This window comes from Psychromonas sp. B3M02 (assembly GCF_003318165.1).
Lineage (GTDB): Bacteria > Pseudomonadota > Gammaproteobacteria > Enterobacterales > Psychromonadaceae > Psychromonas.
The window spans coordinates 1-57671 of record NZ_QOCB01000115.1; the positions used below are offsets into that span (position 1 = coordinate 1).

Sequence of the window (57671 nt, forward strand, 5' to 3'; positions counted from 1 at the left end):
TAATAATACCAATCATAGTAAGTAACTGATCTATTTTACTTGTTAAAACAACTTATTTTTTCGTTGTAAGTTTCGTATAGGGAACAACCATTTACATCAACTTACGCCTCAAACTAAGCCATTTTTCCGGCGCAAAATTTAGATCAGTTATTTAATACAATTGGTATAACTCCTTCTTTATAAAAACTTACTAATAAACGGTATTCAATCCCCTTGGTTACCTGCTTATTGCGAGCATTTTGTTGGTATCTATTAGTCAAATTCGTGATAGTAAACCTTATCTAAATTCTCCAAACTGGCTCTTTTGTTGTTGTAAATTCCATGTTATTCATATATTTATATAAACTATAAATAGTAATACGCTCTTTTTGATTGTCCAAATTTTGCTGTAGCGTCATGGTGTATTGCTCAATAAATATAAAAAGGGTTAAACAAAATGGATTTTTCTTGGCTGCTTATTTGCGCATTATTAGTATTTTGTATGCAGGCAGGATTTTTATGTTTAGAAAGTGGCAAAATTCGTAGTAAAAATAGCATCAATGTTGCCGCTAAAAATATCTCTGACTTTATCTTTTCTAGCGTTATCTTTTGGATCTTTGGTTTTGCTATTATGTTTGGCGATTCCTTCAATGGCATATTAGGTTTTAGTGGTTTCTTTGTTGGCGAACACCAATCCCCTTATCAAATCAGTTTTTTCCTCTTTCAAATGATGTTCTGTGGTACTGCGGCGACTCTACTTTCAGGCGCTGTTGCAGAGCGAATGACCTTTGTCGGTTACCTTTGTATTACCGGTATATTATCAGCGGCTATCTATCCGGTGATTGGTCATTGGGTGTGGGCCTCGGCTTATCAAGCGGGTAATCAAGGCTGGTTAGAATCACTTGGTTTTGTTGATTTTGCGGGGTCAACCGTGGTGCATTCCGTTGGTGGTTATGTTGCCCTAGCTGCCATTATCATTATTGGGCCAAGGCTAGGCCGCTTTGATGATAAAAAAGATTTCCCCACGGGCAATAATGTCCCTCTATCAGTACTTGGCGTGTTATTGCTATGGTTCGGTTGGTTTGGCTTTAATGGCGGAAGCACCTTACAGTTAACAGATAAAGTACCACTAATCATCTTAAACACCTGTTTAGCTGCCGCATGGGGCGGTATTGTCTCTTCTATTTTACATTACTATTTTAAACGCTTTTTTGATGTTGGTTTTATCTTAAATGGGGTGATTGCTGGATTAGTGTCAATCACTGCAAACTGCCATGTTGTCACTCCATTTCAGGCGATGCTGATTGGTATTGTTGGCGGCGCTATTTTATATTTTTCTACCCTGTGGTTAGAAAAGTTGAAAATAGATGATGCTTTAGGTGTTGTGCCTTCTCACTTGTTTGCTGGCATATGGGGAACCATAGCCGTTGCTTTATTTGCAGATTTATCTGAATTAGGCACTGGGCTTACTCGTTGGGAGCAACTTCAAGCACAGTTAATCGGTGTGGTTAGTATAGGTGTTTATTGTTTTGCATTAAGCTATCTATTGATTTCATTGCTAAAGCGGTTTATCCCTTTACGTGTTTCTGTTGAGTCTGAGTTTCAGGGCATGAATATTTCAGAGCATCAAGCTTCTACTGAATTAATTGATTTACTAAGCACCATGCATCAGCAAAAAGAAGCGGGTGCATTTAATAAGCCGGTACCGGTAGAGCCATTCACTGAAGTAGGGCAGATCGCTAGTCAATACAATGAGGTGATTGAACGGGTAAACAGTGAGATATCTAAACGTGATAACGCACTTGATGATTTTCGCTCTAGTGAAAAACGTAAAAGTGCGATCCTCGAATCGTCTATGGATAGTATTATTATCATTAACTTAGCCGGTGAAATCATTGAATTCAACCCTTCTGCAGAGCGTAATTTTGGTTGTATTAAACAGCAAGTTAAAGGAAAACGTTTTATTGACCTGTTTATACAGGATGCGGATAGAGAGGTGATTGAAGCTAGCTTAGCGTGTAAGTTCTCAGGTTCAGAAGGTATTTTACGTAATATTCGCAACAGTATTACCTTAGTACGTAATGTGACTGAAACGTTTTCAGCGGAAATTACCGTGACCAGTGCTAACTTCGGTGGTAGTAAGGATAATGAGTTTACCTTACATATTCGCGATGTGACCCGCCAATTAAAACTACAGGATAATTTACGCCAACTTGCCTATAGCGATCCCTTAACCGGTTTATATAATCGTACATACTTAATGGACTCGTTAAGCAAAGCAATTGAGTTAAATCAGTATAAAGATGGCAACATTTTGCTGTTCTTTATGGATTTAGATAAGTTTAAAAAAATAAACGACACCCTAGGCCATAAAGCCGGTGATGATCTGTTATGTGAAGTGGCAACTCGATTAATTAAAGTCACGCATGTTAACGATATTATTGCTCGTTGGGGGGGAGATGAGTTTGTTATCTTTATGACGGGTAACTTCACCGCTGAAGTCGCCAATAGAAAAGCCAATGATGTATTAACCATCATGCGTAACCCATTACAACTAGCTGGGCGTAACCTCACTATCCCTACCAGTGTCGGGGTTGTAATGACTGAAAAAGGCAAACAATATAAAGCGGAAGAGCTGATTCAGCATGCCGATATCGCGATGTATCATGCCAAAGAGCGTGGGCGTGATAATTACCAAATCTTTAAGATGGAAATGATAGATAGTGCTCAACGTAACTTTAACTATGAGCAAGAGATGCTAGTGGGTATTCATTCTGGTGAACAGTTTCATTTAGTGTATCAACCTAAAGTGACACAAACTGGAGAGTTGTTAGGTTTTGAAGCATTAATGCGTTGGAACCATCCTAAAGAGGGTTTTATCTCGCCTGCGGAGTTTATTCCAATCGCTGAAGAGTCGGATTTAATTATCAATATTGGTGAGTTTGCCTTAGTAGAAGTGGTTCAACAATTAGGTGAATGGCAGAATAAAGGCTATAAAAATGTACCCGTATCAGTGAATATTTCAGGTAAACACCTTGTTTCAGAGCGCTTAGTGCCTTTTATCGAACAGTTATTATCTGAACATAATTTTGATGCTAATTTACTAGAAATTGAAATTACCGAAGGGGTATTACTCACGGATATTGACCGTTGTATTGATGTGTTGTCACAGCTTAAAGCGTTAAATATTAAAATCTCCATTGATGACTTTGGGACTGGTTACTCCTCTTTAAATTACTTAAAACGTTTACCTATTGATGTATTAAAAATCGATAAGTCTTTTGTTGATGATTGTGCCACGTTAGTTGAGGATGGCGAAATCTGCGCAACCATTATTAATTTAGCCAAGAGCTTACGTTTAGCCACCGTCGCGGAAGGGGTAGAAGATCACACTCAGTTAGACTTTTTGTTAGCGCATGGCTGTCAGGTATTTCAAGGTTACTTTTTCTCAAAACCACAGGTCGCAAAAGAGATAGAGTTACTGTATTTCAATCAGCAAGGTGCTTAGTCGGTAATAATGACTCAATAATAATTGATTGAAAAAAAGGCTATTTATCAAGGCTAGTTTTAATTTTTATACAAGAAATGAAACATTTTTTGATGTAACAAGGATCTATTGCTGATTTTAATACGAGGTGCTTGGTAATCTGAAAGTTAACTGGTAACGTTAAGCGCAATAAAACCTGCTAGATGGCGTGCCACACACTATCGCCATGCTTTATCTCATTAAAATAGCTTACCTAAAGGATTATATTATGAAGCTAAATTCAATTGTTAAAACAACTCTCCTTGCTGCGGCACTTATCTCTTCTGGTTTACAAGCAAAACCTGTTTATGTTGCGACTACTGCAATTGTTGAACATCCTGCATTAGATGCGGTTCGCGATGGTATTAAAGCGGTATTAGACGAAAGTAAATATAAAGGTGATGAACTAAAATTTACTTATGAAAGTGCACAAGGTCAGCCAGCTATTGCTGCGCAAATAGCACGTAAATTAGTAGGTGAGCAACCAGACGTGATTGTTGCCATTGCTACGCCATCTGCGCAAGCTGCGGTCAGCGTAAGCCGTGATATCCCTGTTGTATTCTCTGCGGTAACAGACCCTATTGGCGCTAAGTTAGTACAAACACTTGAGCAACCAGGCGGTAACGTGACCGGTTTATCAGACATGGTAAACGTTAAACAACATTTAGAATTAATTAAAGAGTTTGTTCCTAACTTAAAAACATTAGGCGTACCTTACAATCCAGGTGAAGCGAATTCAGTATCAAGTGTTGCTGCGCTTAAAGAAGCCGCTGCTGAAATGGGTATTAAAGTGATTGAATCTGCTGCTCCTAAATCTTCTGATGTGATGATTGCGAGTAAGCAATTAGTCGGTAAAGTGGATGCGATTTACTGTCCAATCGATAACACCATTATCAGTGCGGTAGAGTCTGTGATTAAAGTGGGTATCGATGCGCAAATTCCAGTATTTGCTGGTGATACAGATACAGTTGCACGTGGTGCAGTTGCGGCGGTTGGTTACAACTATTTTGATTTAGGCCGTCAGACTGGTGATATCGTTGTGAGTATTTTAGATGGCGAAAAACCAGGTGCAATTGATGTGAAATTAGCTAAGGGAACTGACTTATTTGTTAACCCTAAAATGGCTGAGCGTATGGGCGTTGAAGTCCCTGAAGCTGTGTTAACACGCGCTACTAAAGTTATTAAATAAGAACGGAACACTATGTCACTTTTTTCATTTTTAGGTACCTTAGAAATTGGCCTCATTTATGGTTTAGTTGCCATTGGGGTCTACCTTACTTTTCGTATTTTAGATTTTCCCGATCTAACCGTTGATGGTAGCTTTACTTTAGGTGCTGCAGTCACTGCAACACTGATTGTAATGGGTGTTAACGTATTATTAGCTACGTTGGCGGGTACTTTAGCGGCTGCTTGTGCTGGGTTAGTCACTGCATGGTTGAACTTACGTTTTGATATCTTGCACCTGTTAGCCAGTATCTTAACCATGACTGCACTGTATACCATCAACCTACGTGTAATGGGCAAACCAAATGTAGCGTTAATCATGGAGCCAACCATCTTAACGCCATTTGAAGGGATCTTTGGGTTACCTGATATGTACATGCGTGTGATTTTTGTTGCTGTATGTGCGGTTGCTGGTGGTTTGTTAGTGGCTTGGTTCTTAAGGACACAATACGGTCTAGCAATGCGCGCAGTAGGTTCAAATAAACGTATGGCACAGGCTAATGGTATTGTGGTTAAACAAAAAGTCTACGCAGGTTTAGCTTTGTCCAATGGTCTTGTTGGTTTAGCGGGGGCATTGTTTGCACAAACTAATGGTTTTGCTGATTCGACCATGGGTATTGGTACTATCGTTGTTGGTTTAGCGGCGGTGATCATTGGTCAATCATTATTCGCAAGTCGTTCTATGTATGTGATTGTATTAAGTTGTATTGTGGGCTCAGTGTTATATCGCTTAGCGGTTTCTTTAGCATTGAATGCTGACTTCTTAGGATTCAGTGCCTCAGACCTTAATTTAATTACGGCAGTATTAGTAGCACTCGCATTAATATTCCCTAAATTACGTAAAGAATGGAAAGCCAAACAAGCTGCGAGGAATGAAGCATGATCTGTTGTAAAGATTTACATGTTACCTTTAACCGAGGGTTACCGACGGAAAAGCTAGCATTACGTGGTATCGATTTAACTATCCCCATGGGTGAATTTGTTACAGTTATTGGTTCAAACGGTGCCGGTAAATCCACACTGTTAAATACCATTGCTGGTGATATTAATAGCACCAAAGGGCAAATATTATTTGGTGACCGTGATGTGACTAAGTTACCTGCGACAGGGCGTACTGCTGATATCGCACGTGTATTCCAAGATCCACTTGCGGGAACTTGTGGTGACTTAACTGTTGAAGAAAATATGGCGCTAGCCTATGGTCGAGGTCAAAAAGGGCGTTTGTCTTCTGCGCTTAACAGCAAAATGCGTAAAGTATTCCGCGAACAATTAAGCCGTTTAAACCTAGGTTTAGAGAATCGTTTGGAAAGTGAAATGGGGCTGTTATCGGGTGGTCAACGCCAATCGGTTAGTTTGTTAATGTCTGCATTACAGCCAAGTACTATTTTACTGCTAGACGAACACACAGCAGCATTAGATCCAAAAACCGCTGCATTGATTATGGATATCACATCACAAATTATTGCTGAAAAGCAGTTAACAGTAATGATGGTCACTCACTCAATGCGTCAAGCCTTAGACCATGGTTCACGTACTATCATGTTGCATGAAGGTAAGATCATCTTTGACTTAGCGGGTGAAAAACGTGCTGGTTATGAAGTGAAAGACCTTTTGAACCTATTTGCTCAAGCTAAAAGTGACGGTGAAGAGTTAGATGATGATAAGTTGTTACTAGGCGCTTAATGTTTGCTTAATCTTATCAACACTAAAAAGAGCCTAAGGGCTCTTTTTTTATTTTTATAACTGTTAAAAAGGTTTAACTAAGTCATTGAATGTAAGCCAATCATATTACCTTCCGAGTCGACCACTAAACTGATAAAGCCATATTCACCTATATCCATTTTAGGCCTTTGAATTGAACCGCCTGCAGCTGTGACTCTGGCTTCTTCAATGGCACAATCATCACATGAAAAATAAACAAGTGTGCCACCGCCGCCAGCTAATACATGATCCATTTTAACTAAAGCACCCGTTGCACCATACCTTTCCATATCAGAAGGGAAGGCGAGCATTTGTATGCTGCTATCATTTGGGTCACCAATACTTTCTAAGCTGACCTCAAATACACTTTCGTAGAAGGTTTTGGCTCGATCTAAATCATTCACATAAACCTCAAACCAACCAATGGGATTGTTAGGCATATTCTTCTCCTCTGACTGTTACATAAACTATTTGATTAATACATGAGCGTTATGACAATTCAAGTTGGATAGGGAGAGTTAGATTATAAAAATTGAATTTATAGTCTTGATTGGTAATAAAATGAGAGAGCGCACATAAAGATAAACTAAAAAGTAGAAGCGAATTTACAAAGCAAGGTTACAGATTCATTAAAACAATAGTATTGTTTGCCCCTCTCTATTAACCAACTAGGAAAAAATAATGCGCGTAAGTGAACAATTAAAACAAAGTTGTATTAATAACTGGTCTGCCGCGACTACTCATCCTTTTTGTCTTGAATTGGCTGACGGTAATCTACCCTTAGCTAAAATGCGTGTTTATTTAGCGCAAGATTATACGTTTATCGATAACTTCGTCCGTTTAGCAGCTTCTGCAATACATCATGCACCATCTTTACCTGACCGTTTACCTTTAGCGCATTTCCTAGGCAATATCGCAGGCCCTGAAAATACTTACTTTCAACGCTCTTTTGACATGTTGGAGGTGGAACAATCTCAGCGCGTTTCTCCTGCCTTATTAAAACCAACCAGTGACTTTCAAGCATTAATGTTAAAAGCGGCTAACAGCGGTGAATATGGCAATATGGTTGCAGTTTTGTGTGTCGCTGAATGGGTCTACTTAAGTTGGGCCGAGCCGGTTGTTGACTGCGTTGCCTCATTGCCTTTTTACTTTGGGGAATGGATCACCTTACATTCAGGAGAGTATTTTGAATCAGTGGTTGAGTATTTACGCACACAACTTGATACTGCTTACCTTGCTGCAGATGTAAGTCAACAAGCAACGATACAAGCGTACTTTCAGCAGGCAGTGTTATTAGAAAAGCAGTTTTTTGATGCGTGTTATGCATAATTTATTAGAATGAGCACGTTACCAGCTCAATGCTTATATTCAGTGTTGAGCTGTTATTTTACCCTCCAAACGTAATATCTTTATGTCCATCAACCCATAACTCATGTTTTGCCATGACTTTAGTAAACATCGCACTTTGCAAGTAACTATTTAACCAAGCTCTTAGTTTAGGGTAGGGCGATTGTTGATACCATTGTCGTTCTACTTTTGAAAATTGGCGAACAAAAGGCATCAATGCAATATCTAATAACCCCTCACGGTCAGCGGTTAAAAAAGTGTGTTGGGTTAAACGATCTTCTAACTTTTGTAAGTACACCTCGCAGGCTTGACGGCATTCCATAATATTTGTCTCTTGATAACGTTTAGCACATTTATAGGCCTCAACAGCAACAAAGAAGCCTTGTTCAAATTCAGTGATAATGGCAATGATATCGGTAAGAGGTTGCTGACCATGCGCTGTGAGTAATTGGTGTGGGTCGCTGTCGTTTAATACTTTTAAGATAATATCGAGGCTTTCTTCAATCACCTGGTTATCTGGTAATACGAGCATCGGCACCGTGCCTTTAGTGGATAACGCTAACATTTCAGGTGGTTTATTATTGAGTTTAATAGCACGTATTAATACCGGTTGCTGTGAACGAAAAATAGCGACTCGAGCCCGCATTGCATAAGGGCAATGTTGAAGTGAATAAAGAATAGGTAAATCGCTTGGCATTTGAACTCGCATAACAGACGTAAATAGTTCATATACTACCTGTACAATAAACAACGAACCAGCACAGAAAATGATTGTAGAATTGCTAGGCTGAATTTGTACACTTTTTAAAGGGTTCATTGTTTAACGGTTTATTTTTGATGGTGCTGCTGGCTTTCTCTTAAAATTTTTATCTAAAAAATGTTCAAACTTATTTGCATCACGTATACTGTCGGCGCGATAAAAAGCAAAATGAAAATAATACTATTAAAGGAAAAAAAATGACTCCTATTGTTAAAAGTTTCCAGTATGGCGAACATACGGTAACACTAGAAACAGGCGTAATTGCTCGTCAAGCAACTGCCGCTGTAATGTGTAGCATGGACGATACATGTGTATTCGTTTCTGTTGTTGGTAAAAATGCAGATGATCAAGAGCGTGATTTCTTCCCTCTGACTGTTAACTACCAAGAAAAAACATACGCTGCAGGTAAAATCCCAGGTGGTTTCTTCAAACGTGAAGGTCGTCCATCTGAAGAAGAAACGTTAATTGCACGTCTTATTGACCGTCCAGTTCGACCTCTTTTCCCTGAAGGTTTCAAAAACGAAGTACAAGTGATTGCAACTGTTGTTTCAATCAACCCAGAAGTTAACCCAGATATCGTAGCTATGATCGCAACATCTGCGGCACTATCTATCTCTGGTATGCCTTTTAACGGTCCTATCGGTTGTGCTCGTGTTGGTTATAAAGATGGTGAATACCTACTTAACCCAACTAAAACAGAACTAGAAACAAGTGAACTAGACTTAGTTGTATCTGGTACAGACAACGCTGTATTAATGGTTGAATCTGAAGCTGGTATCTTAAGCGAAGACGTAATGTTAGGCGCGGTAGTATACGGTCACGATGAGCAACAAGCTGTTGTTTCTGCAATTAAAGAATTTGCTGCTGAAGTAGCTCGCCCTGCATGGGATTGGACTGCTCCAACACGTAACGAAGCACTTGATGCTGCTGTTGCAACTGAAGCGCAAGCGCGTTTTGAAGAAGCTTACCAAATCAGTGATAAAGGCGAGCGTTACGACGCAATCAAAGCTATCACTGCTGAAGTTAAAGAAAAATTATTAGCTGCTGACGAAGAGCTAGCTGCTAAACAAGTAGGTGAATACCTACACGATTTAGAGAAAACTGTTGTACGTACTCGCATTATCAAAGGTGAGCCGCGTATCGATGGTCGTGATCCTGAAAGTGTTCGTGCACTTGACGTTCGTACTGGTGTATTACCACGTACTCACGGTTCTTCTCTATTCACACGTGGTGAAACGCAAGCATTAGTAACAGCTACGCTTGGTACACAACGTGATGCACAAATCATCGACAGCCTAATGGGTGAGAAGAAAGATCACTTCTTACTACATTATAACTTCCCTCCATACTGTGTAGGTGAAACTGGTTTTGTTGGTTCGCCTAAGCGTCGTGAAATTGGTCACGGTCGTCTAGCTAAACGTGGTGTATTAGCTGTAATGCCTACGGTTGAAGAATTCCCATACACAGTACGTGTTGTCTCTGAAATCACTGAATCTAACGGTTCATCTTCAATGGCTTCTGTTTGTGGTTCATCTCTAGCGCTTATGGATGCTGGTGTACCGCTTAAAGCATCTGTTGCGGGTATCGCGATGGGGCTAGTGAAAGAAGGCGAAGAGTTCGTTGTTCTTTCTGATATCTTAGGTGATGAAGATCATCTTGGTGATATGGACTTTAAAGTAGCGGGTACTACAAACGGTATCACTGCTTTACAAATGGATATCAAAATTGAAGGTATCACACGTGAAATCATGCAAATTGCATTAAACCAAGCAAAAGCTGCACGTTTACACATCCTATCTGTAATGGATGAAGCAATTTCTGAAGGTCGCCAAGATATTTCACAATTTGCTCCACGTATCCACACACTGAAAATCAACACGGACAAAATCCGTGATGTTATCGGTAAAGGTGGTGCAGTTATCCGTTCTCTATGTGAAGAGACGGGTACAACGATCGAAATCGAAGATGACGGTACAGTTAAAATTGCTGCAACTTCTGGTGAGCAAGCTGACGATGCAATCAACCGCATTAAAGCACTTACAGCTGAAGTTGAAGTAGGTACTATCTACACAGGTAAGGTTGTTCGTCTAGCTGACTTCGGCGCATTCGTTAACATCCTTCCTGGTAAAGACGGTCTTGTTCACATCTCACAAATCTGTGAAGAGCGTGTACAAAAAGTATCTGATTACCTGAAAGAAGGTCAAGAAGTTAAAGTTAAAGTACTAGAAGTAGACCGCCAAGGTCGCGTACGTCTTTCTATGAAAGAAGCTGCAGAGAAGAAAGAAGAAGCGGCACCAGCTGCTGAGTAATCTTTCTTAACTCTTAACTTTAAAAAGGAAGCTTCGGCTTCCTTTTTTTATGATTATAAAACGCTAAAAGAAGAAAGGCGCTCTTGTTCGCATCTCACAGCTATACCAAAAATAACGGTGAAGAACGTGTATAAAAAGTATCCGTTTCTTCTTCGCACTGCGAAACTGCGTTTCGGTTACTCATCATTAGCCTCTTATGTATTTGGTGTAATAAAGAAGGTCAAGAAGTTAACGTTAAAGTACTAGAAGCTTAAGGTTTAAAAGTAAGCCGCCAAGGTCGCGACCATCTTTCTATGAAAGAAGCAGCTGAGAAGAAAGAAGAAGTTCCAGCAGCTGAGTAATTTTTTAAGGTTTTCTTTTATTTAAGTAAACCTTTGCATAACTTGATAGAGCAAGCTTCGGCTTACTTTTTTGTTCCTAAAAAATATCTAGAGAAAAAAGATGACTCACTCTGTATCTATAGTTGTCCCTTAAGGTTATTGCTCGCTTATATATTGGGAATATAAAAGGTCAGCAAACTCTAGTTCAGTTAATTCATCAATCACCAAATCTCGGACTGCTTCAGCAAAAAGCTCATTATCAGTAGTGAGTTCATAATCATTGAGAGATAAAAATTCTAGGGCTACGGCTAGACCTGTTCGTTTATTTGCATCGGGAAGGGCATGGGAAATAGCAATACTAACAGTATACTTGGCAGCTATTTCAAAAATATCATCAAGACCTTGGTAAACAATTGCATTATCTACGCGTCCAAGTGCGCCTTGTAACTTGGCTACATCAACTTCTCCTTTGTAACCAGGTTCGGTTGATAAAATGATATTGTTGATTTCAATTACTCTTTCAAATGGAAAGCAAATAATATTCATTACATATTAGCCAACTTTTGAAAGGTTTTTTTGTGCGTTCTCAGTGCTAGTTTAGTTTCAGATTTGACAATTTGCTGACCATATAACCCTGACAAATCAAGATTTTTTGTCGCTTTAATCGAAGGTCTTTCAACAGCATTTACACCATATCTTTCAATTTTTTTATTCATAATTACCTCTATTGTTAAAGTTGATTATAGCGTAAAGCTAACAATTTAATATACAGAAATATCTGTAAGCGTTAACAACAATTTGGGTTTTTAAAAAACTACTACTATTACCAGCTGTCACCTAGTTTATTATTGTCTTTGTATATTATTAATACGTTTTTAATTGGTTGGGAAAGCTCAACGGTTTTTTGGGGGGGAGCCACGTTGAGTTATAGCGTATCGCTGTTCGTTGTAGTTGTTATTCATTCCATGCTCCGCGTGGGAATGCTGATTTACTCAGATGTTAAGGGGTTAACTTTTCAGCGCTTCTCATTACTATCAATGTATTGTGTATTTATAATCATGCGGTGTATTAATATTGTGGGTGTGCTTGTTTACGCTATATCAATATAATACGAGAAAACCGCATAATAACCCTTCTGCTTTACTTGTTTTGAGCAAAGTATCATTCAATAAAAATTGAGGCTTAAATTATGGCATCAGCAACCAGCTTAAGCGTACTTGAAATAAGTGCGATATTTTTATCCATTACCGCGTTACTCACCTATGTAAACCATCGCTTTATTGGCTTACCCACCACCATTGGTGTGATGGTTATTTCAATGCTTTTATCTATTGGCGCTATATTTTTAGGATTTTTAGGGTTTGATGATTTTATCGATTACGAAGTGAGCTTGCTTGACCAGTTAGATTTTACTGAAGTTTTGCTTGATGGGATGCTCTCTATGCTACTTTTTGCTGGAGCGCTGCACGTCAATGTGAGTGATTTAAGGCGATATAAATTACCAATAGGTATTTTGGCGTGTGTTGGTACCTTGTTATCGACCGTGATTATTGCTAGTGCGCTTTATTTACTACTTCCTTTGCTTGGTTTTGATTTAGCGTTTATTTGGTGCTTACTGTTTGGTGCCTTAATTTCACCAACGGATCCGATTGCGGTAATGGGGATTTTACAATCCGCGGGCGCCCCCAAAAGTATTGAAACAGTAATCGCAGGCGAATCGTTATTTAACGATGGTATAGGCGTGGTTATTTTTGTGCTTTTATTGGGGGTGTTATCCAGCGGAGATATTCCTACTACCTACCATGTAGCGCATACGTTCGGAGTTGAAGCGGGCGGCGGTATTGTTTTTGGTTTGGTATTAGGGGGGATTTTATATTACCTGCTTAAAAGCATTGATAGTTACCAAGAAGAGGTGCTACTGACTTTAGCGGGCGTTATCGGCGGGTATACACTTGCAAGCCATTGGCATTTGTCGGGACCACTGGCAATGGTCATGATGGGCTTAATGGTGGGTAATCATGGTCGTAGTATGGCGATGAGCGACAAAACACGCCATTACGTTGATCTGTTTTGGGAACTGATTGACGAAATTTTAAATGCCATTTTGTTTGTACTGATAGGGCTCGAAGTGGTCATGATTGCGTTTTCGAGCAATTTGGTTATTGCTGGTGGGGTAACCGTTTTAATCGCGTTACTTGCACGTTTAATCGTTGTCGGGACAACCACCACTATATTTAATAAACAATTAGCCTTGCCATCGGGGGCGTGGAAAGTCTTAACATGGGGTGGTTTGCGTGGTGGTATTTCGGTTGCACTGGTATTGCAATTACCTGATGGAACAGAGCGCGATATTTTATTGACCCTCACTTATGCGGTTGTGGTGTTTTCTATTTTAATTCAAGGTTTGAGTATTGGTAAAGTGGCTAAAACGATCGGTTAACTACAAATAACTGGCTTTCGTACGGGGTGTGGGAATGGGTATTTGTTTAAATGGTCATTGTTTAAGAGTTGCCTCGTCTTCGCTTGTCGTAGCTGGAAGCGCTTTATTGGCTGTGGTTTCGCCTTGTTGGCGACCTCCTTGCTTTTAGAAAAAAGGAGACAAAGAAACTGGCCACCGAATCGCTTTCTCATCCAGACAATGGGGTAGTTGTAACCGCATTGACTATCAAATTTTTTGGTTTTAATAATAACAAACCGTGAAAGATAAAATGATTAAATAGTGACAAGAGGCTTAAATGAAATCTTCTGCTTTATCCAGGGCGGCTCTGGCTTCTGTTAATGTGCAGCCTGTTTCTGCTATTAAACGATTGAGCGTCATGTCGGAGTTTGATTGAACGATTGCTGTTAAATCAAAGGTAGGCTTCGCTAAGTCTTTATTAATCGCTTCTGCAATCCACAGCGTTCTTCCCTGCTTTAACTGCTCGCTTATCGTAACAAGTTGGCTTTGCGTGCCTGTGAGTGACCAGTTTTTAGAACGACGAATACGTTTTAAACTGCAACCATACTCAGTAACCAATGCTATTAACCTTACCTTACAATCAATGCGATGCAGAAAGTTGTCTAACTTAATGGAGAGCCTGGTTGTGGTGTTATTCGGCACAGATTTTTCCAGCAAGGTTTTGGATAACAATAAATAATAACGTCTGTAGAATCATTTGACGAATAAATGAAGCGTTTAAGGAAAGCTTTGCGGCACTCATCCACCATTTTAATTTATATATATGTCCACTAATTTGACCTATTCTTAACCTGAGCTCGCCGGTTTTTCTCGATTATTATTAGTAGCATTTTGCCTTGTCGGTGACTTTACTTTTTCTTGTTCAGAAGAAAAAGTAATTAAAAAGACTGACTCTGAATCACTTTTCCCAATCGTAAATACCTTTGTTAATGGGACAATTTATTTATTATTATGATCAATCCCAAGGGTGCTGTTTAAAATATTCACTTAGGAAGTCAACTAAAGCGCGAACTGTTGGAGGCAAGAATTTCCGAGATGAATATAATGCATATATATTCATGTCATTTGCTTTCCAATCAGGTAATACATGTTCTAAATCACCTCTCTTCACAGCTTCGTTGGCCATATAAGTCGGTTGCATTGATAAACCTGCACCACACAAAGTCGCTTCAAGTAGAGCGGTGGCTTCATTGGCTGTTAATCTACAATTAACATGTAAAGACTTATGTTCATTTTCACGTTTTAAATGCCAAACATGGCGTTCAAAATTAACGTAACTAAGACATTCATGTGAGCTGATATCTTCAGGTGTAAAAATGGTTGGTTTTGTTGCTAAATAAGCTCGGCTGGCAACGATGATTGACCGGCATACTGCAATAGGTTTCCCTATCAAAGCAGGATCTGGTGCAGAGGCAATTCGAATCGCTAAGTCAATTTGACCCTCTATTAAATCGATAGCGGTATCTTGTAGATTCACATCAATTTTAACTTTGGGGTGTAACGACATAAACGCACAAATAGCAGCCATAAATTGAGAGTGAGCGAAAGACATGCTGGTGGCTATTTTTATTGAACCTGACAACTCTTTTGAAGATTTAATATTAGAAACAAGCTTATCAGCAACGCTGAGCCATTGCTCTACATCTTCAAGACACTCTTCACCTATCGTCGTTAGTGTTACCTTTCGAGTTGTACGGTGAAGTAAGCGTGCCCCAAACCAGTTTTCCATTGTCTCTACATAACGAGTAACCATTGGTCTCGACATCTCTAGTCTGTCAGCCGTTGCAGTAAAACTGCCGGAACGTGTCACATCAATAAATACTTGAGCTGCTTTTATTCTATCCATTTATATGTCCGATCTATGAAACAATATTGTACATTATTGTGTATATAAACGTACCAATCAATCATTCATAATTATCCCCACTTCAATAAATGACATGGGTAACAGAATGAACAAAATTATATTAATTATCGCCTCGATACTATTTGCTAATACAGCATATGCAACTAGTGAAACAGCACTATCATTAAAAGTATATAACGCAGATAGTCATAGCTTTCACGTTAACTCAACCTTGATATACGGTGAGACAGAGGCTGCTATCATAGATGCTGGTTTTACTAAGGCTGATGCTTTAAGAATTGCAGCTAACGTACTTGATTCAGGTAAAAAACTCACGACCATTTTCATTAGTCAGGCGGATCCTGATTATTATTTTGGTACAGAAATGCTAAAGCAGATATTTCCTAATGCACAAATAATCACAACACCAGCAGTTCAAAAAGTGATCCAAAGTAAAATGGCTGGAAAGTTAGCTTTTTGGGGACCTAAAATGGGTAACAATGCCCCTCATTCACCAATATTACCTAAAGCAATCACCGACAGTGCTTTTACTATAGATGGATATAAAGTAGAGATTCACGGGACATCAGGTTTACTTGCATATCGACCTTACCTTTGGATCCCATCAATAAAAGCAATAGTGGGGAATATTGGAATATTTGGTAATTTGCATGTGTGGACTGCAGATACTCAAAGCCAACAGAAATTGGATGCATGGCAGGCACAATTAGCTGAAATGCAAAGATTAAATCCACTTATTGCAGTACCTGGGCATATGACTCCTAATACCAGTCTAACACCAGATAACATCAACTATACCGCTTTATACTTAAAGAAATTCGAACAAGAAAAACAACACAGCACAAATGCTGAAGAGTTGATCAATAAAATGTCGGAAGCTTACCCTAATGCCTCATTTCCACTTGCGTTGAATATAGGTGCAAAGGTTCATATGGGGGAGATGAAATGGTAAAAATTCACTATTTATATGATCCAATGTGCGGGTGGTGCTTCGGAGCAACTCCCCTTGTAGAAATGATGTATGAAATGACATCTATTCAATTAGTTATGCACCCTGGAGGCATGATCAAAAGAAGAGAAATAGATAGTGGGTTTAGGAAAATGGCGCAGAGTCATGATCAAAAAATCGCATTGAGTACTGGGCAGGTATTTTCTCAAGCTTATCATGAAAGACTGAGTGGTAATGAATCGATCATACTGGATTCATATATAACGGCTCAAGCTATTTGGGTTATGGAAAAACATTATGACAAGGGCTTTTTGATGCTGAAGTCGATTCAGCAAGCTCATTATCAATCAGCACTTGATACAAGTAATCCTAACGTATTAGCTGAAATTGCGATTAGGCTGGGGGCAGATAAACATCACTGGTTTGATTTGATGTCAGCAGAGGGGGGGCACTCTTCTAATGCGATTCAGAAGAGCCATATGTTAATGCAACAATGGAGCCTTCAAGGTTTTCCCTCTTTTATAGTAGAAAAAGAAGGTAAATATACTCGATTACCTCATGCTCAATTTTATAACAACATCACAGGATGGAGAGCGTTATTAGAAAGCTTATAGCATATAGCTTATTTGGCATCTAGTTATTACGCTGGATAAAGAGAGTGACTCGAGCTTATAAGTACTTAATTCATTAAGCTCGTGCCACTTATGTTTTATAACCTAAACACTAGGCTCATATTGACCTAGTGTTATATTGTCGTTAAAGGAGATTTGATATTGACGAATCTTGAGATTATTAATGTGTAGGAAAGTGCTTATTGAGGGTTAAAATTGGGTTTATGTTTAATCAAATCTACCGCAGTAAATGGGCGGAGGTTAAAAAGGGCACCGCGCTATCAAATGATGCTGATAGTGTGCTTATTTATGATGTTCACGACTGGGCCGTTAGTAAACAGTACCAATCATAATAAGATCGCGGTCACCTATTCACTTTCTGTAACCATGTTCAATAAAAAGATAATTAGCATTCGTTGATGGCCTGCATGCGCAGATTCTCTGATTTGTCTGAAAATGAGCATTATTCTTTATCTTTACACACTAAAAAGTGTATTCGTTAATACTCGCGATGATGTGGGCAATCATATAGGTCTGTTTTATATTTTAAAAACATTGGCTGTCCTGCATAAGTTGTTTTTGCCTGACTGGTCTGTTGTGCGCAGTTTATATATTAATTATTTCTTAATTTGTCAGTTATCTAAAGATAGTAAAGGTTATTAAAAAATTAATAACTTACTAGAGCCAGTTTAACTAACATAGAGCGTGTAAAAATTATAATAACTGATGTAAAGCTTACACGTAAACCTATTTTAGCAATGAAGCAATGAAGCAATACACAATAATATTGATTTCTAATAATAAGTATTAAATTTTAAGTTGCTGATAATTAATGTTATTTTATTTTTTGAACGCGCAAAGGTTCATGCTGGCACAGTGATTGCTGATACCACTATAGCTAAGGTAATAAATTAGCTAGTTTTTAACTAACAAGAGGTTTCATTATGAGCAAAGTAATTACTGGATTATTCGAAAATTCATCAAAAGCAAGTGCTGCAATTCATAGATTAGAAGCAATTGGCGTTAAACAAGATGACATAAGTGTAATAGCTAATGACTCATATTCTACAGATGACTTTGCTGTAGACGAAGGTACAAAAGCCGCTGAAGGTGGCATTGTAGGTGCCGCATCTACAGGTATATTAGCAGCAGTTATTGCAGGGTTTACAACTGTTGGTGCCGTTGCAACAGGCGGCACAGGTTTACTCGTTGCAGGTCCATTAGTCGCAGCATTTTCAGCGGGTGGCGCTGGCGCAGCAGTAGGCGGTAGTTTAGGTGCTGTTATCGGTGCATTTATTCCTGAACACGAAGTTAAATATTACGAAGATGCTATCGAGAAAGGCTCTGTACTTATCGGTGTGCAATACAATAGCGATAACAAAGATAAAGTTAAAGATATCCTAGAAGGTATGAATGCTGAAAAAGTAGCTACAGCATAAAAGTAGCTATAGCGTAATCGGTACCATTAAATGGCAAATGACGTTGTGTAATAGGTAATAAAGATTGAATAACTATTATAGAAACGTTGATTGACATTTAACTTAAGGGGCAAGAATGCTATTGCCCCTTTACAAACCCAATTTACCAAAAATAAACCATTCATTTACCTATAATCTCTATACTTATGTCTGTTTTTTGTAAAAGAGTCTTTCTAAAAAACATCGTAAATAAGGTATTAATTTTTAAGCGATATTCAGCTAATACGTGTTCATTAATGCGTAAAAGGGATGCTTAATGTCAACATCTCTGATTGCCAATCTTATTAACTTCTTTACTGTTCTTCTTTAGGCTGTTTTTCTTGTTAATGTAACTTTTATTTATGTTAAATATAAAAGAGTAAAATGATGACAAATAAAACGATACTCAAGAAAAAAAACATCACAGATCAACATGATACTTATCATATCGATAAGATTAAAAAACGTATTGGTCAGCACAATATTGAACAAGGTAAAAGTGAAAGAGGCAAAGAACGAAAAATAGAAGCTGAACACTATAAAGAAGTCATTGTAAAACGCATTGACGGTACCTTCAGGCATGCTGACGATATATTACAACTTGCAATACATGAGGGTAAAAGCCAAATAGAGAGGCCTATTTTAGGCTTACTATTATCCTCGGTTGCTGCAGGGATGATCATCGGGTTTACAGTATTAGCTGTCGCGGTGATGACAAGTATTGTGGGGAGCACGGAAGGTATTAACCGTGTATTTATGGCGTTAGTTTATCCTCTTGGCTTTGTTTTATGCATATTAAGCCGTACGCAGCTCTTTACTGAACACACCGCCACAGCTGTTTATCCTTTACTTGATGGTAGTACTGATATTGCTGGTGCATTAAAACTTTGGGTCATTGTTATTTTAGGTAATCTGGCCGGTGGTTTTACCATTTCAGTCTTATTGAATGCTGCCGAACCTGTTATTCATGCTAAAGAGGGATATTTATTAGTTGCTGAGCATGTTTTACAGTATGACTCAATTAGTTTACTTATTAGTGCTGTATTAGCAGGGTGGTTAATGGCCATTGGTGCTTGGACAATTCTTTCTACACATTCAACTTCCAGTCAAATTCTTTGTATTTATATTGCTACATTTCTTATCGGTATTGGGGGTCTTCATCATTCTATTGCCGGATCTGTAGAATTATTTATTGGTTATCTAATGTCTCCTGAGATTACATTAATGACGATTACACCGGTTATCTTATTAGCTTTATTAGGGAATGCGATTGGCGGCAGCATTTTTGTTGCCCTATTGAATTATGGGCATATTAGAGGTCTTAATAAATGAGAAAACGACTGTAAATAATGTCTATATCCCATTCTGTATTTAAAGCATATTATCAATGTAGCGTAAATCATTGGTTATTTTACAATGTTATCTATTAACTAAAAGTAGCGGACACCCATAAACTTTGACGACTCGTTATTGATCAGTAATACTTTTTTAAATATTTATGACTGTCCAGTTTGTTTTCTTTACCTAATTGGAAAAAATGAACACACTGTATTTAGGTATGTTGATAGAGCCATTCTTTACGCTAACCTCTTCAGTCACTATGCCATCAGACCACGCAAATAAACAGGTGGCCTCTTCATGTAGTTCACTTAATACATACTCCTCTATTTCAACATCAGATAGATTCAGGTAAACATTAATTTGTTCATCATCAACACCATTTGAACGGCTGAATCCAATAATCTTATGCGCGTCATCTCGGTGAATAATGTGTGTTTGGTCACCTGTTAACCCTGCTGAATGACCCTCACTATTTTTACGTAATGCAATTAATTGTTGGAAGGCTGTGTAATATTCATTAAATTGCTCTTTTTTTTGCCAATTAAGGGCTTCATTGTCATCAAACCAACCACTTTCTTTCATCTCCTGCCCTTGAAACAGCATTGGGATTCCAGCCGTTGTTAACACTAACGTGGCTGCAATAATCCCTTTTTGACGAGCAAAAAAATCATCGTCAACGTGGCCGGGGGCAATTTCTTCTACTATTCTAGCCTGTCCGTTAGCAACTTCATCATGTGATTCTGTGTATATAACCCGTGAATAAATATTACCACTGTAACTATGCAGTAGGGCGCCTACTATTTTATCAAGGTCTATATCTTCAGCGGTTGGTTGAGTTAACGCTGCTCGTATTGGGTGTACAAATTCTGCATCCCACTGCGATGTAAAACCACATCCACCTTGTTCTACTGGATCGGTGATGAAATCATGTTTATGTAGATCTTCGGCTATACACACTTTATTAGGAAAGTGTTGTTTGATGGTTGAATTGATATCCTGGATAAGCTCGTAGGCTTCTGGGATATCATCTTGTCCGTTGTCTGCCCCAGAAATACAGCGCATAAAGGGCAACATATCTACTCTCAACCCATCGGCTTTAAACTCTCGCAACCACATCAATGCATTGTCTTTAATGTAGTCGCGCACTTCGATGCGACCATAGTCAGGTCGGGTCTCGCCCCAGGGGGTTGAGCTTCGTTGGTCATTGTAAAAGTAAATGCCGCCTTTATCGTTTTCGCTCCAACCATCGAATTGCCATATGTTCAAATCACTTGGTCCTAAATGATTATAAACAACATCTAAAATGACACCCATGCCTCGCTGATGTGCTGCATCTATAAATTGCTTTAAACCATCGGGACCACCATAAGCTTCTTCAATAGCAAAGGGCGCTGCTGGGTTATAACCCCAGCTAATATCTCCGGCGAATTCATTAACTGGCATTATTTCTAATACATTTACGCCTAATTCAACTAAATCATCCAGCTTTTCGATTGCAGAGTTAAAGGTGCCACGTTCGCCTGATAGTTGATTAAAGGTGCCGATATGCATTTCGTAAATGATTCTTTGATGGACAGGAGGTAATTCAAAATCGTCTATTTTCCAATTAAAATCATCATCGTATATGATTGAATTGCCTACGCTGTTAGTCATTTTTCTAGCGCGAGGATCGTTTTTTTTGTTGTTTTTATTATCGGCAGATTCAATACAAAATTTATACTCATCATTATTAGCGGCTGTTGGAATATCGACCCACCAAATCCCGTTATCTGCTTGTTGCATTGTATTTTGGTCTTCGTCCCAGTCATTAAAGTCTCCCACTAAAGAAACGGATTTAGCATTGGGTGCCCATACTGAAAATTGGTAACCTTTATCAATTTTATTCACACCTAAAACACCTTGATATGTTGACATAGTTTTATGCTCCAATGATGTACTCGAAAAGATGAAAGTAGCGAGTTATCTATTATTTAATTTTTTGAAACTATCATTAATATGCCCTCTGAATTACTTGGGGTGATTAACTAATGGGATCTTAACGCTTCAATTAATGCTGCTTTATTCATTTTAGAGCGGCCATTAATGGTTAATGTTTGCGCTCGCTTGTACAATTCTGCTTTAGTCCAGCTTTCATATGGCTGCGCTTTCCCGCCTTTTTTAGATGGATGCATCTCTGGATTTGCTTGCGCATTGGCAATGCGGGCCGATTTTTCTTTACTGTTTCCTTGGTTAATTAAGGCTTCGTAAACACTATCATTTTTAATTTGTTTACCATGTTGATGAGACATAATTTTCCCCCTTTAGTGGTGAGAAAACGACCGAGTTAACGGTCGTTTATTATTCATTCATAGGTCTTGCTTAGTGATAACTGTCTAATTGACCTAGCGTTGCCAGAAACGCAATGAGCGAAGTGTGTTAATAAATGAATCCGCTTCTTTATCTTCTAGGTTAATCATCCCGTTATCTTCTACCTCATCTAACCCTACGGCTTTGAGTAAAGCTTGTGCTTCAGGCGTATAACCAATGAATTTTTTGTGGGCATAAGCATCACTAATAAAATCTTTAGCTTCGGGCACTGTTGCAAAATAGTCAGCTCCGTCATTACTCACTAGGACTAATACTGCATCGTATAAGACAGATGGACCACCGGCAATAGCTTGCTGTGCTTTAACGTGATTACCTTTAGAACAAGCTGCGCCGCCTATGTCTGCTGCAACCACTTCGTATCGAGCACCTTCATCAGCTAATGCATCAGTAACTGATTTAAATAATGCACCGTCAAAACCTTCTGATATTAATATACCCAATTTTCTACCTTTGAAAGTATTTTTTGAATTTTTTAATATACTCAAAGCATCTGATACAGGTAAATCGGTACGTGTTGCTTTTGCTGCTTCAGCGGCTTCTGGCATGGTTTCTAAACCTAAACCTGTAGCGACGTTTTCAGCTAACTTTTTATCGATATTGATGAGGTGTGATACTAAACGTTCTCGGATAGCTAATTTTTCGACTTTTGATAATTCAAACACAAGTGCAGATTGAATGTGTTTCTGCTCTACGCCTGTTTGGCTGAGATAGAACTGGCGAGCTTGGCTATAATGATCTGAAAACGTTTCAGAACGATAGCGTGTTTTATCTCCGGTCATTTGCTCTGTACTACTTTTAAAACCTTGTTCAGGACAAGCGCGAGGATTATTTTCATCTGCATCCCAAGAGTTAGGTTCATAATTAACACGACCCTTTGGATTTTTCATTGCCATGTGCCCATCTTGTTGAAAATGATGCATTGGACATTTTGGTGCATTAATCGGAATGTCAGTGAAGTTGGGGCCACCAAGTCGTTTAGTTTGAGTATCTAAATAAGAGAAATTACGGCCTTGTAATAAAGGATCTGGTGTAAAATCAACACCCGGCACTATGTTTTGGGTACAGAATGCGACTTGTTCAGTTTCAGCAAAAAAGTTGTCGACTAAGCGATCAAGAACCATACGGCCAACAATTTTAATCGGTACTTGCTCTTCAGGAATTAGCTTAGTGGGGTCAAAAACATCAAACTCAAAATCGTCAGCAAATTGCTGGTCAAACACTTGCAGGCCTAATTCCCATTCAGGATAATCTCCCGCTAAAATCGACTCCCAAATATCTCTACGATGAAAATCAGGATCTGCACCGTTTATTTTGAGTGCTTCATTCCAAACCACTGATTGCATACCGAGTTTAGGTTTCCAATGAAACTTAACAAATTTTTCTTCACCCTTAGCATTAATCAATTTAAAGGTGTGCACTCCAAAACCTTCCATAAAACGCAATGAACGGGGGATCGCACGGTCGGACATTGTCCACATCACCATATTCATTGCTTCAGGTGTTAGGCTGGCAAAGTCCCAGAAATTATCATGTGCTGTTTGTGCTTGCGGAAAGCCTCTGTCAGGCTCTTCTTTTGCTGCATGTATTAAATCAGGAAATTTCATGGCATCTTGAATGAAGAAGACAGGAATATTATTACCTACAAGATCCCAATTGCCTTTTTTAGTGTAAAACTTAACAGCAAAACCTCGCACATCACGAGCCAAATCGCCTGAGCCTTTGTTACCTGCTACCGTTGAGATTCGTGTAAATAAAGGTGTTTTTTCACCTGCTCGCTGAAAGATATCTGCACAAGTTATATCAGATAATGATTCGTAGGTTTCAAAGTAACCATGCGCACCATATCCTCTAGCATGTACCACTCGCTCTGGAATTCTTTCATGATCGAAATGAAACAGTTTTTCCCTTAATACATGATCTTCCATCAAGGTAGGGCCATTTGCTCCGGCTTTTAAAGAGTTTTGATCATCACTGATTGGACAACCTTGGCTGGTGGTCATGGTGGGGTAATCATCATTTGATTGGTGAAGTTCTCCGCCTTTGCCTTTACCGCCTGAGTATTTAAATGATTCTGTCATATCTAATCCTTAATCTTTGGGTTAAAAATTAATGTTTAGAGGTTAACAATTGAACACTTACCTCATTGATTAATAGTAATAAAAATGCCAAATACTGATCTTTTTTTGTCAGTAAGTATTTATTAAATATCATGCATTTCATTGATCTCGATGGAGAGTTGTTTCTTTTTTTGTTCAGTATGTTGATGAAGGTTATCAAATACTTTTTCTACTTCTTGGGATTCATTTGATTTAGCAATGCCTTGGTAAATATCTGATAAATATTGGTTAAATCGTCCAGCTAATGCTTCAACCTGTTCGCTTGTGACTTGTGCGTGGTTAAAATCAGTTGAAAATAAAGAATCAATATTTTGCTCAGGATCAAATTGAATAAATGCTTCTTGAGTTTTATTCGATGCTTTATCAAGGTAGGCGCTGACAAAATCGAGTAATTCAAGTTCGTGTTTTATCAGAATATCCAATAATAATTTGGTTCGTTGACTTTCAGCTTCCATTGATAATGAACGATAAAATTCTGCAATACGTGAGTGCAATTTTTGATTTTGTTTTAAGAAGTCGTGCACGTTATTAAAGTTATTCATTAAGTGGCTTCCTTTAAATTTTTACTTACTTTTTAATGTTGATTGATAGGCCTATTGAGAGAGTTAAATAGGTCTAGCTATGCAATAAGTCATATAAATCAGTAATGTAAATTAGTTTGTTGGCATGAGTGTTATTTCTCTAACATCACAACGTGGAGTGGCAGAAATGGCATAAACAACTGCTTCTGCAACATCTGTTGGATCTAATTTGTCGGGCTTAGCTTCATCAAAGAAAGGGGTGTTGACCATGCCTGGACAGATGGTGGTGCAACGACCTTTCCATTCTGCCATCTCAATAGCTAAGTTTTGCGCAAAACCATAAGCAAACCATTTTGAAGCACCGTACACTGAACCTTTAAGTGAAATTTTTCCTGCTATGGAGCTAGTGACGATGAAGTGTCCTTGCGTTTTTTTTAGTGCAGGAAGGCTTGCTTTAGCGGTATACAGTAAAGCGTTTATATTGACATCTAGCATGGTTTTCCATTGATCTGGATCGCCATGTTCAATACCAGGTGTACTGGCACCCATGCCAGCATTGGCAAATACAACGTCTACTCTGCCAAACTTCTGGTTAGCTTTTTTGATGACGTTACTTATTGCATCCAAGTTTGTGACATCTGCGGTGACAGCTAATACTTTATCTTCACCCCAACGTTGTACTATTTTGTTAAGTTTTTCTGTGCTTCTTGCGGTGACTACTGCTTTGTGTCCAGCTTCGAGCACTTTATCTACCGTCGCTGCGCCTATGCCACTTGAAGCGCCTGTTACGACTATTATTTTTTGATTATTCATGTTTGATCCTCTATTTATCTTTCACGTAAGCAATTTAATGTGTCAATTGGTATGCAATCGCGTCGACAAAAGCAGGAATGTCATCGGGGTTACGGCTAGTGATTAATTTTCCATCTACGACTACTTTTTTATTTTCCCAGAGTGCCCCCGCATTTTTTAAGTCTGTTCTGATACTTGGAAAAGAGGTGACCTTTCTATTATTTACAATGTCAGCTTCTGCTAATAACCAAGGACCATGGCAAATAGCAGCGATAACTTTTATGTTGTCTTCTTTTGTTGCTTTTTGAGTCAACGACACGACCTGTTGATTGGCGCGTAATATGTCTGGATTGATTTGACCACCAGGGAAAGTAATACCGTCATAATCTGAAAGGGTTATATCGCCAACTTGTTTATCGACGTTAATTTTATCGCCCCATTTATTGACATCCCATCCACAAATTTCTTGATTGTTATCGATTGATACAACATCTACTTCTGCACCCAGTGCCGCTAAACTTTGTTTGGGTTGAAGTAATTCGCTTTGCTCAAAACCATCGGTTGCAATCATTGCTATTTTTTTATTTTTAAGTGAATTGTTGTTATTCATTCTGCCTCCCATTCAAAGAGATTAATGAGTAATCGCTAGTGCTTGATGTGTGTAGCGTCTATTCTGGTTGTTTAGTTACTTTTGACATTGCAATAGCTTTTGACATTGCAATAGCAATACCATGTTGTAGAAAAATGGTATATATCAATTAAAACAGTTGTTTGGAGTATTTATAGGCGTTGCAGAGTAATGAATACATTGAAATGAATGATGTAATATTTTTATTTATAAATGTAATATTTTCATGGTGTGGTTACTTTTACCAATCTTGAAATGTTTGTATTTCAGTAAATAAATACCCTTATTATTTTTTTAAATAGTGCGATAAATACGCATAAGAGTATTAATTTTTTAAGGGGGGAATGTTAGCTTTGAATCATATTGATATAGAGTTAAAAGCCTTATAAACACTTGCTCCAGATTCATCTCTATTATAGATGAAAGTTGTCTGTTTCAATCTGTTAACTCAACCTATTTCCTGATGCAATACTTTGTATCTGCCTCCATAAAAAACACTGCCTATTTTTGAACTGTAAACCCATGGCATGTTATTTGCTCTAATGTTTACTGTTACACGAATATGTTAACCGTGGAAAGTGGGTACTAGGTTGTTGAAATCATCGCTTAGCCCTTTCCAAAGACTCATTTACATTTAAGGATTAACCAATGGATATCATTAGAATCATTTTTGCTGTTTTATTGCCACCACTAGGTGTTTTTTTACAAGTCGGATTCTCATGGACATTAGTCTTGAATATCATTTTGACGCTTTTCGGTTATATCCCGGGGATTATCCATGCGATTTGGGTTATCGCAAGAAAGTAACAAAATAGATTCGGTTTAATACTTACCGGTTGGGATGGTCAGTAGGTGGACACCGAAACTTAGCTCGTTCCCATGCTGTGCATGGGAATGCATATGTACTTAGATAAGTTGGTGTTAAGAGTTTGGTTCAACTGCGCTTAGGCAGAGAGGGTGAAGAGGCAAAGGGTTGAGAGAGTAGGTTGAGAGAGGACACCCATAAACTTTATTGTTTACTTAACTCCCTCAAAACAATATTTCCTTACCAATAACTTATCGTAGAAAGTACCGAAAATAGTTAGTTTCGTTATTTAAAATAGTGGTGTGGCCTACTTTTTTATTCAACTAATAACACAATTTTTTGTTAAATCTCCAATGTAAGCTGCTTTGAGGTTTTCTATTGCACATGTAATCATTGCAACTCTTGTTTCTGAGGTTGCAGAGCCAATATGGGGGAAGAGTGTTACATTTTTTAACTCCATTAAAGGAGAGCTTTGTGGAAGTGGCTCGACTTGGTAAACATCCAAACCTGCGGCTCTTATTGTTTGATTTTTTAATGCGATGGCGAGTGCATCTTGGTCAACTACATTTCCTCGTCCACCATTAATGAAAATGGCTGAACTTTTCATTAATTCAAGCTCTCTTTGGCCAATGAGTAGGTCTGTTTGTTGATTAGCGGGTAATATTGAGCAAACAAAATCTGAATCAACTAATAATTCGTCAAGCTCCATTTTTTGTGCGTTGAAGTTTTTTTCTGCTTTTGAGTTTACACTGCGGTTATAGTAATTTATTGGCATGTCAAACCCCAAATTCGCTCGTTTAGCAACGGCATAACCTATGCGCCCCATACCTAATATGCCGAGTTTTTTACCATGAATATCGACACCAAAATAATCATCTTTTAAGTTATTAGACCATTTGCCGGATGTCACGAAGTTATTTAACTCAGTGGTTCGTCTTGCTGAGCACATGATTAAAGTAAAAATAGTGTCAGCAGTAGTATCAGTTAAGACATCGGGAGTGTGCATTAATGCAATGTTGCGTGATTTCAGGTACTCAAGATCAAAGTGATCATAGCCAACTGAGATGGTTGATATTACTTTTAAATTCAGAGCGTGCTGTAAAATTTCTTGAGGTAATTTAACGCCAGAGCCAATTAAGCCAATGGCATCTTTAATTTCATGGATAAATTCTTGTAAATTACTTTCATCAATTTTATCAAAACAGATAAGGTTAAACATTTGGCTTAATAATAACTGCTGTTGTTCTGGGATTTTTTTATATAACACAACTTTATCTTTCATCATTTTTCCTTTTAAACCGTTTTGATAGGGAGGCAGACTAAAGTGTTAAATTAATTATTCATGGCTAAAAATGATATAAATAGATCATGGAAAGTAGATCTTGGGCACCCATAAACTTTATTGGTTGATTCACTCTCCAAAAACAAGACTTACTTAGAAATAACTTACTGTTAACAAGGTTATATCTCTATTTAGTCTCAAGGTTTTTCAATAATAATTCTGCTTTCTCTGTGATTGTATCATTCGGATTAAAGCTGAGTGCTTTTTCAGCGAATGACTCTGCTTGAGAATTTCTGCCTTGGCGGTAGTTTAATTCAGCTAATTGTAAATAGATTTCAGGGTTACGTGGAGAGATTCTGATTGCTCGCTCTAAGGTTCGTGTTGCTCCCTGTAAGTTCCCTTGACTTTCTTGTTGCTCTGCAAGGTTTAATAATGAGTTTAATGCGGAGCGTCGCTTAACGTTATTATCATTACTGTCTGTGGTCGTGCTGCTTGAGTTGGGTGTTATCGGGTCTGTTACCGGTGCGGTGACAGTCGGTTTGGTGCTACAGGCCCATAAAAAACTAGATAAACAAACAATAGCAATTTTGTGATGCTTCATTATTTTCTCCCTTTAATCGGTTAAATTACGGAACCAGTCGATGACTTTATCCGTTGCTCCGCAACGTTTCTCTTGTGTTGGTTCACTGCCACTTATAAATGGTAATTGAATTGCGTTATTACAATTATCTTCTCTGCCAACACCTGTTTCGCTATCAACCCAACTTAGGGTGATATTTTGGGGTGGCGTATTTTGTAGAGGTTGATAAGCGCGTGCTTTGAAAATATCTGCCCAAACACGTAGCGCACCACTTGAGCCTGTTAACCCTGTTGATTTGTTATCATCACGGCCAAGCCAGACGACTGCTTGCATATCTTCTGAAAACCCTGCAAACCAGCTGTCTCGTAAATCATTTGTTGTGCCTGTTTTTCCTGCAACAGCAAAGTCTGGTAATAACCACTCTAACGCTTTAGCTGAGCCTTCGTGCGTAACAGCCTGTAATGCGTGGCGTAAGGTATAAATAGAACTGGAATTGAATCGTTTTTCAATATCAATAGGGTAGCTAGTGAGTAATTCTCCGTGTGCATCCACAACTGAGCTGATTGCTAATAACGGTGTGTAAAATCCACCGGATGAGATGGTTTGATACATTTTAGCCACATCAAGCGGGCTTAATTCTGCGGCTCCTAATGTAATAGCGGGGACAGCGGGAATATCACTATCAACGCCGAGTTGTTTGATGGTTGATAATATATTATCTAAGCCTAAGTCATTACCTAAACGAGCCGTTGCTTGGTTGTATGAATGTGCTAATGCTTTATATAAAAGCACATCACCATGATCTTTTAAGTCATAATTTTTAGGTGTCCAACTGGTGCCGTTAGGTAATTTCTGTTCGTAGGCATCATCACTGATCAGGGTAGCTAAAGTATATTCTTCACTTTTTTGTAATGCGGTTAAATATACTGCGGGTTTCATTAATGAGCCGATTTGTCGACGCGCATCTATAGCGCGGTTAAACCCTGCATATTGAGTGTCGGTGCCGCCTACGATTGAAGTAACTGCACCTGTATTTGGTTGTGTAACAATCACGGCTCCCTGTAACTTATGATCAGGATCTGACTGTTTTTGTTTCTCCATTGCTTTAACTAAGCTAGCTTCAGCGGTTTCTTGAATTAGCGGGTTAAAGTGGGTGAAAATAGACAAACCATTTGAGCTTAAATCTTCTGCTTTATAATCATTCTGTAATTGTCTACGCACTAGGTCTAAATAAGCTGGGTAACGTTTATGGCCACTGGCACTTCGTTCACCAACTTCTAGTGGCGCTTGCTTAGCTAATTCAGCTGCATCTTGATCGAGGCGATCCTCTCTTACGGCAATATCTAACACCAAATTACGGCGTTTTAATGCGCGTTCAGGGTTACGCCATGGGTTGTAAAAACTTGCGCCACGTACTAATGCCACTAACAGGGCTTGTTGTGAAAGAGATAAATCCTTTAGATCTTTTTTGAAGTAATACTGACTGGCTAAACCAAAGCCATGAATGGCACGCGGACCATCTTGACCAAGGTATATTTCATTCATGTATCCTTCTAAAATATCGGCTTTGCTAGCATGAAACTCCAATAATAACGCCATCAGCGCTTCTTGTGCTTTACGAATTAATGTGCGCTCTGGTGTGAGGTAATAGTTTTTAATCAATTGTTGCGTTAGTGTTGATGCACCTTGTGAGAATCCACCATTTTTAATATTGGTCACCATTGCTCGTGCAATACCACGCGGTGAAATCCCGTGATGGTCATAAAAGTCTTTATCTTCAACTGCCACTAACATTCCTTGTAAAGAATCAGGAACATCTGCCAGTTGTACTAAGATTCTATCTTCATTGTGTGAAGGGTAGATGCCACCGATCACCAAGGGCTGTAAACGTACTAACGCTTTATTTTCTTCGCTTTCTAGTTTTGATACAAAGCCATTATTTAAGGTGATGTTGATTTTTTGTGCTGGCGCTAACTCATCACTAAACTGAAATTTAGGGATAAATATTGTGACCTTGTTGCCATTGAACAATGCCTGACCTGGTTTCTTAACGTCTTGAACAAAACGATAACCAAGCATGGTCATCTCTTCACGAAGGTCTGTCAACTTGAGTGGTAAGCCTTCATATATCTCTAGAGGTCGAGCATAAACGGTAGATGCAACTGACCACTGTTTATCTTTAAACGTTGAATTAACGAGGGAGTCTAAGTAGAGGAGGATACCGCTGGCGATGATGACTAATATTATTAATATAGCCCATTTTTTATTCAATTTTTGACGAGTTTTCGCGTGTTTATCAACCAATGTAAGACCTTATGAGAACGAGAAATAAAAAGTAGTCGCATGGTCACTTACAGAGAAGGTGAATTGCGATTTTTCATTGAAGTAAAGGTCTAGGACAGCTAGCTAGATAAGAAAGTTCACGAGCATTTTAAATCTTGTAAATCTTGACCATATATGTCCTTAACTATCTTGCCTTAATATTAAACATGCCTGCATTTACTACTAACCATCTAATCAGCTTTAATTTTTTTATTTTTGAATATAAAGGGAGTGCTTCGTTAATATTTTCGGTTATCATTTACCTTTATATTTCTATTCTCAATATATGGCTGTCCTAAACTCTTTATGAAAGATATTAACTTTAAAACGGTATTTAACGATATTTTTATTGAACTGCAACCTTTGGAAAATAAAGGGGTTGCGGCTTCTTATATTCCTGAGCTGGCGAAGATTGAACCTGATAAATTAGGGATTCATCTAGTACATATTGATAAAGGTAATTTTTATCAAGGTGATAGCCAAGAGCGCTTCTCGATTCAGAGTATCTCTAAAGTATTTTCGCTTACCTTAGCGATGCGTATTCTTGGTGGTGAGTTGTGGTCACGTGTTGGTGTGGAGCCATCGGGTACGGCGTTTAACTCTTTAATACAATTAGAAGTTGAGAATGGTATTCCTCGTAATCCATTCATTAACGCTGGGGCCATTGTTATTTGTGATGTCTTGATGTCTTATCTGGATGACCCTAAAGCTGATCTATTAAATTTTGTAAGAAAAATAGCCAATAACCAAAGCTTACAATATAACGAAAAAGTAGCTGAATCTGAGAAGCTCACTAGTGATAGAAATAAAGCGCTGATCTATTTAATGCGTGATTTTGGAAATATTCACAATGATGTGGATGAAGTCTTAGATCTGTATTTTTATCTTTGTTCGATTGAAATGAATTGCTGTGAATTAGCACATTCATTTATGTTTTTAGTGAGTGGTGGTGTTGACCTGACAACGGGAGAGATGATTGTCAATCCAAGTCAGGCTAAGCGTATCAATGCGGTGATGCAGTTATGCGGGTTTTATGATGAAGCAGGGGAGTTTGCTTTTAAAGTTGGGTTACCTGGTAAAAGTGGTGTCGGTGGCGGCATTGTTGCATTACATCCGGGAAAATATGCTGTAGCGGTATGGAGTCCTCGATTAAATAAAAAAGGGAATTCATATATGGGAATGAAGGTGTTGGAATTGTTAACCACTAAAATGGAAGACTCCATTTTCTAGTCTTTATCGTGCCGTTTTAGACTTTGGATTTAACCTAAATTAATCTGTTAAATTTGGGCTAAATTATTTTTAAATTTATGAGAAATATTGCTATCTATTTTTAATTGTTAGGAACATAATCTCGCCGTTAGCAGAGTGCTCAATGCCTCGTATAACGTACGTCAAAGGGTTAGTAGTTGTTTATCTTAATGAAAGGAAAGCATCGTGAGTAAAGGCCAAGACAGTAAAAAAGACGGCAAGAAAAAACCGCTTTTAACAGCCAAAGAAAAAAGAGCAGTAAAAGTTGCTAAAAATGCCAAAGTTGGATTTTTAGGTAGATAGATATTAGATGAAAGGTCATCAATTTAACGATGACCTTTTTACATGATATTCAAGCTTTCTACTGCCTTGTTAGTCAACCTTTTGGGCGCATTTTTTCATTTGCCCACTCTGCAAACTCTTGTAATGTACAACTATCAGTTGTCCCTTTTCTGTCACCATCTGCAATACGATATATGACTAGATAACGAGATGGATCTTGATGCTCTCGCTGGTCGATTATTTGGCGCACAGACCACTGCCTCCCGGGTTTGCTATTGGTATAGTAAGCACCAAGTTCCAATACAAACTGTTTAATCAATTCTTCGTGGTAAATTGCATCAGCTAAATCAACCACGCGTTTTATTTGTTCGTCACTGGCATCAATCACTAAATCTGAGCGTTTTATGGCTTGATGAATATGTTGCATCTTAATGCGTCTTGTATCGGGGTGATAGCCAGCGCTTTGGTAGTGCATAAAACTTTGTGGATAGCGCCTCCAATGAAATAGGTTATTAAAAATCATCGCGATTAAGAATAATATGCTGCAATTGATTAGCGTTGGTGTGATCACATACCAATAACCAAGTCCATGGATAGTTGGTCCACCGATTACTGCTGCTAATGCTGTTGCTCCACCTGGTGGGTGTAAACTTCTCGTTAAGTGCATGACTAAAATAGATAATGCTACGGCAACTGGTGCTGCGATCAACATAGGCTCTATCAAGGTTGCACAAGTTACACCAACAATAGCGGAAAAAATATTACCTCCTAAAAAAGCCCAAGGCGTCGATAGCTGACCGTGAGGAACTGCAAAAAGCAATACTGCGGAAGCGCCCATCGAAGGCAAGATAGCCACTGAACCCGCATCCCCTGTAAAGTAGACGGTTGCATAAAAACAACAAAATATAGCTAACATGCCACCTATTGTTGCGACGGTTTTTTCTGAGTTAACGACGCTACTTTGAATTCCTAAAAATCGAATAATTGCCTGAATCATTTGTTATCACTTATGTTATTTATTTTTATTATGATTTGCAGCTGGATACTATTAATCCAAACCTCCCACAAGACGATGGAGGATATAGGGTGAAGTCTTTAAATCAAAGTAAACTATTTGAATAAGGTATGTTAAATTTGATGGGTATATATGTTAATAGGATTCAATGGTGAACATTTGAGGTATACGCTTGGATAAACTTCGTTAGGCGTGTTATTTCTGTTACCTTTATTTCAAACTATTCACAAATATCATTAATATAGGGCTGCACCTTACAACGACAATTATAATGATAAGGATTACTGATTTTATGAACAAAACGATTGAGACTATGTTAAGTCACCGTTCGATTCGCCAATATACTGATCAGCCTATAGAGAAATCACAACTGGATACGATTATTCAAGCTGGATTAGCGGCTTCTTCTTCAAGTATGCTGCAGGTTGTGTCTATCATTAGAGTGACAGATAAAAGTAAACGTAAGTTGTTAGCTGAATACGCAGGTAATCAAGTGTATGTTGAAAAGGCGACGGAATTTTTAGTTTTTTGTATTGATTACCAACGTCATGCGAGCATTAACCCTGAGGTACAAGCGGACTTTACAGAGCTGACACTGATTGGCGCTGTTGATAGTGGCATTATGGCGCAAAATTGTTTGTTAGCAGCTGAATCAATGGGGTTAGGTGGTGTTTATATTGGCGGGTTACGTAACAAAATTGAGCTGGTGGATGAATTGCTAGAATTGCCACAGAATACATCAGTATTATTTGGGATGTGTTTAGGTTATCCTGCCCAAGATCCTGAAGTTAAGCCACGTTTGCCTGCTAATGTGATTATGCATGAAAATCAATATCAGCCGCTTAATATGGACGATATTAAAGGTTACGATCAAGTGATTCATGACTACTATGCAAGTCGTAGCAGTAACCAAAAACAAAGCACTTGGTCAGAGCAAGTAACAGGGCAGTTATCTAAAGAATCTCGCCCACATATCCTGCCATACTTAAATAAAAAAGGGCTAACGAAGCGTTAATGATTAGCCATACTCGCGTGATAAGTAAATAATCACGCGAGTCAGTTATTGCTAGTATTAGGTTAGTATTCTACTGTTTTTAAAACAAACTCTCCGGCTTCATTTTCATCTGCAAATAACCTTTCATCATATTCAAAGTTTGAGGGGTTGGCGTCTATTACCTTATGCTCCCCCCAATAAATATGCTCTGCATCTTGTGAAAAACGATCTGCAATGAGTTCAAAGGTGTTGGCATCTACACCTTCAATAGGGCTTCCAAAATAAAAAACTTGATCGCCAATTCTTGTAAACTCTTTGCTGTCTCGATCCAGAACAATCACTTGATCGGCGGTGACACCCTCTAATTTTTGGGTTCTTGAGTAGACGTCGTTATTGTAAGCAAAGTATTCGTAGGCAATATCTTCAACCTTATCACTTGGCACAACAATAACCGTTGTTGGCGATAAATGTAGCTCTCTCCACTTCCACCTTTTAGCTAACTCATTCGCTTCTGATCGATTAACCTCTGCTGCAGTTTTATTGTCTACGATATAACCATTGTAATAGAGGTGGTGCTGATCCTTTGCAATCGTATCATTTAACACTTTGAATGTGTTTGGGTCACTTTCTGGAATAGGGTTGTTGAAATAATATGCTTGGTTTTTATCTTTTCGGTAATAAGGCGAGATAACAGTAAAGCCTTCTGGTGTCATTACTTTTATTATTTCACCGTGTGAATAAACATGAACTGCATCCTTTGAGTATTGGTCATCAATAATCTCAAATTGACTACCCAGCACACTGATTAGCTCACCTTGATAAAATATTTGGTCGCCGTGTTTCAAATACTGAAAGTTTGTATGGTCGACTAAAGTTGGTTCAACTTCACGCGGAATTTTGATATTAGTATCATAATAAAGGTAGTTTTTATCCATAGCATATAATCCAACTAGGAAGCTAAATGTGTCTGTATCAGCTCTTTGGATAACTTCTCCGTAACAAAATACTTTCCCATTGCTAATGAGGTAACCTGAGTTCTTCGCATTTTTACCAAAGGTCGAGGTGACATTGACGATAGAATCTGGCGTGACATCACTAATCGGTTTGCCGTTGTAATAGAGGCGGTTGCTATCTTTTGCGTATGATTGGTCGATAACCTCAAAGCTATTAGGGTCAGCACCTTCTATATCAACCCCTCCAATTTGAAAGAAGTTACCATCTAACACAAAGATAACTTTATCTTCTTGCAGGTAATATTGGTTACTTAAATTAGCGTTTAATACCGTCGCATTATGTGTGCGAGGGCTGCTAACATAATAGGAGAAAACTGACACTATTAATGCATAAAGCACAAATATCACAAGTAACACTAAGCCTATCCACATAAGTATTTTCATTTATCTACCCCATTTATTATTAATTATTATTAGTTGTATATAAAATAATATATTTATATAAATTTTAGATGTGATTGTCTATGTTTGACTTCATCTAAATTTGTTTAATACGCTAATCTAAATATTAAACCCTTCCTTTCTTTACTTTGCTTGATGTGACTATTTGACTCTATAAAGGTATCGATTTTATCACTGTAAGCAAGGACAGGTATCACATGTTTATATTCAATAATGGTGTTTTTAGTGATGAATATTTTATTTGTATGCTATATTAAGCTATATTTTATGGATTTTTCATTAAATTCATCATGTTCAGTTCATGCTCTCAACTATACTTGTAGACGAAGCACTTTTTATCTGTTCTTATTATTTTATGGATATTAAATGAGGGGGCTTATTTGAGCGAATTTTTTATTGCGACCATCATTGCTGGAACTATTTTTTTATTAGCGAGTTTAGTAAGTACGTTGCGTATTTGTAGAAAAACATCGTTAGCATCTTGGTATCTTCTTTTTTATTTCATTATCTTATTTATTATCGGTTATGTCGGTATCCTCTACTACTTTGTCTCTTTCCCGATAGACACAATGCTTGTTTCTATTGTTGCTTGTATCTTGTTTGGCGGCGGAGCATTTGTTTTTTTGGTGATCAAACTAAGTTATGGCAGCTTATTGAGTATTGAAAAAGCGGTTGAAGTACAGCGTTATCAGGCGGAGCATGATGCATTAACCGGATTACCTAACCGTAAAATGTTTTTTAAAAACCTGGCTAAAACGCTGGCAGATGATACGTCTTGTTCGGTTTTATTTATTGATTTAAATGACTTTAAACAAGTTAATGACACCTTTGGGCATCATTTTGGGGATCAATTATTAATTGCTACTGCACGGGGGATACAACAAAATATAAGTAATTATGCATCACTATATCGAATCGGTGGTGATGAGTTTGCGGTATTGACCACCTATCAAAGCGCCAATGGTTTAGAACAATGTGTTGATATTATTACCAAAGTAGCAAAGCAACCGGTGGAGATTGATGAACAGTTTATTAATGTTCGCTTGAGTATTGGTGTTAGTCATTACCCGCAAGATAGCGTTGATATGCATGAATTAGTAAGGTTTGCTGACCTCGCTATGTATGAAGCTAAAAATACCAAGCAAACACTGATTTTTTATCATGATAAATTAATTCAAAAAGAGAGTAACTTCTTATTGATGACCACTAAAATTCAAACTGCTATTGAAGCAGGGGAGTTTCTTTTATTTTATCAACCGGTTATTTGCGCAAAAAGTGGCGAAGAGCATGGCTTGGAAGCCCTGATTCGATGGCCTCAGCCTGATGGTAGTTATCTTTCACCTGAGTACTTCATTAAGATTGCAGAGCGCAGTACACTTATTTTGTCTCTTACTAAATGGGTGATTTTTGAAGCCTTGAACAATTTACCCCGTTTATATGAAGCGGGTTTTAGTGGTTCGCTGCATATTAATTTATCTGCTCAAGATTTAAAAAGTCACGACTTTTATGAGTTTATTTGTTCATTACATGAAAATGACACGACGATAACCGATGTACTGGTTTTTGAGATCACTGAAAGTGCGATGATGACGGATATAAAGTGCGCAAGAGAGATAATTTTAGCGCTGACTGAAAAAGGTTTTCAATTTAGTATTGATGATTTTGGGACAGGTTTCTCCTCGTTCTCTTTATTAAGAGAGTTATCGATCAATCAGATCAAAATAGATCGCTCCTTTGTGAGTGGAATGCTTACTCAAAAAGCGGATTATGCCATCGTGAAGTCTATTGTTTTTTTAGCTGAGCAATTAGATTGTAGTGTGGTTGCAGAAGGGGTTGAAGATTATGAAACAGAGCAAGCCTTGATCAGCTTAAATTGTGATTATGTACAGGGTTTTTATTATAGCCGACCTTTACCCATAGAAAATTTAAGAATGAATATAAACCATTTTAAAAAATCCATTAATGAGTTTAATTAAGATGCAGCCGTTTTCGATAAAATTAGATGATTTGTTAGGCAATGAGATTATTTTCTTGTTACAAGAACACCTACAAGATATGCATGCAACTTCTCCACCTGAGAGTTTACACGCCCTAGATTTGGAAGGGTTAAAAGATCCTTCTGTGAAATTTTGGACCATCTGGGATGGCGAAAATTTAGCTGGGTGTGCAGCGCTTAAGCAGTTAAATGAGCAACAAGCAGAAATAAAATCAATGAGAACGGCTAAACATTATAAACATCGAGGTGTCGCTTCACGCTTGTTACAGCATATTATTACTCAAGCTAAACTGAAAGAATTTAACCAGTTAAGTCTTGAAACGGGGTCAATGGATTATTTTTTACCTGCCCATGCTTTATATTTAAAACATGGTTTTACTTTTTGTGGTCCATTCTCTGATTACCAGGCAGATCCTAATAGTAAATTTATGTCTTTAGATTTAACGTGTAGAGTATCGTATTAACTTTACCTAACTGAGCCTTAATGCTGATGAATAAAATAGAAATTAAATATTGTAAAAAATGCCGCTGGTTAATGCGTTCTTCATGGATGGCGCAAGAGTTACTAAGTACCTTCGAAAATGAGTTAGATGAGGTTGCCTTACAACCAGGAGAAGGTGGGATTTTTGAAATGTATGCAAATGGCACGCTCATTTGGTCACGTAAAGAGATGGGCGGTTTCCCTGAAATCACTGAGCTTAAACAATTAGTGAGAAATGTGATTGCACCTGATAAAGATCTTGGCTGTATCGATCGTAAAAGTAATAAGAGCTAGGTTATTACTACAATGTCATTAATTGCTGATACACCCAAACCACCTTATTACGCGGTTATTTTCACCTCAACACGCACTGAAGGCAATAACGGCTATGCAACGACTGCGGACCGTATGGTGGAACTTGCTTTACAACAACCCGGTTTTTTAGGGATTGAATCAGCACGAGAAGAGGTTGGGATAACTATCTCTTACTGGTCTGATTTAGCGTCTATCAAACAGTGGAAAGAAAATGTTGAGAATAGAGTAGCCCAGAAAATGGGGCATCAACATTGGTATAGTGAGTTTAAGGTACGTATCAGCAAAGTAGAGCGAGATTATGGTGCTGAGTTTGAGCGTTAAGTACGGTAGCTTTTAGTACTGTATTGGCTATCGTTACTTTATAATGCTAAATCAAATGAGCGGTTACTCCTCAATATCTAACATATTCAATTCTTCGTTATTTAAATCGTGTACCACTAAGTCCAGTAAGTGCATTAACTGTTCTGCTTGTGTGCTATCAATACTATTAAACTTACACTGTATTTTATTTGGTATATCACTGGCTTGCTGTTTAAGAGACTGCCCCTGTTTAGTTAATTGAATAAGACGTTTACGTTTATCTGATTCATCTTTAATCACCATTAAGAGTGCTTTGTCTGTCATCTTTTTTAAGATTTGTGTCAAGGCACTGCCATCAATCGCAGTTTTCTCAATCAAAGCGGCAATAGTTATTTTATCTTCTTCCCATAGTGCCATCATTACCACATACTGAGGGTATGTCAGGTTAATGTCGGCTAATAGAGGTCGATAAGTGCGGGCAATGCTATTCGATGCCATGTACAAACGGTGACATAATTGGTTTTTTAATTGTAGTTGTGCATATGACATGGCGACTCCTTTTATCAAACATTTTAATTTGCATGCAAAGTATTTGCAATTGCTATTTATTCTAGTTATTATTTTGTGTGCAAAATAAATAAATTTTATTAATCTCAACGTTGGAGTTCATTATGAATGTATTACAAGAAGTCGCTTACACAGCTAACGCTACAGCAACAGGTGGCCGTGAAGGTATCGCTAAGTCTGATGACGGTCGTTTAGATGTTAAACTATCTACTCCTAAAAACTTAGGTGGTGATGACGGTCAAGGTACTAACCCTGAGCAACTATTTGGTGCAGGTTACGCAGCATGTTTCATCGGTGCTCTTAAGCACGTTGCTGGTGCTGAAAAAATCGCATTACCAAGCGACTTATACATCAACTCTGAAGTATCTATCGGTCCAATCGAAGGTGGTTTTGGTATCGCTGTTAAATTATCTATCTCATTAGGCGACATGGATAAAGCACAAGCTGAAACATTAGTAGAAAAAGCTGATTTAGTATGTCCATACTCAAATGCAACACGTGGCAACATTGCTAAAGAACTAGTGATCATCTAATCACAGTGTTCATTCGTATTAAGTGTTAATACGAATAGTAGATAAGAACCGCTGATCGTTTAACGATCAGCGGTTTTTTTATGCAGAATGTACCACTGGTTTTTTTTGGCTGTTATATTTCACCTGATATACTACTAATAATAACAAGCAAATAATTAATGCGAGACTAGTACTGCCTAATACACCTTGCCATCCCCATTGCTCATAAAAAGGCGCGATGAAGAATACACCTAAGCTAGCACCGCTGTAATAAAATAAGCTGTATAACGCCTGCGCGCTACCTTTACCTTTTTTCACTGAGCGACCCACTAAAGTACTTGCTTGTGCATGACAAAAGAAAAAACCAAAAGCTATTAAGATCATGCCTAGGGTCATGACTGATAAGTTTTGATGACTTAATAAAAGGTTAGCGGCCAACATAATGAAAATACCTGTTGCAACACCTGCAAGCTGCCCATAACGATTACCAAATTTACCTGCCAATGAAGCGCTCATTGTGCCACCTAAGAAGGTTACAAAGATCAAACTACGTAGTGCACTAGGTAATTCATAAGGTGCCGCTTCTAAGACACTCATTAAGTAACTAAATAGGTTAACAAAACAGCCAAAACCAAGACCAATGATGATGTAGATAATAAGAAGCTGTGGAGTTTGTATATGTTTAGCAAACATATTTAAGCTAGGTTTTAGTTGGAGTTTTTGTTTGGTGAAGTGACGTTGTTTTGGCAACGCAACATAAACGCCAATAAATAAAATTGCCGTGACAATTGCCATTCCAAAGCCCGTTGCCTGCCAGCTGCCTAGTAAGTCAACAGATGCGCCACCAATTAAACGACTGCTGATGCCACCAATGGTGTTAGAAGCGATATAAAAGCCAACAGCCGTTGGTAGCCAGCTTTTTCTTAACTCTTCTCCTAATAACGGAATAGCCACAGCAGGGCATACTGATAGCAAAGCACCTTGAATAAAACGTAATGATAAAAATACCGTGTAGTTTTCTACCATAGGGAGCATGAATGAAATAGATAAGCCTGCAATCATGCCTTTTAAAAGAATAGGGCCTCGTCCAATTGAGTCGGAAATGCTGGCAAAGACTAATAACCCCAAGCCCATACCTAACAAAGGGGCTGACATCGCTAAGTTAGCTGCTAACAGGCTAACATTAAATTCCTGCTGTAAGGTTGGAAGTAATGGTTGTAACCAGTAGATATTAGAAAATGTCACCACTGAGCATAGACAAACAGCGATAACTAAACGATTGTAATGTGTGAATTTTTTCATTTTTTTGACAGAAGCCCCTTGTTTGATACGCGCATAATAACCGCCTAATTTAAATAAATAAATTCTGTTGTTTTTATGTTATCCATAGATATAATTTATGGGTGTTTAGATCAATTTATAGGGATAAAAAAGTGGAATTTAGACAACTACAACACTTTGTTGCGATCGTGGAAACGGGAAGTATTTCTGCAGCCGCTCGTCACCTTTTTTTGGCACAACCGGCGATTAGTGCAAGTATTAAAAAACTAGAAAATGAATTGAATATGCCCTTATTGCATAGACGTGAGCGTGGTGTGTCGTTAACTGAAGCAGGGGCCAAATTTTTACAGCATGCTAAACAGATTCTACAGCAAGCTAGTGATGCGAAGTTAGCGATGCAAGCAATTGAAGGCTTAGATCAAGGTGAAGTAGATATCGGTGTACCACCTATGCTCGGATCCTATTTTTTACCCCCTTTATTAATGGCCTTTAAACATCAATATCCTGCATTAGGTATGAATATCATCGATACTGGCACACGTAACATCCGTAAGCGTTTGTTAGAAGGTGATTTGGAACTAGGTGTTGTAGCTGACCACGATTTACCACCTGAATTTGAAACCGGTAAACTGATGCGAGAGGAGATGGTGGTATGTATGGCTGCCGATCACCCTTTAGCGAAGTTTGATAAAATTGAATATGCTGAGTTTCTGAAGTATGAATTAATACTGTTTGGTAAAGGTTATTACCATCATTCATTAATTGAAAGGATCAGTCAGAAAGAGAAAGCCAGCCCTCAGATAGCATTTACCAGTAATCTACTGCCTTTGATTAAGTCGATTATTCGTAAAGGTTATGCGATCTCTCCGATGTGGAAAGTGGCGATTCAAGATGACGATGAAATTATTACTCGTCCTTTTGTAGAGCCTTTCTGTATTGACCTTAGTTTGGCATGGCGAAAGGACAGTTATCTTTCTCGTGCGAATCAGGTATTTCGAGATTTTATTTTAGAAGAGGTTAAAAATAAGCGATAGTAGTGAGGTACCTACGATTAGGTACCTCATTAACTGATTAATAGCTTTATTTATTGCAACTTAAACTTCTTAACTAATAGGTCTAGCTGATTGTTAGCTGAACTTAGCTCTTCAGTACTATCTAGTGTTTCTTGGCCATTCATTTTCAATTGTTGTACCATCTCGTTGATAGTCGTCATATTACAACTTACCTCTTCGGTAACAACACTTTGTTGTTCCGATGCTGTTGCGATTTGAGTACTTAAGTCATTGATATGAATTATAAAGTTAGTCATGTTATCTAGGCTGTCTGTTACCTTCGCTGTATTTTCAGCCGTTCGTTGACAGCTACTTCTAGTGATATCCATTGCTGCGACTGCATTGTCAGCATCTTTACTTAATATTGTAAGTATTTGGTTGATTTCACCTGTACTGCTTTGTGTACGTGCAGCTAAAGAACGCACTTCATCAGCAACCACTGCAAAGCCTCGTCCTTGTTCTCCTGCTCTGGCTGCTTCTATCGCTGCATTTAGGGCTAATAAGTTGGTTTGATCTGCTATTTCGCCAATAACACTCAATGCTTTAATAATTTCTTGGGTATTGTTACTCATGGTATTAATGCTTGCTGAAGCAGAATCAACCTCGTCTACTAATGCAATAACACTATTTGAAGCCTCTGTGACAATTTGTTTTGATAATATCGCTTCATCATTAGCTTTTTGTGTATTCGTTGATGTATCTGCTGCGTTTTGTGCAACACTTTCAGAAGTGCTACTCATTTCTGTAATAGCACTGACTACTTGATCTGTTTCACTTGCATGAGTGAGTAAGGCATTATTTGATTTTATTGACTGCTCATTTAATTGTTTTGTTGTAGCTGTGATATTTGAGGAAGCTTGTGAAATATCAAGCATCATAGATTGCAGATAAATAATAAAATTATTTACAGATCGACTAATATCACTTAATTCATCGTTATTCATAATCGTTATGCGTGATGTTAAGTCTGCTTCACCAGTGGATAGCGTATCAATACGATCTTTTAATATACGTAAATTTTTCATAATCGCCGTAATGATCCAAACAACTATTACAAATGATAAGAGGATTAACACACTTGCTGTAGTGATCATTGAGGTGACTTGTTGATCAAATATATTTTCAGTAACTTCTGTTAAGCTGTTTTGAACTTCAATAATATCGTTTTCATATACACCTGTAACAATAGTCCACCCCCAATCTGGGAAGATATTTCGAGAATAGGTTATTTTGTTTTCATGTTGCTTTGTTGCCGGGTTTTCATAAACGACTTTTACTATTGCTTCTGTTTTACCTTTAATACCATTTGCAATTAATTTAGTACTGTCTGTTGCTGTATTTATGATTGATTTTTTAGGGTGAGCAATGATCTCCCCCTCTTTATCTTGAATCCAGAAGTATCCATTTTTTCCATATTTAGCAACGACCACTGCATGCAAGGCGTCGCTTATCTTATCTGCTCGTAACGTACTTATATATTCTCCACTAGCAATAACAAGGTCTAAAGGTGCAAAATAAAAAGAAGCCGTAATTTTATCTTCTTGAGTATTTGTTGTTGGGTTGGTAAAAGCATATTCGCTAAAGCCTATCTCATTATCTTTAGCGGCTTTAACAATATCTCGGACAAAATATTTACCGTCTCCACTGACCTTATTGTAATCATTTACACCTATGTTATTTAAATTACTCCCGTAAGCTTTTGCTATATAAGATGACGCATTATAAGCAAATAAATAACGGCCATTATTCCAGCGGTATTGGTTTATAAAGTTATAAATACTTGTTTCAGCTTCTGCTTTAGAATTGCTATTTTCATAGATATTGTTGAAGGTTGAGCTGAATTCAGACATTTCATCAGCGAGGCCTTTTTTAATATTCTCAATTTTTGAATCGTTATAAAAACCAGTTATTGCATAGGTGATGGTATCTATTTGACCTTTAAGGTTATTGTTGAGTACTTCAGCTAGTTGTACTTGTACATTTTCTTTTTCTTTATCGAGTACATAATTTTCAGTCTCAATAGAAGAATAGATAAAAAATGCCGCCATAATTAATAGCGGCGCACATAGTGTAATCACTAGCTTTGTTTTGATAGTTAATGATACGGACATTTATATTCCTTGCTTTAGATATTTAATTACAGGAATTATAGACCAGAAAGAAGGGGATATTTTTAATAGTTACTACTTTAGTGATATTTATCAATTCTGCTGATATTTCCCAAAAAATAGCTTAATTTTAGATGTTTAGGTGAGAAGGAAGTGTTGATTTTTTAGAGGGAAGGGGCCTTAGGTATTTATTTAGTATAGGTTTGTGTTGGTTTTAGATTAAAAAAAGGGACTCAATGAGTCCCTATGTAATAGGTTATTCGGCGCTTAGTTTAATAAACGTGCGCGGATAGTACCTTCAATTTGTTTCAGTTTTTCTAATGCTGTATCTGCATCTTCACTGTTTACATCAATAACTACGTAACCAATATTTTCATTCGTTTGTAAGTATTGTGCTGCGATGTTGATGTCGTTGTCAGCAAACGCCAAGTTGATCTTAGTTAAGATACCTGGTTGGTTACGGTGAATATGTAGTAGACGGCTTGCACCTTTATGTGCTGGTAAAGAGACTTCAGGGAAGTTCTTAGAAGACAATGTTGAACCGTTATCAGAGTACTTAACCAGTTTACCCGCTACTTCGTAACCGATATTTTCTTGTGCTTCTTGCGTACTACCACCAACGTGTGGCGTTAGGATCACGTTATCAAATTCACGTAGAGGAGATTCAAACTCTTCTGTGTTTGATTTTGGCTCAGTTGGGAATACATCAACCGCTGCGCCCGCTAATTTTTTGCTACGTAATGCATCACAAAGTGCAGGGATGTCAACAACAGTACCACGTGCAGCATTCATGAATATCGCACCATCTTTCATTTGTGCGAATTCTTCAGCACCCATCATATTCTTTGTTGAATCAACTTCAGGTACGTGCAAGCTAACAACATCTGATTTAGCTAATAACTCTTTCATGCTTGCTACTTGCGTTGCATTACCTAATGTCAGTTTGTTTTCAATGTCGTAGAAAGAAACATTAAAACCTAAACCTTCAGCAAGAATACCAAACTGTGTACCGATATGACCGTAACCGATAATACCTAGATTTTTACCACGCGCTTCGTATGATGCAGTTGCAGACTTATCCCACTCACCACGGTGAGCTTTAGCGTTACGCTCTGGAACACCACGTAATAATAGTAATGCTTGACCAAGTACTAATTCAGCAACACTACGTGTATTAGAGAAAGGCGCGTTAAATACAGCAACACCTTTTGCTTGTGCTGCGTCTAGATCCACTTGGTTAGTACCGATACAGAAACAACCGATAGCCACTAGTTTCTCTGCTGCTGCTAATACTTTTGCATTTAGGTTAGAGCGAGAACGGATACCGATGAAATGTACGTCTTTAATTTTTTCAATTAAATCTTCTTCACTTAATGAAGTCTTAATACTTTCAATGTTTGTGTAACCCGCATCAGTGAATGTTGCCACTGAACTAGGGTGTAAACCTTCTAGTAGAAGAACTTTAATTTTATCTTTATTGAGTGAATACTTAGTCATTGTATTTCCTTGAGCCTTATTTAAAGGTGAATGGACAATTTTGCGAATAATTTTAGTGCGCGTAAAATAGCAAAAATAGTCGTCATTGTGAATCTGAGAGTGCTGTTTCCTATATGCTAAAATGAAACAACTTATTACTGACGACTGTTGTGCGATTACGCTAGATTGACTCTCACTGTATTGAATCTAGCCGAGAGCCAACTTTACATTTATTTTAAGGTATCTACACCGCTATCTGTACCAACGAGTACCACGTTAGCTGCGCGGTTTGCGAATAAACCATTCGTTACAACACCAACAATTGAATTGATTTGGTTTTCTAACGTTAATGGTTCAGCAATTTTAAGATTATATACATCTAAAATAACATTACCGTTATCTGTTACTACGCCTTCACGGTATACCGGGTCACCGCCTAATTTAACTAATTCACGTGCAACGTAACTACGCGCCATTGGAATCACTTCAACAGGTAGCGGAAATTCACCCAGAATATCGACATTTTTAGTATCATCGACGATACAAATAAACTTATCAGCAACGGCTGATACTATTTTTTCACGTGTTAATGCAGCACCACCACCTTTAATCATGTGGTTGTATGGGTTAATTTCATCTGCCCCATCAACATAGATGCTCAACTCTGACACTTCATTAAGGTCGAACACTTCAATGCCAAACCCTTTTAATTTTTCAGTGGACGCTTCTGAACTGGATACTGCACCAACAATGTCGTTTTTGATGGTTGCTAATGCATCAATAAAATGATTAACCGTTGAACCTGTACCAACACCGACAATGGTATCTTTTTCTACATATTCTAGGGCTGCATAAGCGGCTGCTTTTTTCTTGTCGTCTTGCGTCATGACTTTTAATCCTGTTCTGTGAGAGTGAGTCTTGAAAGTGGCGCGATTATACCCTTAATTACGCTGTTAATTTAAGCTAAATTTATGAAAAACCGTGAATTAATTGTGGGGTTTATTTTTTGTCTGAAAAAAGTAAATGTTGTTGCGGTGTTATTATCTCTGGTAAGGGCACATCCCAAGCTGCAATGGGCAATGATTTTACGCATTGACAGTCATGTGCTAAACCGATTGGATAAGGCCCTGATTGGTCTGTAAACCAAGGGGCTAACAGACGATCATAATAACCACCGCCCATACCAATACGGTTACCTTGTGTATCAAAGGCAACTAAAGGTGTGCATACAATATCTAATTTCTCAGCGGGGAAAATTTCAGGGTGCTCTGCAAGGTGAGTTAACTGTTCAGGAGCTTGATTAAATAAGCTAGCCAGTTTGGGCTCTTTGATACCATAGCGGTTGATGATCATCTCTGTATCTGCTTGATAAGCTAAAAAGAATAAATGGCCTGTTTGCGTTGGATGCACCATAGGTAAATAGACTTGTTTACCTTGTTGCCAACACCACTCAATAAACGGTGTTAGGTCTATCTCTCCATCATAAGCTAAGGTCACTGAAATATGTTGCGCTTGTGCAATACGAGTATGTTGTTGCAAACGTAAAAATAAATCGGCAGAGGCAATTTGTTGCTGTTCTTCACTTAATGCTTTTCGTGCTTGGCGCACGGTTTTTCGAATCTTGTCACGCTGAGAAGTAATAATAACCGTCACCAATAAGTTGTGTTGAGATAGCTAATACTTTATCAACAATACAGTTATACACACAACCAAAGAGATTGATTAAATTCAGTGTGGGAAAATTTATATAGGGATGTTTTTAGGGACGTAAAATACTGAATTTGAAACGCTGAGTTATTGTTATAAAAACAATGAAAAAATCAACTGGAAATGAGTTAACCCAAGGATACCGCTGTTGACTGTGACCTTGAACCCGAAGGTCAAGGTGGTGTATCAGTGCTTACCGCAGGTTTCTCGATACTAGTCGAGTTTACACAATAGTAATCAACCTAATTCACCAGGGTAATACTTATCGGCTCAGGGACTTAGTCAAGATTAACGGGTACCCGAGGGTTAAATAAACTGTACCTACTTTAATTGGGTTTTTAAAGGCTTTTTAAGAAAAAATGGGAAGTTTGTGACTGCTTGATGTTTTTTTACACACAATATTTACCACGCTAATTAATGGCGTTATTTTGTGTACGATCTTTGCTTGATAACTAGACTTAAGGAGTAGGCTTGGGAAAATGGTTTATGTTTCAATTCTTTGTCTTTCATTTGCTATTTTTCATTAAAATTAGCCGACTAACTTAAGGACGATTAAGAGGTATTAAGAGGTATTAAGAGGTATTAAGAGTGATTAAGTGGAATTAAAATAAAAATTGTTATAAATACCGAAACCGTTAATTTTTTATGTTAAGTGGTGTCGGTATGTTTTTAAGGCTGGATATAAAACCAAATGAATAAGGCGTTATTAATTCTGTGTGAGATTACTCTTCGCTTGTAGGTGTTTTATCTAAAGCACCATTAATTGCATCTTGTAATTGTTGAATACGGTTATTTAATTGGTCTGTCTGTGCTTGCATTTCTGCTTTGATCGTATTGAGTTGATGGCGATAGTTTAATGCAGCCATCACCACTAATTGATCATTACGTAGATGTCTGGTGTTGCTTTTCATCTCTTTAAGATGCTCATCAACTTGAGCAACAGTCCCTAGCAGGTTGTCTTGCTCACCGTCAGGGCAGCCGATTTTATACTGTTGGCCTAAAATAGTGATATCAAGATGTGCCATAATGCCCCCGTTAAATTGATTAAATAAGGGAGTGGTCTGTTTCCCTAAAAAAAATGTTGTATTGTGCGCGAACTATATCGACCTAGCTATCAAGTTTCAAGTACTTACTGGCGACGAGATCCCGTGGATGATAGAATAAGTTAACTATCTTTCGTTTATTATGAGTGTCGCTATGAATTCTGCTGTATTACCAAGTTTTGATAAAATTTCGCAAGCCCTTGAACAGGCGGAGCTATTCACTAATGCCGCGGAGACCCATGGGGTACTATCTGGCTTTGTATGCGGTGGCATCGCATTGGATGATAAAAGCTGGCAGCCATTGTTTAATGATGTGGTGAATGAAGGGATGGGGTTACCCTCTGAGCTGAAAAAACTGATCGCTGAAATCTACGCTGACGTAGTAAAACAATGTACAGATGATGGACTAGGATTTCATTTATTACTTCCAGCGGACGATAAACCCTTAGATGAGCGTGCAGAAGCAATGGCGCAATGGGCTCAAGGTTTTTTAGTTGGTTTTGGTATGGTGCAACAGTCTCTGAATCAAGCATCGGAAGATGTTCAAGAAGTGATTCGTGATATTCGCGATATTTCTCAACTATCTCTTGATTTCGAACAAGAAGATGAAGAGTCAGAAATTGCATTTACAGAAATTGTTGAGTACCTTCGAGTGAGTGCGATGTTATGTTTTAATACTTTTTCTCGTCAAACATCGTCACCTGTTTCTAACACACTGCATTAATCTGAGAGCTTATGACTGAATTTATAAAACGCCGTCAACAATTTGCCGATAGCATGCTAGATAACAGCATGGCTATTTTCCCTGCTAATCAAGAACTAACCCGAAGCAATGATACTGAATTCCGCTTTCGTCAAAACAGTGATTTCTATTACCTGTGCGGGTTTAATGAACCTGATGCATGCCTGTTATTGATTAAACAAGATGCGCAACTAACCACGGTTTTATTTAATCGTAAAAAAGATAAAACAGCTGAGATTTGGCATGGTTACCGTATGGGACAAGCTGAGGCAATTAACACTCTCGCAGTTGATCAAGCTTATGTTATCGATGAATTCGAAAGTAAATTAAGTGAGCTGTTGGTAGGCATTGAAAATTTATATTACCCAACGTTAAGCGGTTTTGCTTTAGACCAGTCTTTAGAAAAAGTACTAAATGGATTGCGTAGTCAATCTCGTAGTGGCGTGATCAGTACTAATCAATTTTTAGATTGGCGACCTGCTTTACATGAGATGCGTTTATTTAAGAGTGAAGCTGAGCAAGCGATAATGCGTAAAGCCGGTGTAATATCAGCATTAGGTCATGTTCGTGCCATGCAACAGTGCCAACCTGGTATGTTTGAGTTTCAACTACAATTAGAAGTGGAATACGAGTTTGCACGTCAAGGTACACGTGATGTAGCTTATAACAGCATTGTTGCTGGCGGTAATAACGCTTGTATCTTACATTACACGGAAAATGACCAAGTATTACAAGATGGCGATTTGGTATTAATTGATGCCGGTGCTGAATATCAGGGCTATGCAGGTGATATCACTCGTACTTTTCCTGTGAATGGCCGTTTCTCTGAAGAGCAAGCAACTATTTACCAGTTAGTATTAGACTGCCAGTTATTAGCTTTAGCGTTGGTTAAACCTGGGATTAGTGTCTTAGAGATCAATCAACAGGTTGTGACTAAAATGACTGAAGATTTATTAGCGTTAGGACTGTTAAAAGGCGATTTAAGCAGTTTGCTTGAAGAACAAGCTTATCGCGCTTTTTACATGCATGGTTTAGGGCATCCTATCGGTTTAGATGTGCATGATGTGGGCAATACTGGCACCATTAAATCGCCGCGCGCGCTACAAGCCGGCATGGCTATTACCATTGAGCCTGGTTTATATATTAGCCAAGATGCAGATGTTGATGACCGCTGGAAAGGTATTGGTGTACGTATCGAAGATGATGTCATTGTGACAGAGACTGGCTGTGAAATTTTAACGTCTGCTGTGCCAAAAGAGATTAAAGCAATTGAAGCGTTAATGAATGGCTAAATTATCTCAACCACATCTACCAATACTTGATACGGCAGAGCCGCTTGACGCTATCATCTACGATGTAGTGATTGTCGGGGCGGGGATGTCGGGGTCGTTATTAGCGCTAACCTTGTTAACGCAAAACCCACAATTGAAGGTCTTGTTATTAGACGAAAATGCACAACGTCTAGAGTCCACACAAGAGAAAGAGTTTGAGTACCACCCCAGTTTCGATGCGCGTTGCATTGCATTAAATGCTGGCTCTGTTGATATTTTAAGTGGTTTATCTTTATGGGGGGATATTAAAGCCCATGCTCAGCCGATTGAAAGCATTCAAGTTTCAGATAAGGGCTACTTTGGTGGTGCTGAGTTAACACCTGAATTATCAGGAGAGGCTTTTGGCTATGTGGTGGAGTTACGTCGCGTAGGTAAAGTTCTGTCACGTACATTAGCGGCTTTTTCCTCTTTAACTACTTTACATCAAGTCAAATTAACAGACTTAAATCAACAACCCGAGCTGATCCAATGTGTTTTGGATAATGGCCAAACGGTGAGTGCAAAATTATGTGTTGGGGCCGATGGCTGCCATAGTCAGGTGCGAAAATTAGCGCGTATTAGTAGTAGCTTGTCTGACTATCAGCGCAGTGCGATTATTTGTAATGTGCGATGTAATAAAGTCCACAAAAATATCGCCTATGAACGCTTTACTAAAAGTGGGCCGATCGCTTTGTTGCCACTTACGGATAACCGTTTCTCATTAGTGTATTGTGTTGAGAAACAGCAAGCGGAACAGATTGCTGATCTATCTGACAGTGAGTTCTTAGCGCAATTACAGAAAAAGTTTGGTTATCGTGCAGGATTATTTGAGCAAACTGGTAAGCGTGATATCTATCCTTTAAATCTATTAAAAACCACTAAACCACTTTCTCATCGCACTGTTTGTATTGGTAATGCGGCGCATAGTTTACATCCTGTGGCTGGGCAAGGTTTTAACTTAGGGTTAAGAGATCTGTTTGTACTTGCGACTATTATTGCTGCGTCTGATGATGTTGGATCGTTTTCCATGCTAAATGATTATTGGCAATGTCGTGAAAAAGATCACCACAGTACAATTTGGATGACCGATAGCCTAGTGCGTATCTTTAGTAACCATTATCCAATGTTAAGTATTCCTCGTAACATTGGTCTAAAAGCAATGAATCTTTTTCCATTTTTATCTACGCCTATTATCGAACAGTCTAAAGGGCAGTTTGATTTGTTTAACAGAGAGAAATTATCATGATGCAATCCTATGATGTCACCATTGTTGGTGGCGGTATGGTTGGCTTAACGCTAGCCCGCTGTTTAGCGAATAGCACATTGTCGATTGCGATCATAGAGTCTAAGCAACCTGTTGTATTGACAGCAGAACCTGAAAATCGTGTCAGCGCATTAAGTTTTGCGAGTAAAACCTTATTTGAAAATTTAGATGTCTGGTCACATTTATCTGCGCAACGCGTTACGCCATACCATCAGATGCAAGTATGGGAAAAAGACAGTTTTGGAAAAATTGCTTTTGATGCCAAACAGGTTAATCAGTCTGATCTAGGTTATATTGTTGAAAATACTAATCTACAACAAGCTTTGTTAACTAGCGTGCAAAAGCAGACGAATGTGAGCTTCTTTTGTCCTGATGCTTTGCAAAATATGGCGATTGGTGACGGCGAAGCTTGGTTAACCTTAGAAAGTGGCAAACAGCTTACTTCTAAATTAGTGGTGGCTGCCGATGGTGCTAATTCATGGGTACGCCAGCAATTAAATATTCCATTAACCCAGTGGGATTATCAGCATAATGCGATTGTTGCTACTATTAAAACTGCAGATCCCCATCAAGCTTGTGCTCGACAAATCTTTACCGCACAAGGGCCGTTAGCCTTTTTACCTCTATATGGTCAACACACGAGTTCGATAGTGTGGTCATTACCTCCAGAGCAAGCTAATTTATTGATGGCCTTAGATGATCAAGCTTTCAATCAAGTTTTAGCGCGTACCTTTGATAACCGTTTAGGCTTGTGTGAAGTGCAAGGTAAGCGTCATTGTATTCCGTTAACCATGCGCTATGCACGTGACTTTGCAAAACACCGCGTAGCTTTGATTGGAGATGCAGCACATACAATTCATCCTTTAGCTGGGCAGGGTGTTAACTTGGGGTTACTCGATGCCGCTTGTTTAGCTGAAGAGATCCTCAAACAGGTTGAGCAAGGCAGTGATATTGGCTTGTACCAAAACTTGCGCCACTTTGAACGTTGGCGTAAGACTGAAGCGACTGAAATGATTGCTTCAATGGAGTTATTAAAACAATTGTTCGACGGTGATAATCCAGTTAAAAAAATATTAAGAGATACCGCCTTGTTAATGGCCGATACTATTTCGCCATTAAAAAAACAATTTATTAAACAAGCAATGGGGGTCAATGGCCATAAACCTGCCATCTGTTTACCTAAAGCGCTTGTTTAAAGGCTAAATCATTAACTTGTAACCTTGTTTTTTGGCATTTGCTAAGAGAACAGGTATATTAGCGATAATTTTACTTACGCCTTTGATTAAATACCTCGTTTATTAATAAAACGAGTCTATGATTGAAGGTTTCTAATACCATAAGAGCGAAATAATATGATCATTAAACCAAAGATTCGTGGCTTTATTTGTACGACTACACACCCAACGGGTTGTGAAAAAAACATTCAAGCACAAATTGAATACACTAAAGAACAAGGCAAAATTGAAAAAGGCCCTAAACGTGTATTAGTGATTGGTTCTTCTGCTGGTTACGGCATGTCATCACGTATTGCTGCGGCATACGGTAGTGACGCATCAACGATTGGTGTTTTCTTTGAAAAACCGGCTACTGATCGTAAACCTGGTTCTGCTGGTTGGTACAACAGTGCTGCTTTTGATAAGCAAGCAAAGGCAGATGGCCTATACGCTAAAAGCGTTAACGGTGATGCATTCTCTAACGAAACTAAACAATTAGTTATCGATACAATCAAAGCTGACCTAGGTCAAATTGATGCGGTTATCTACTCAGTTGCTGCGCCAGTTCGTAAACTACCTGATACAGGTGAAGTAGTACGTTCAAGCCTAAAACCAATTGGTGAGACTTACACATCAACGGCTATCGATACTAACAAAGATACGATCATTGAAGCGTCTGTAGAGCCTGCAACTGAAGAAGAGATTGCTAATACTGTTACTGTAATGGGTGGACAAGATTGGGAACTTTGGATGAATGCATTAGCAGACGCTGGTGTGTTAGCTGAAGGTGTTAAAACCGTTGCTTACTCTTACATCGGTACTGAAATTACCTGGCCAATCTACTGGGATGGTGCATTAGGTAAAGCAAAAATCGATTTAGATCGTGCTTCTACAGCTATCCAAGCACAACTTGATTCGCTAGGTGGTGAAGCTTACGTATCAGTACAGAAGAGTGTTGTTACGCAAGCAAGTGCTGCGATCCCTGTTATGCCTTTATACCTATCAATGGTATTTAGAATCATGAAAGAGAAAGGTTTACATGAAGGTTGTATGGAACAGATTCACCGTCTATTCACGACACAACTATTCAAAGCTGATGGTACTGCGCCAACAACTGATGAAGCGCGTCGTCTTCGTCTTGATGATTGGGAATTACGTGATGAAGTACAACAAGCTTGTGCAGAATTATGGCCACAAATCACCACAGAAAACCTGTTTGACTTGACTGATTACCAAGACTACAAAGATGAGTTTTTACAACTGTTTGGTTTTGGTGTTGACGGTGTTGATTACGAAGCTGATGTGGACACATTGGTAGAGTTTGATTGCCTATAATTACTTATTCAATCATTGAATAAATTGAAAATGCCCGCTTTATGCGGGTATTTTTTTAGCAAAGCGTTAAGCTTTAGTATTTGGGAGTAACAAACAGATGACTTTTTTGTTGCAACTTCTCACTAAATAATTAGAATTATGCACCATCGGTATGTAGCGCAGCTTGGTAGCGCACTGTCATGGGGTGTCAGGGGTCAGAAGTTCGAATCTTCTCATACCGACCAATTTCCTCGTTTATTAATTACCTTTCCTCTCATATAAAGGAAGTTTCATGTCTCGCTTTTCATTGCCAGAATCTCAACTATTAAAAGAAGTTAAAACTGTTTTTGAAGTACAAAGTGCTGCAATCACGGATCATAGTAATCAAGTGGGTGAAGCTTACTTACAAGCTTTAGCATTGATGAAAAACTGCCAAGGTCGTGTGATTGTATGTGGTATGGGGAAGTCTGGACATATCGGTACTAAGATTGCTGCAACACTTGCATCTGTTGGTACACCTTCATTCTTTATGCACCCTGGTGAAGCCTTTCATGGTGACCTAGGTATGGTCACTAAAGATGACGTATTACTGCTTATTTCTTACAGTGGTGAGACAGATGAGTTATTAAAAATCATCCCATCATTACAACACTTTGGTAATAAAATCATCTCTATTACTGGCGGCAAAGACTCAACATTAGCCAAGCACTCTGATGTGGTATTGGATGCTAGTGTAGAAAAAGAGACCTGCCCAAACAACTTAGCACCAAGTACGTCTACCACCTTAACCTTAGTGATTGGTGATGCATTAGCGAATACATTAACCTTAGAAAAAGACTTTAGCCCAATGGATTTTGCGCGTTTTCATCCGGGAGGCAGCTTAGGTAAACGATTACTGACTTTTGTTCGTGATGAGATGCGCAGTGATAACTTACCGATTGTTAGTGCACAAACGTCAGTAACAGATGTGTTAATGGTGATGACTGAAACGCGTACTGGCTTAGCTTTAGTGTTAGACGGTGATAACTTACAAGGTGTGATCACAGATGGTGACGTTCGTCGTTTCTTGATTTCTGGTGAAAGTATTGTGGATAGCCAAGCATCAAACTTAATGAATACAACACCTCGTTTAATTTCTGCATCTGCTCGCTTAACCGAAGCGGAAGAGTTAATGCGTGAAAAGCATATTAAATGGCTGGTGGTCAGTGAAGATGGTAAAAAAGTGGATGGTATTATCGAGTGGGGGCAGTAGAGCTCGCTAGCCAAAGACTTTAAAACAAAAAAGGATGAACTTGTGTTCATCCTTTTTTGTTTTTAAGGCATCTACATTAAGAGTGCTAGTAATTACATTAAACGGTCTTTAAGTTGCCACATTTTGAACACACCAAAAAAGAAAATCTCAACTCCTTCTTTTTTGGTTAATTTTAATTTTTCAGCAAAAGCCCCATAAATCACTAATAATTGGATTGCATGCATAACGACAACAAAGGCTAATAAAAAGTAGAAAGCCATGGCTGCTTTACCCGGGAAAGGCAATACTAAATTAACCAGTAATAAGCCCCAAATAATCACCATTAAGCCTTTTGCAAAGGGGATAAAATAAGCCATTATTTTTCTCTCTTGAATAATTGATAGCGAACTTGTCCGGCATTTTTCTCTTTTAGTAGCACCCAATTATGTGGGAAGTTCAAGTTAGTTAAGGTATTTTCAACTTCTACATAAATAAGGCTGTTGTCGGTTAAGTAACCTTGTGCTTCTAATTGGTCAATACAAGGTTGTGCCAAGCCAAGGTTAAAAGGTGGATCAACAAAGACTACATCATATTGTTGCTCGGCTGTTTGGGTTAAATAGCGTAAAGAGTCACCCTGTATCACCTGGGCATTTTCTGCTTTTAATGTGCCGATATTATTTTTTAATTGCGTTGCGACTTGCTTATCTAACTCTAAAAATGTGCAAGATTGGCAGTAACGAGATAAAGCTTCAAAGCCTAAACTACCACTGCCACTGAAACAATCGAGGCAGTTTGCATCACGAATATCATGCATTAGCCAATTAAACAGGGTTTCTTTGGTGCGGTCTGTAGTGGGTCTTAATCCTTGTTTATCTTTGACTGGCAGCTTTTTTCCACGCCATTGGCCTGATATTAATCGGATAAATCCATCGGAGTTGGGCTTTTTGCCTTTTTCTTGGCTTGAAGCTCGTTGATTTTTACGCATATTATTTTAAGTCCGGGAAGCAATAGTGTTAATATAGCAGTTCAGTATGCTCGCTATTTTAGCAGGGTAATCAGCTTGTTAGTAAGGTTTTTAATTAATGTCTAAAAAGAAAGGGTTGTTTTCATGGTTTTCTAAAAAACCAGCCAAGAAAACAGAGCAAGAGATACAGTCAGAAGTATTAGCTCAACAAGAAGCACAAGAAGCGGCGCAACAAGCCGAATTAGCTGAACAGGAAAAAGCGGCACAGGCAGAACAGCAAGCCAAGTTAGCTGCTGAACAAGCTGAACAAGAGCGTCTTGCTATTGAAGCTAAATTAGCTGAACAGGAAAAAGCGGCACAGGCAGAACAGCAAGCCAAGTTAGCTGCTGAACAAGCTGAACAAGAGCGTCTTGCTATTGAAGCTAAATTAGCAGCAGAAAAAGCCGAAGCAGATAAGCAAGCTCAACTAGCGGCCGAGAAAGCTGAGCAGGAACGTCTTACTGTAGAAGCTAAGTTAGCGGAAGAGAAAGCAGAAGCAGATAAGCAAGCTCAACTAGCGGCCGAGAAAGCTGAGCAA

General features: G+C 38.4%; 53 protein-coding genes, 1 tRNA gene and 1 other RNA gene (1 of these 55 running past the window's edge). 28 read left to right on the forward strand and 27 right to left on the reverse strand.

Annotation, left to right across the window (positions count from 1 at the left end; all coding sequences use genetic code 11):
* The first annotated feature begins 436 nt into the window (after positions 1-436).
* From amt to DS885_RS12800, 4 genes are all read left to right on the forward strand, one after another.
* Positions 437-3487 carry an ammonium transporter gene (gene amt, locus DS885_RS12785; protein WP_113819814.1) on the forward strand — a complete coding sequence of 1017 codons (3051 nt, stop codon included), beginning with the start codon at positions 437-439 and terminating at the stop codon, positions 3485-3487.
* Between the two features lie 247 nt (positions 3488-3734).
* Positions 3735-4694, forward strand: coding sequence for an ABC transporter substrate-binding protein (locus DS885_RS12790; RefSeq protein WP_113819815.1), 960 nt, complete (start codon positions 3735-3737; stop codon positions 4692-4694).
* A gap of 12 nt (positions 4695-4706) precedes the next feature.
* The gene (locus tag DS885_RS12795; RefSeq protein WP_113819816.1) at positions 4707-5612 is read left to right on the forward strand and encodes an ABC transporter permease; all 906 of its coding nucleotides are present in this window, start codon (positions 4707-4709) and stop codon (positions 5610-5612) included.
* Complete coding sequence (locus DS885_RS12800; protein ID WP_113819817.1) at positions 5609-6412, forward strand: ABC transporter ATP-binding protein; 804 nt, start codon at positions 5609-5611, stop codon at positions 6410-6412. The genes DS885_RS12795 and DS885_RS12800 overlap by 4 nt, the downstream gene beginning before the upstream one ends.
* Before the next feature lie 77 nt (positions 6413-6489).
* Here the strand turns inward: DS885_RS12800 and DS885_RS12805 are convergent, their stop codons facing one another.
* Positions 6490-6870: a VOC family protein gene (locus tag DS885_RS12805; protein WP_113819818.1), complete on the reverse strand. Its 381-nt coding sequence runs from the start codon at positions 6868-6870 to the stop codon at positions 6490-6492.
* 241 nt (positions 6871-7111) lie between these two features.
* Between DS885_RS12805 and DS885_RS12810 the strand changes: the two genes are divergently transcribed.
* Positions 7112-7759, forward strand: coding sequence for a TenA family protein (locus tag DS885_RS12810; protein WP_113819819.1), 648 nt, complete (start codon positions 7112-7114; stop codon positions 7757-7759).
* 58 nt (positions 7760-7817) lie between these two features.
* On the opposite strand, the gene DS885_RS12815 is transcribed toward DS885_RS12810, so the two are convergent.
* Positions 7818-8474, reverse strand: coding sequence for a glutathione S-transferase (locus DS885_RS12815; RefSeq protein ID WP_258546909.1), 657 nt, complete (start codon positions 8472-8474; stop codon positions 7818-7820).
* 260 nt (positions 8475-8734) lie between these two features.
* Here DS885_RS12815 and pnp point away from each other — a divergent pair, with 260 nt between their 5' ends.
* Complete coding sequence (gene pnp, locus DS885_RS12820) at positions 8735-10846, forward strand: polyribonucleotide nucleotidyltransferase (protein WP_113819820.1); 2112 nt, start codon at positions 8735-8737, stop codon at positions 10844-10846.
* A gap of 476 nt (positions 10847-11322) precedes the next feature.
* On the opposite strand, the gene DS885_RS12825 is transcribed toward pnp, so the two are convergent.
* Positions 11323-11712 carry a type II toxin-antitoxin system death-on-curing family toxin gene (locus DS885_RS12825; protein ID WP_113819821.1) on the reverse strand — a complete coding sequence of 130 codons (390 nt, stop codon included), beginning with the start codon at positions 11710-11712 and terminating at the stop codon, positions 11323-11325.
* Positions 11712-11882 (reverse strand): acetyltransferase, encoded by a 171-nt coding sequence (locus DS885_RS12830; RefSeq protein WP_113819822.1) that lies wholly within the window; start codon positions 11880-11882, stop codon positions 11712-11714. The genes DS885_RS12825 and DS885_RS12830 overlap by 1 nt, the downstream gene beginning before the upstream one ends.
* Before the next feature lie 473 nt (positions 11883-12355).
* On the opposite strand from DS885_RS12830, the gene DS885_RS12835 reads away from it, so the two are divergent.
* Positions 12356-13606 (forward strand): cation:proton antiporter, encoded by a 1251-nt coding sequence (locus DS885_RS12835; protein WP_113819823.1) that lies wholly within the window; start codon positions 12356-12358, stop codon positions 13604-13606.
* Between the two features lie 291 nt (positions 13607-13897).
* Here the strand turns inward: DS885_RS12835 and DS885_RS12840 are convergent, their stop codons facing one another.
* The gene (locus DS885_RS12840) at positions 13898-14266 is read right to left on the reverse strand and encodes a ribosome recycling factor family protein (protein WP_258546910.1); all 369 of its coding nucleotides are present in this window, start codon (positions 14264-14266) and stop codon (positions 13898-13900) included.
* Positions 14267-14579: 313 nt separating this feature from the next.
* Entirely contained in the window at positions 14580-15470 is an 891-nt protein-coding gene (locus DS885_RS12845; protein ID WP_113819824.1) for a LysR family transcriptional regulator, read from the reverse strand.
* A gap of 106 nt (positions 15471-15576) precedes the next feature.
* Between DS885_RS12845 and DS885_RS12850 the strand changes: the two genes are divergently transcribed.
* From DS885_RS12850 to DS885_RS12865, 4 genes are all read left to right on the forward strand, one after another.
* Entirely contained in the window at positions 15577-16443 is an 867-nt protein-coding gene (locus tag DS885_RS12850) for an MBL fold metallo-hydrolase (RefSeq protein WP_113819825.1), read from the forward strand.
* Entirely contained in the window at positions 16437-17054 is a 618-nt protein-coding gene (locus DS885_RS12855) for a DsbA family protein (protein WP_113819826.1), read from the forward strand. Before DS885_RS12850 ends, DS885_RS12855 begins: the two co-directional genes overlap by 7 nt.
* Before the next feature lie 941 nt (positions 17055-17995).
* Complete coding sequence (locus tag DS885_RS12860) at positions 17996-18490, forward strand: general stress protein (RefSeq protein ID WP_113819827.1); 495 nt, start codon at positions 17996-17998, stop codon at positions 18488-18490.
* Between the two features lie 405 nt (positions 18491-18895).
* Positions 18896-19840: a formate/nitrite transporter family protein gene (locus DS885_RS12865; RefSeq protein ID WP_113819828.1), complete on the forward strand. Its 945-nt coding sequence runs from the start codon at positions 18896-18898 to the stop codon at positions 19838-19840.
* Between the two features lie 192 nt (positions 19841-20032).
* Here DS885_RS12865 and DS885_RS12870 read toward each other — a convergent pair whose 3' ends face one another.
* The 6 genes from DS885_RS12870 to DS885_RS12895 form a co-directional block, all read right to left on the reverse strand.
* Positions 20033-21763: an alpha-amylase family glycosyl hydrolase gene (locus DS885_RS12870; protein ID WP_113819829.1), complete on the reverse strand. Its 1731-nt coding sequence runs from the start codon at positions 21761-21763 to the stop codon at positions 20033-20035.
* Positions 21764-21873: 110 nt separating this feature from the next.
* Positions 21874-22137 carry a DUF7218 family protein gene (locus tag DS885_RS12875; RefSeq protein ID WP_113819830.1) on the reverse strand — a complete coding sequence of 88 codons (264 nt, stop codon included), beginning with the start codon at positions 22135-22137 and terminating at the stop codon, positions 21874-21876.
* A gap of 93 nt (positions 22138-22230) precedes the next feature.
* A complete protein-coding gene (locus tag DS885_RS12880) occupies positions 22231-24294 on the reverse strand; it encodes a catalase (RefSeq protein WP_113819831.1) in 2064 nt (687 codons plus the stop codon).
* Positions 24295-24416: 122 nt separating this feature from the next.
* Positions 24417-24875: a hypothetical protein gene (locus DS885_RS12885; RefSeq protein WP_113819832.1), complete on the reverse strand. Its 459-nt coding sequence runs from the start codon at positions 24873-24875 to the stop codon at positions 24417-24419.
* 111 nt (positions 24876-24986) lie between these two features.
* Positions 24987-25667, reverse strand: coding sequence for an SDR family oxidoreductase (locus tag DS885_RS12890; protein WP_113819833.1), 681 nt, complete (start codon positions 25665-25667; stop codon positions 24987-24989).
* Positions 25668-25701: 34 nt separating this feature from the next.
* Positions 25702-26256, reverse strand: coding sequence for a DJ-1/PfpI/YhbO family deglycase/protease (locus tag DS885_RS12895; RefSeq protein WP_113819834.1), 555 nt, complete (start codon positions 26254-26256; stop codon positions 25702-25704).
* 666 nt (positions 26257-26922) lie between these two features.
* On the opposite strand from DS885_RS12895, the gene DS885_RS12900 reads away from it, so the two are divergent.
* Positions 26923-27081, forward strand: coding sequence for a YqaE/Pmp3 family membrane protein (locus tag DS885_RS12900; RefSeq protein WP_113819835.1), 159 nt, complete (start codon positions 26923-26925; stop codon positions 27079-27081).
* A gap of 317 nt (positions 27082-27398) precedes the next feature.
* Here the strand turns inward: DS885_RS12900 and DS885_RS12905 are convergent, their stop codons facing one another.
* From DS885_RS12905 to mrcB, 3 genes are all read right to left on the reverse strand, one after another.
* On the reverse strand, positions 27399-28361 hold the full coding sequence (locus DS885_RS12905) for a 2-hydroxyacid dehydrogenase (protein ID WP_113819836.1): 963 nt from the start codon (positions 28359-28361) through the stop codon (positions 27399-27401).
* A 187-nt stretch (positions 28362-28548) separates the two neighbouring features.
* Positions 28549-28962, reverse strand: coding sequence for a tetratricopeptide repeat protein (locus tag DS885_RS12910; protein ID WP_113819837.1), 414 nt, complete (start codon positions 28960-28962; stop codon positions 28549-28551).
* A gap of 12 nt (positions 28963-28974) precedes the next feature.
* Positions 28975-31245: a penicillin-binding protein 1B gene (gene mrcB / locus DS885_RS12915; protein WP_113819838.1), complete on the reverse strand. Its 2271-nt coding sequence runs from the start codon at positions 31243-31245 to the stop codon at positions 28975-28977.
* Between the two features lie 324 nt (positions 31246-31569).
* Between mrcB and DS885_RS12920 the strand changes: the two genes are divergently transcribed.
* Positions 31570-32493: a glutaminase gene (locus tag DS885_RS12920; protein ID WP_113819839.1), complete on the forward strand. Its 924-nt coding sequence runs from the start codon at positions 31570-31572 to the stop codon at positions 32491-32493.
* 394 nt (positions 32494-32887) lie between these two features.
* Here DS885_RS12920 and DS885_RS12925 read toward each other — a convergent pair whose 3' ends face one another.
* Complete coding sequence (locus tag DS885_RS12925; protein ID WP_113819840.1) at positions 32888-33790, reverse strand: HPP family protein; 903 nt, start codon at positions 33788-33790, stop codon at positions 32888-32890.
* Between the two features lie 310 nt (positions 33791-34100).
* Between DS885_RS12925 and nfsA the strand changes: the two genes are divergently transcribed.
* A complete protein-coding gene (gene nfsA, locus DS885_RS12930) occupies positions 34101-34823 on the forward strand; it encodes an oxygen-insensitive NADPH nitroreductase (RefSeq protein ID WP_113819841.1) in 723 nt (240 codons plus the stop codon).
* 62 nt (positions 34824-34885) lie between these two features.
* Here nfsA and DS885_RS12935 read toward each other — a convergent pair whose 3' ends face one another.
* A complete protein-coding gene (locus DS885_RS12935; RefSeq protein ID WP_113819842.1) occupies positions 34886-36199 on the reverse strand; it encodes a DKNYY domain-containing protein in 1314 nt (437 codons plus the stop codon).
* Between the two features lie 398 nt (positions 36200-36597).
* On the opposite strand from DS885_RS12935, the gene DS885_RS12940 reads away from it, so the two are divergent.
* The 4 genes from DS885_RS12940 to DS885_RS12955 are packed head-to-tail and all read left to right on the forward strand — an operon-like array spanning position 36598 to position 39330.
* Entirely contained in the window at positions 36598-38193 is a 1596-nt protein-coding gene (locus tag DS885_RS12940) for a putative bifunctional diguanylate cyclase/phosphodiesterase (RefSeq protein WP_113819843.1), read from the forward strand.
* A gap of 1 nt (position 38194) precedes the next feature.
* Positions 38195-38677 carry a GNAT family N-acetyltransferase gene (locus DS885_RS12945; protein WP_113819873.1) on the forward strand — a complete coding sequence of 161 codons (483 nt, stop codon included), beginning with the start codon at positions 38195-38197 and terminating at the stop codon, positions 38675-38677.
* A 26-nt stretch (positions 38678-38703) separates the two neighbouring features.
* Positions 38704-38988 carry a SelT/SelW/SelH family protein gene (locus DS885_RS12950; RefSeq protein WP_220149699.1) on the forward strand — a complete coding sequence of 95 codons (285 nt, stop codon included), beginning with the start codon at positions 38704-38706 and terminating at the stop codon, positions 38986-38988.
* Between the two features lie 12 nt (positions 38989-39000).
* Positions 39001-39330 (forward strand): antibiotic biosynthesis monooxygenase family protein, encoded by a 330-nt coding sequence (locus DS885_RS12955; RefSeq protein WP_113819844.1) that lies wholly within the window; start codon positions 39001-39003, stop codon positions 39328-39330.
* A 63-nt stretch (positions 39331-39393) separates the two neighbouring features.
* Here the strand turns inward: DS885_RS12955 and DS885_RS12960 are convergent, their stop codons facing one another.
* Positions 39394-39858 carry a MarR family winged helix-turn-helix transcriptional regulator gene (locus tag DS885_RS12960; RefSeq protein WP_113819845.1) on the reverse strand — a complete coding sequence of 155 codons (465 nt, stop codon included), beginning with the start codon at positions 39856-39858 and terminating at the stop codon, positions 39394-39396.
* A 122-nt stretch (positions 39859-39980) separates the two neighbouring features.
* Here DS885_RS12960 and DS885_RS12965 point away from each other — a divergent pair, with 122 nt between their 5' ends.
* Complete coding sequence (locus tag DS885_RS12965) at positions 39981-40409, forward strand: organic hydroperoxide resistance protein (RefSeq protein WP_113819846.1); 429 nt, start codon at positions 39981-39983, stop codon at positions 40407-40409.
* A 78-nt stretch (positions 40410-40487) separates the two neighbouring features.
* On the opposite strand, the gene DS885_RS12970 is transcribed toward DS885_RS12965, so the two are convergent.
* The gene (locus DS885_RS12970) at positions 40488-41690 is read right to left on the reverse strand and encodes an MFS transporter (protein WP_113819847.1); all 1203 of its coding nucleotides are present in this window, start codon (positions 41688-41690) and stop codon (positions 40488-40490) included.
* A 131-nt stretch (positions 41691-41821) separates the two neighbouring features.
* Between DS885_RS12970 and DS885_RS12975 the strand changes: the two genes are divergently transcribed.
* Positions 41822-42703 (forward strand): LysR family transcriptional regulator, encoded by an 882-nt coding sequence (locus tag DS885_RS12975; RefSeq protein WP_113819848.1) that lies wholly within the window; start codon positions 41822-41824, stop codon positions 42701-42703.
* 50 nt (positions 42704-42753) lie between these two features.
* On the opposite strand, the gene DS885_RS12980 is transcribed toward DS885_RS12975, so the two are convergent.
* The 6 genes from DS885_RS12980 to DS885_RS13005 form a co-directional block, all read right to left on the reverse strand.
* A complete protein-coding gene (locus DS885_RS12980) occupies positions 42754-44832 on the reverse strand; it encodes a methyl-accepting chemotaxis protein (RefSeq protein WP_113819849.1) in 2079 nt (692 codons plus the stop codon).
* A 264-nt stretch (positions 44833-45096) separates the two neighbouring features.
* Positions 45097-46326, reverse strand: a complete 1230-nt coding sequence (gene serA / locus DS885_RS12985) for a phosphoglycerate dehydrogenase (protein ID WP_113819850.1) — start codon at positions 46324-46326, stop codon at positions 45097-45099.
* Between the two features lie 209 nt (positions 46327-46535).
* A complete protein-coding gene (gene rpiA / locus DS885_RS12990) occupies positions 46536-47192 on the reverse strand; it encodes a ribose-5-phosphate isomerase RpiA (RefSeq protein WP_113819851.1) in 657 nt (218 codons plus the stop codon).
* A gap of 112 nt (positions 47193-47304) precedes the next feature.
* Complete coding sequence (locus tag DS885_RS12995) at positions 47305-47913, reverse strand: 5-formyltetrahydrofolate cyclo-ligase (RefSeq protein ID WP_441344267.1); 609 nt, start codon at positions 47911-47913, stop codon at positions 47305-47307.
* Between the two features lie 225 nt (positions 47914-48138).
* Positions 48139-48322, reverse strand: a non-coding RNA gene (gene ssrS, locus DS885_RS13000) — 6S RNA.
* Between the two features lie 412 nt (positions 48323-48734).
* Complete coding sequence (locus DS885_RS13005; protein WP_113819852.1) at positions 48735-49037, reverse strand: cell division protein ZapA; 303 nt, start codon at positions 49035-49037, stop codon at positions 48735-48737.
* A gap of 172 nt (positions 49038-49209) precedes the next feature.
* Here DS885_RS13005 and DS885_RS13010 point away from each other — a divergent pair, with 172 nt between their 5' ends.
* The 7 genes from DS885_RS13010 to DS885_RS13040 all read left to right on the forward strand — a co-directional run bounded on the left by DS885_RS13010 (position 49210) and on the right by DS885_RS13040 (position 56151).
* The gene (locus DS885_RS13010; RefSeq protein ID WP_113819853.1) at positions 49210-49779 is read left to right on the forward strand and encodes a UPF0149 family protein; all 570 of its coding nucleotides are present in this window, start codon (positions 49210-49212) and stop codon (positions 49777-49779) included.
* Positions 49780-49790: 11 nt separating this feature from the next.
* On the forward strand, positions 49791-51089 hold the full coding sequence (pepP, locus tag DS885_RS13015) for a Xaa-Pro aminopeptidase (RefSeq protein ID WP_113819854.1): 1299 nt from the start codon (positions 49791-49793) through the stop codon (positions 51087-51089).
* Positions 51082-52353 carry a 2-octaprenyl-6-methoxyphenyl hydroxylase gene (gene ubiH, locus DS885_RS13020; RefSeq protein ID WP_113819855.1) on the forward strand — a complete coding sequence of 424 codons (1272 nt, stop codon included), beginning with the start codon at positions 51082-51084 and terminating at the stop codon, positions 52351-52353. Before pepP ends, ubiH begins: the two co-directional genes overlap by 8 nt.
* Positions 52350-53567, forward strand: coding sequence for an FAD-dependent monooxygenase (locus DS885_RS13025; protein WP_113819856.1), 1218 nt, complete (start codon positions 52350-52352; stop codon positions 53565-53567). The genes ubiH and DS885_RS13025 overlap by 4 nt, the downstream gene beginning before the upstream one ends.
* A 156-nt stretch (positions 53568-53723) precedes the next feature.
* Complete coding sequence (gene fabV / locus DS885_RS13030; RefSeq protein ID WP_113819857.1) at positions 53724-54920, forward strand: enoyl-ACP reductase FabV; 1197 nt, start codon at positions 53724-53726, stop codon at positions 54918-54920.
* 147 nt (positions 54921-55067) lie between these two features.
* Positions 55068-55144 (forward strand) — tRNA-Pro (locus DS885_RS13035).
* Between the two features lie 47 nt (positions 55145-55191).
* Positions 55192-56151: a KpsF/GutQ family sugar-phosphate isomerase gene (locus DS885_RS13040; RefSeq protein ID WP_113819858.1), complete on the forward strand. Its 960-nt coding sequence runs from the start codon at positions 55192-55194 to the stop codon at positions 56149-56151.
* Between the two features lie 92 nt (positions 56152-56243).
* Here DS885_RS13040 and DS885_RS13045 read toward each other — a convergent pair whose 3' ends face one another.
* Positions 56244-56507 carry a DUF1145 domain-containing protein gene (locus DS885_RS13045; protein WP_113819859.1) on the reverse strand — a complete coding sequence of 88 codons (264 nt, stop codon included), beginning with the start codon at positions 56505-56507 and terminating at the stop codon, positions 56244-56246.
* On the reverse strand, positions 56507-57115 hold the full coding sequence (gene rsmD, locus DS885_RS13050) for a 16S rRNA (guanine(966)-N(2))-methyltransferase RsmD (RefSeq protein ID WP_113819860.1): 609 nt from the start codon (positions 57113-57115) through the stop codon (positions 56507-56509). Before rsmD ends, DS885_RS13045 begins: the two co-directional genes overlap by 1 nt.
* Positions 57116-57212: 97 nt before the next feature.
* Here rsmD and ftsY point away from each other — a divergent pair, with 97 nt between their 5' ends.
* Positions 57213-57671, forward strand: the 5' end (the start) of a protein-coding gene (ftsY, locus tag DS885_RS13055; protein ID WP_113819861.1) for a signal recognition particle-docking protein FtsY. The gene runs 1215 nt beyond the window's last position; 459 of the gene's 1674 nt are visible here — the first part of the coding sequence; its start codon is at positions 57213-57215; its stop codon lies beyond the right edge, outside the window.

Coding starts and splice junctions, on each gene's coding strand:
- DS885_RS12865 (WP_113819828.1), top strand. CDS start 18,896: ATGACAAATAAAACGATACTCAAGAAAAAAAACATCACAGATCAACAT.
- DS885_RS12800 (WP_113819817.1), top strand. CDS start 5,609: ATGATCTGTTGTAAAGATTTACATGTTACCTTTAACCGAGGGTTACCG.
- DS885_RS12885 (WP_113819832.1), bottom strand. CDS start 24,875: ATGAATAACTTTAATAACGTGCACGACTTCTTAAAACAAAATCAAAAA.
- DS885_RS12835 (WP_113819823.1), top strand. CDS start 12,356: ATGGCATCAGCAACCAGCTTAAGCGTACTTGAAATAAGTGCGATATTT.
- pepP (WP_113819854.1), top strand. CDS start 49,791: ATGACTGAATTTATAAAACGCCGTCAACAATTTGCCGATAGCATGCTA.
- DS885_RS12855 (WP_113819826.1), top strand. CDS start 16,437: ATGGTAAAAATTCACTATTTATATGATCCAATGTGCGGGTGGTGCTTC.
- DS885_RS12860 (WP_113819827.1), top strand. CDS start 17,996: ATGAGCAAAGTAATTACTGGATTATTCGAAAATTCATCAAAAGCAAGT.
- DS885_RS12895 (WP_113819834.1), bottom strand. CDS start 26,256: ATGAATAACAACAATTCACTTAAAAATAAAAAAATAGCAATGATTGCA.
- DS885_RS12935 (WP_113819842.1), bottom strand. CDS start 36,199: ATGAAAATACTTATGTGGATAGGCTTAGTGTTACTTGTGATATTTGTG.
- DS885_RS13040 (WP_113819858.1), top strand. CDS start 55,192: ATGTCTCGCTTTTCATTGCCAGAATCTCAACTATTAAAAGAAGTTAAA.
- serA (WP_113819850.1), bottom strand. CDS start 46,326: ATGACTAAGTATTCACTCAATAAAGATAAAATTAAAGTTCTTCTACTA.
- DS885_RS13005 (WP_113819852.1), bottom strand. CDS start 49,037: ATGGCACATCTTGATATCACTATTTTAGGCCAACAGTATAAAATCGGC.
- rpiA (WP_113819851.1), bottom strand. CDS start 47,192: ATGACGCAAGACGACAAGAAAAAAGCAGCCGCTTATGCAGCCCTAGAA.
- DS885_RS12910 (WP_113819837.1), bottom strand. CDS start 28,962: ATGAAGCATCACAAAATTGCTATTGTTTGTTTATCTAGTTTTTTATGG.
- rsmD (WP_113819860.1), bottom strand. CDS start 57,115: ATGCGTAAAAATCAACGAGCTTCAAGCCAAGAAAAAGGCAAAAAGCCC.
- DS885_RS12790 (WP_113819815.1), top strand. CDS start 3,735: ATGAAGCTAAATTCAATTGTTAAAACAACTCTCCTTGCTGCGGCACTT.
- DS885_RS12925 (WP_113819840.1), bottom strand. CDS start 33,790: ATGATTCAGGCAATTATTCGATTTTTAGGAATTCAAAGTAGCGTCGTT.
- amt (WP_113819814.1), top strand. CDS start 437: ATGGATTTTTCTTGGCTGCTTATTTGCGCATTATTAGTATTTTGTATG.
- DS885_RS12945 (WP_113819873.1), top strand. CDS start 38,195: ATGCAGCCGTTTTCGATAAAATTAGATGATTTGTTAGGCAATGAGATT.
- DS885_RS12955 (WP_113819844.1), top strand. CDS start 39,001: ATGTCATTAATTGCTGATACACCCAAACCACCTTATTACGCGGTTATT.
- DS885_RS12900 (WP_113819835.1), top strand. CDS start 26,923: ATGGATATCATTAGAATCATTTTTGCTGTTTTATTGCCACCACTAGGT.
- DS885_RS12875 (WP_113819830.1), bottom strand. CDS start 22,137: ATGTCTCATCAACATGGTAAACAAATTAAAAATGATAGTGTTTACGAA.
- pnp (WP_113819820.1), top strand. CDS start 8,735: ATGACTCCTATTGTTAAAAGTTTCCAGTATGGCGAACATACGGTAACA.
- DS885_RS12845 (WP_113819824.1), bottom strand. CDS start 15,470: ATGGATAGAATAAAAGCAGCTCAAGTATTTATTGATGTGACACGTTCC.
- nfsA (WP_113819841.1), top strand. CDS start 34,101: ATGAACAAAACGATTGAGACTATGTTAAGTCACCGTTCGATTCGCCAA.
- ubiH (WP_113819855.1), top strand. CDS start 51,082: ATGGCTAAATTATCTCAACCACATCTACCAATACTTGATACGGCAGAG.
- DS885_RS12970 (WP_113819847.1), bottom strand. CDS start 41,690: ATGAAAAAATTCACACATTACAATCGTTTAGTTATCGCTGTTTGTCTA.
- DS885_RS12920 (WP_113819839.1), top strand. CDS start 31,570: ATGAAAGATATTAACTTTAAAACGGTATTTAACGATATTTTTATTGAA.
- DS885_RS12805 (WP_113819818.1), bottom strand. CDS start 6,870: ATGCCTAACAATCCCATTGGTTGGTTTGAGGTTTATGTGAATGATTTA.
- DS885_RS12825 (WP_113819821.1), bottom strand. CDS start 11,712: ATGAATATTATTTGCTTTCCATTTGAAAGAGTAATTGAAATCAACAAT.
- DS885_RS12890 (WP_113819833.1), bottom strand. CDS start 25,667: ATGAATAATCAAAAAATAATAGTCGTAACAGGCGCTTCAAGTGGCATA.
- DS885_RS13045 (WP_113819859.1), bottom strand. CDS start 56,507: ATGGCTTATTTTATCCCCTTTGCAAAAGGCTTAATGGTGATTATTTGG.
- DS885_RS12880 (WP_113819831.1), bottom strand. CDS start 24,294: ATGACAGAATCATTTAAATACTCAGGCGGTAAAGGCAAAGGCGGAGAA.
- DS885_RS12870 (WP_113819829.1), bottom strand. CDS start 21,763: ATGTCAACATATCAAGGTGTTTTAGGTGTGAATAAAATTGATAAAGGT.
- DS885_RS13010 (WP_113819853.1), top strand. CDS start 49,210: ATGAATTCTGCTGTATTACCAAGTTTTGATAAAATTTCGCAAGCCCTT.
- DS885_RS12950 (WP_220149699.1), top strand. CDS start 38,704: ATGAATAAAATAGAAATTAAATATTGTAAAAAATGCCGCTGGTTAATG.
- DS885_RS13025 (WP_113819856.1), top strand. CDS start 52,350: ATGATGCAATCCTATGATGTCACCATTGTTGGTGGCGGTATGGTTGGC.
- fabV (WP_113819857.1), top strand. CDS start 53,724: ATGATCATTAAACCAAAGATTCGTGGCTTTATTTGTACGACTACACAC.
- DS885_RS12830 (WP_113819822.1), bottom strand. CDS start 11,882: ATGAATAAAAAAATTGAAAGATATGGTGTAAATGCTGTTGAAAGACCT.
- DS885_RS12980 (WP_113819849.1), bottom strand. CDS start 44,832: ATGTCCGTATCATTAACTATCAAAACAAAGCTAGTGATTACACTATGT.
- DS885_RS12905 (WP_113819836.1), bottom strand. CDS start 28,361: ATGAAAGATAAAGTTGTGTTATATAAAAAAATCCCAGAACAACAGCAG.
- DS885_RS12795 (WP_113819816.1), top strand. CDS start 4,707: ATGTCACTTTTTTCATTTTTAGGTACCTTAGAAATTGGCCTCATTTAT.
- DS885_RS12965 (WP_113819846.1), top strand. CDS start 39,981: ATGAATGTATTACAAGAAGTCGCTTACACAGCTAACGCTACAGCAACA.
- DS885_RS12850 (WP_113819825.1), top strand. CDS start 15,577: ATGAACAAAATTATATTAATTATCGCCTCGATACTATTTGCTAATACA.
- DS885_RS12815 (WP_258546909.1), bottom strand. CDS start 8,474: ATGCCAAGCGATTTACCTATTCTTTATTCACTTCAACATTGCCCTTAT.
- DS885_RS12810 (WP_113819819.1), top strand. CDS start 7,112: ATGCGCGTAAGTGAACAATTAAAACAAAGTTGTATTAATAACTGGTCT.
- DS885_RS12960 (WP_113819845.1), bottom strand. CDS start 39,858: ATGTCATATGCACAACTACAATTAAAAAACCAATTATGTCACCGTTTG.